Consider the following 57,671-nt stretch of genomic DNA (forward strand, 5'->3'; position numbering starts at 1 on the left):
AGTTTTTCGTCGTTGAAACTATTGTAACAGGAGTTTAATGATGTCTTTTCTTTTTACACAATTATATGGACTTAATCCTTTTTTCAGCTCTCAACCCCGTGATTCTGCGTTTGCTCGGGCTTTCTCCTGCTTTTTTCGCCCGCAACCCCGAGATTCCGCTTTTGCTCGGGCTTTCTCCCTCTTATTCAGCTCACAACCCCGAGATTCTGCTTTTGCTCGGGCTTTCTCCTACTTTTTCAGCTCACAACCCCGAGATTCTGCGTTTGCTCGGGCTTTATCCCTCTTTTTCAGCTCACAACCCCGAGATTCCGCTTTTGCTCGGGCTTTCTCCTGCTTTTTTCACCCGCAACCCCGAGATTCCGCTTTTGCTCGGGCTTTCTCCCTCTTTTTCAGCTCACAACCCCGAGATTCCGCTTTTGCTCGGGTTTTTTGCCTGTATGTTTAATGATATAACCGATATTTGGTCGTTTGTTTTTTAAACTGAGTACTTTGTTCCTTGGCTTGAGCTAAAAATGTTTCGGTTGTACCTTGGAGGATCATTTGTTGCATCGACTTCGTTCCAATTAATAGGTCGAACATATATCGCCCATTTGGATGTTGAACAAAGTGAAAATCATTTGGGTAAAGCTTATTAATTGTTTCTAAGAGCTTTACTCCAGTCTCAAATGAATGAAAATCCTGCCTAGAAGTTACATGTAACTGAATACCGCTACAAACTTGCCCCTCAAACTTTTGATAAGTTGGCACAAAAGAGGTCGGCCTTGCCAATACTCCAGCTAACCCTATCGAATTAAATTCCTTAGCCAATTGATAGCCATCAATAAATGGGGCCCCGACATACTCGAAAGGTTTTGCTGTTCCTCTTCCTTCAGATACATTTGTTCCTTCTAATAAACAAGTACCTGGATATAAAATAGCCATATCTAATGTTGGGGCATTGGGGGAAGGTGGCACCCAAAAAAGTGACGTATCATCAAAGTAATCGGAGCGCTCCCAATCTTCCATTTCAATGACGGTCAGGTCACAGTCATAGCCAAATTCATACTTAAATAAAAGTGCTAATTCACCAACCGTTAATCCGTGACGGTTCGGTATTGGCAAAAGTCCTACAAATGAACGAACATCTTCTTCAACTAGATTTCCCTCTATCTTTTCTCCCCCAATAGGATTAGGGCGGTCTAAGACAATAAAATGTTTCTCATATTGCTGGCAAGCTTCCATCATATAAGCCATTGTGTAAATAAACGTATAATATCTAGAACCGAGATCTTGTAAATCAAAAACAACGACGTCGACGTCAGCTAACATCCTAGCAGATGGCTTTTTACTTTTGCCGTATAAACTAAAAACGGGTAGCCCTGTTTGAGTGTCCTTTGAAGACTCTACCTTTTCCCCTTCTTTTGCATCACCACGAATTCCATGTTCTGGAGCAAATAATGCCACAAGATTAATACCTTGATGATTCGCAAACAAATCAATTGCTGGAACGAGGTCTTGATTAACACCAGTCAGATTCGTTACAAGACCAATTCTTTTATCCTGAAAAGCTTCGTATCCCGATGCCAAAAACCGTTCTAATCCTAATCTCACATCCGTTACCCCCAAGCTATGATCAATTTAGTATTCAAGTGTCACAGGTGCTTTTCCAGTTGCTTTTGTATGACCAAACAAAATGGAACCTGCCGCAACTAGAGCCGGATAGCTAAACTCATACGTATTTAAATAGGTTTTCACTTTGGCTGGCATGACTTGAATATCATATGGACTACGCATTCCGATAACACTAACTTCTTTCCCTAACGAAATTAGCTTTTCGACAACTTCAACTTGCTTCGGATCCTGTGATGCCGAAACTAATCCTACAATGATTTTTTGATGATTTTTCGTTAATGCCTCTATACCGTCCAATGTTTTTGGAAACGGTTGAATTTCGAGTGAGCTTGAAAATGATTGCAAGGCCTTTCCTAAAGCTAAATGAGCATTTAACGCATCCTCTGCTACAGTTAATTGTGGATTTCTCGGCTCCAATACTAAGAATCTCTCTTCTTTACTTAAAGGTAGTGCTTCCCCTTTTTCAACCGTGACACTTTTTTGATAAACTTCCTCTGCTGTTTGCTGATGTGATTTTGTCGATCCTTGCGTGCTCGTAGATTCGAGTGCTTCAAAAGTAAAGTATTTACGTTTTAACTGCATAACTCGTTCGAAAGCAGCATCAATGACCTCTTCAGTTAATTCTCCAACTGCTAATGCACGTTTTACCTCTTCAATCGCTCCTACTTGTCTCGTAAGACGGTGTGAAATCATGACGAGGTCTATGCCAGCCTGTAGTGCCGCAACAGCTCCTTTTTCAGTTCCGATCGTTTTAGAAATAGCATCCATTTCCATACAATCTGTCGTCACAACACCGTCAAAACCTAATTTCTCTCTTAACAAGCCTGTAATAACATTTTTTGATAAAGTGGCAGGAGTATCTACATTTTTCTCTAAGGCTGGAAAATGAATATGAGCAGACATCACTGTATCTGCACCTGCTTCAATACATGCTTTGAATGGGACAAGTTCTACCTTTTCTAAACGTTCAAGCGAATGAGGAATAGTCGGCAAACCTAAATGAGAGTCTACATTAGTATCACCGTGACCAGGGAAGTGTTTTAAAGTAGTTACCATACCACCTGCTTGCAAACCTAACATGGACTTCTTTCCTAATTCCGCCACTTTGGCTGGGTTTTCACCGAATGAACGAACACCAATAACCGGATTGTCAGCATTATTATTTACATCTAATACAGGTGCTAAGTTCCAATTAATTCCGAGCTCCATAAGCTCTTTCCCACAAATTTTCCCTAATTCAAATGCATAATCACTCTCATTCGTTGCTGCAGTAGCCATCGCACCAGGCAATAACGTTGTGCCATCACTTAACCTACGAACAATTCCATTTTCCTGATCAACACAAATTAGTAAAGGTCTCTCTTGTTGTTGACTGGCAGCTACCTGCTGCAGTTCTGTTGTTAATGCCTTCACTTCTTCCGGTGTACCGAGATTACGGGAAAATAAAATAATATTCCCGACATGATATTTCTCTATAAATTCTTTCATCTCTTTCGGCACTGTTTTACCATCGAATCCAACAACAAACAGTTGACCTAGTTTCTCTTCTAACGTTACAGTTCTCATCTTTCTCCCACCTTTTTATAAATTCGTTCGAATCAAATTATGTAACCGCGGCCGCAATCGGATTATGGGGTCCTTTCGTCCAAAATGAACTCGATTCGTTAATAAAATCACCCTTAAATCAATTTCGGGATCAAACCAAATGCTCGTTCCTGTAAACCCAGTATGACCAAAGCTACTTTCTGAAAATAAATCCCCGCATGAGGAGAAATATGGACTTTTTAAAATCCAACCTAACCCACGATACTCAGAATCAAACGGCGTATAATTCTTTTTAGACAGGTCTAATAACTGCTCTGACACGATTCTCTTGCCACGAAAATATCCACCTTGTTCGATCATTTCCGCAAAATTAGTTAGGTCTGTTACCGTTGAAAATAACCCAGCATGACCACTAATCCCACCCATACTTTCTGTGTTATCATCATGCACAATACCTTGCTTATACTCCCTTAACTCATCACTGTATTCTGTTGCCGCATACCTCCATTTTTCATAGCCTAAATGAAATCCGGTTTCATTCATTTCTAATGGAAGTAAAAGTTCTTCATGGACAAATTGCTCAAAAGGAACCCCTGATATTTTCTCGATAATTTGATAGAGCGTAATGAAACCCAAATCACTATAAATCACTTGCTTTCCTAATGGTGCAACAAGCTCCTCGGCATAAATACTTTCCATAATCTGAGCCACTTGAAGTTTATTCTCATAATAACGTCTATGTGCAGGAAGACCAGAAGTATGAGTCAATAAATGTTTTATGCGAATATCCTCCTTACCCCCTCCTTCAAATTGCGGAAGGAAAAAAGACACTCTGTCATCTAAATGAAGCTCTCCTTGCTCAATAAGCTTTAAGATTAAAGGTAATGTCGCAATAACTTTGGTTAAAGAAGCTAAATCAAATACGGTTGACATTCTCATTGATTCTTCTTTAGGAAACACCCTTTGAAATCCTAGAGCCTCTTGCATGACCACTTTTCCATGTTGGGCAATATGAATCGTAGCACCCGGGATATGCTTTAATTGTATTTCTTTTTCTAGAAAATTTCGAACTTTTTCAAACAAGTTCTTTCACCTCCATATTCTTATGAACAATACGATAGCTTTTCCATGGCTTGAAGCCTAGCTTTTCATAAAAAGTGACTAAACCTGTCCAGTCTATGACAATCGATTCCACACCACGTTCACGTAAAAAATAGACGGCAGCTTCTACAACAGCTAAACCATAGCCATATTTCCGCTCTTCCTTCGCCACACCTAAAGGGCCAATTCCTCCAAGCTCTCGCTCAAATAAGTTACTCCAGTATACATTCTGAGCGATCATAGGTGAGTGGTAATCATTAATCCGGCAAAAGCCTATGATGTTGCCTCTTTTCTTCACAACAACAAATTCTCGACCAACTCCTCCCATTTCAAAATATTTATGAGCTTCGTACTGCCACCTTCCCGGAAAGTTTTGCTTCATAAAGTGTAGAAAGAGTTCTTTTTCTTGTAACTTTAATAATGAGAAAGAGATACCTTCTATATTCGGTCGTTGCACTTCCTCTTGTTCTTTAAAATTTCTAACCATGTCATAATCGCGACCATAAGGCTCATTAATCTCGTATCCTCTCTTTTCAAACCATAGGATCGTTTGTTCATAGTCTGCAGGGATCCCCGGAAAATAATGAAAAGGATCACGACCGAGTAATATTTCTTTTATATGTTGATGTTGAAAAGCTCTTTCTGCTTTTATTAATAAATCAGAGCCAATCCCTTGATTTCGATAATTTTGGTGAACGACTAAAACTTGAATCCACCCAACATTTTGACTGAGACTTACTTCGGTAATTTCTTGGAAAAATTTCGAGATAATGAATCCGACAAGTTCATCTTGCTCGTTCATAACGATATACGAGCCTTCATGGAATAAATTATGATCGGAGAAACTATTTTGAATTAGTAATCTTTCAGACATAGGAAAATCTGTGCCAATTTCTTGGTTCCACAGTTTAACGATATCTTGTACTTTTGTACGCTGAAGTGATTGATAGTGGAGCTTCATGTTTGTAGCTAACCTCCTTCTCTTCTAAAGCTACTTGTTCAAATTTCGTTCTAGTTTTAATTGATTTTATATGAAAGTTACTTTTGGACGAGAGTTTGTGCCGTGAAGTTATCTCGTCATCCATCTCGTGATTTATGACCTTAGCAGGACAGTGCTCCCTGTTTGTTCAGCCGACTCTTGATGGTGTTCGAGTTGTAAACGGGCCAACAGTTTGAACAGTCGCCACTACTTTCATCTTTGTTGGTGGCGAAGTGAATGGGGCTTGTTTTCGATATCAAATTATCTCTATTTTTCACTTGTGCCGCATTGGTGGTCAGTTTTCACAGTTCTTTGCCGCGTATTCTGACTTGCTCCGCATTGTCGGTCAGTTTTATCGCTACTTTGCTTTGCTATGTATTCTTATTTATTCCGTATTACCGGCCATTTTTAGCACTTCTTTGCCGTAAAACCAACTTGCATGATAGTTGATGGTGCCTAATTGTGCGTGTGTACACTGAATCTTTTTAGAATAGCTCATACAGCTATTCCAAAAAACGACGGTGTTACAGCTGAACGTGAAAAATCTCCAAATCGATGATGAATGAATAGCTACCAGTTACAGAGTGAAATCATTCTTTTTAGTTTCTTTTATGGTATAAAGGAAAAAACTGAGTCATTCGTATCAACTCAGTTTTTAAAAGAAGGGAAAGCTATTTTGCCCATGGACACTTTCTTTTTTGCTCCTGTTGCTGAAGGGGTGTTGTTTGGTTGCTGTTTTAAAAATTCATTACCTAATACGGCAAAAGCAATTGCTTCCTTGGCGTCACTTGAAAAGGCTAAAGCCTCCATATTCTTTACAGGACGATTTAATCGTTTAGACAGTTGCTTCATCATATATAAATTATGAACACCACCACCACCAACATAGAACTCATCCAGCTGTATATGCGGGTCAAGCTGTTCTTTTACAGTGATCGCAATGGCTTCAACTGTGTAGTTTGTCACAGTTGCTACAATATCACTAAAAGATAAACCCCTTTTTATACCTTCTGCCCAAAACGTTCTCGCCAATTCTCGGTGATAATATTCGCGTCCTGTACTTTTCGGGTACGACTTATGCAAGAATCGATCAGAGGCCAAAATTTCCTTTAGCCACTCATTATCTACTCTTCCAGTTGAAGCTAATTGACCTCCTTCATCAAAATGACTCGTTCCGTTAGAACCAATTCGAATGACTTCATCGATCAGCACATTTCCAGGTCCCGTATCAAAAGCGATAACCGCGCTCTCTAAACTTTTAGGTAAAACGGTTAGATTAGCCATACCTCCAATGTTGATTAAGCAACGACCTTTTATTGTGCTTCTAAATAATAAATCATCCACAAAGGGAACCAATGGGGCACCTTGGCCACCAACGGCTAAATCAGTCGGTCTGAAATCGCCAACGGTTAATGTATTTGTACGTTCAGCAATAACTGCCAATTCTCCAATTTGCATCGTGGCAAATTCTTCAGGCAAATGATGGAGTGTTTGCCCATGCGAGCTGACAAAGTCTAAGTCTGAAAGCTGAACAGTTGTATTTTTTAAAACAAGTAAAACTGCTTCGGCCATCTTCTCGGCTAACTCTACATTTAGACGACAAATTTCATCGACACGTGCCGTTTCAATATCGCAGGCTGCGAATATTCTTTGTTTTAATGAATGTTCATATGCTAGGGTTTCAAAGGCTAGTAATGTTACCTTCGTGTCATAGCTAGAGTTTTCAATTTCAACAAGTGCGGCGTCGACACCGTCCCCTGATGTTCCAGACATTAATCCTACTGCCAATACTTTTTCTTTTTGTAGAGGTAATGATATAATTGACACTTTTTATGTACCTCCTTTTTTTGTATGAAAGTTGGTGCGAACATGGAGTGTTACTCGTCGCTACTGAAAATTATGCTCCGCGTCCTGCGGGGTGGCACCGAACTAACTAGCTTCGCTAGTGGATTTCGGCTTTGCCACTACTTCCTGCCGGAGTCTCCTCATATTTTCGTCCGCTGAGTTACAGTAATTCTTTAGTTCAAAAATACAATCCAACACTATTCTTTTAAAATGAAAAAGAACAAAATCAACTTGAATGAAGTTCCACCAGTTAAAGATTGAAACCCTACTTATATATTTGGAGAGGACTAGTTGTAAACGTATCTACAGGTTAAGAAGTCGTCACTATCCATGAAGAATGGCCTTTGTGCAATTACTCCAAGGTTTGACCTCAGCATCTCCACATTAACACTCTTTGTGCAGTTACCCCAAGGTTTTGCCCCAGTATCTTCACATTAACCGCCTCTTTGTGCAGTTACCCCAAGGTTTTGCCCCAGTATCTGCACAAACCTTCATGAGCCTTAAGGTGGCGATAGATGACTTTCATCTTTGTTAGTGGCAAAGTGAGTTGGGCTTCGCCATATGCGTTTTTATGAAAGTGAAATCTATGGTCGTTAGCTGGCGTATTTTGCATCTCTTGAGAAAGTTCATCGTAGTGATGGTGTGTGATGCCATCCTCACAATTAATGACGAAAGTTATGATTCATTTTGGCTACTAGATATCGTCACCGGTAATTTCCCCTGGACTTCGCTTAATCCATAAATGACTCGTGCTGCGATTTGTAAGGCCGTTGTATGAAACTCATAGGTTGCTAGAAAAGCATCTACATATGGAAATAATGAGCGATCATAAGGAACACGACAAGCAACGGCGACGATTTTTTTATTTAACGCAGAAAGTGCCTCAATATATCGCTGTTGCTGGGGCGATAAACTAGCAGAGACTGTTGCTATAATTAAAATGTCAGCCTGATTAGCTTGTTCTAGCAATCTGTCCAAAGCCTTCTCTGATTCTTCGATTGGAATCATAAAAGATTGAGCATTATCATCGATTTTTTGAATTTCTTCACTAAAGGCATGCATCTTAAAACGCCTGTCCTCGACCATTGTTAAGTAAGAATTCTCAGGGTAAACAACAAGCACACGTTCATTGCTACCAGCAGATAAAGGAAGTAATTGCTTATTTTCTACTAAAGTAATCCCTTGTTTCATAGCATGTATGGCCTTTTCCTGATGTTGCCTTGAACCAACAACGCTGGGGACTTCTAGTTGATTAACATTTTGTTCAGCCCACTTTAAATAACCATTCTTTAAAGATAAAACCCGTTGGTAGCTAGATTCAATCATGTCCTCGGTTAATTCACCCTGATCAAAAGCATGGTAGATTTCTTCGATTGCTTCATATTGAAGCTCTGGTAAATTCGAAATCATAATTAAATCAACACCCGCTTTAATCGCTTCAACAGCTCCACGGGCTGTACCAGTCGTCTTTGAGATCGCATCCATTTCAAGGCAATCGGTCGTTGTTACACCTCGAAAACCTAACTGATTACGCAAAAGCTCCGTCATCACACTATACGATAAAGTTGCAGGGGTATGAGCTTTACTTTCTAATACTGGAAAATGAATATGTGAGGTCATAACAATATCTGCACCAGCATTTATGCACACTTGAAATGGTTTTAGCTCTAATTCCGTTAACCGTTCCATCGTATGATTAATAGTTGGTAAAGCAAGATGTGAATCTACGATTGTATCACCATGTCCTGGGAAATGCTTAAGGGTTGAAATGACACCTGCTTTTTGTAAACCTTTCATCCATGAACGACTTAGCTGACTGACACGGCAAGCATCTTCCCCAAAAGAGCGAACACCAATAACAGGATTGTTAGGGTTATTATTTACATCAACTGTTGGTGCTAAATTCCAATTAATCCCTAGTGCCTTTAACTCTTTCCCTGTTAAGAAACCAATCTCTTCGGCTAGTCCCTCATCATCTGCTGCACCTAATAACATCGCACCTGGAAAAACAGTCGTTCCTTCACCAAGACGCCTAACCGCCCCATTCTCTTGATCCGTACAAATAAATAATGGCTGCTGATGATTACATTGCTTAGCCCAAGCTTGTAACTTAGCCGTTAGAGCAAGAACCTCCTTTGGCCTTCCTATATTCCTACCAAATAAAATAACACCACCAATATGATATTCCTTAATAAGATCGGTGATTGCCGGAGAAAGTGATGATGTTTGGTCTGCTTTAAAACCAAACACCATCATTTGTCCAATCTTGTATTTCCACTCTTTTGAAGGCATTATTCCTTCACTCCTCCAAGTGTTAATCCTTTAATAAAGTAACGTTGGAAAATTAAGAAGAAAATAATAATCGGTACTGCTGCCACCGTCGCCCCGGTCATAAGGAACTTAAAGCTTGTTAAATTGGCATCCTGTAATGTTTTTAAACCTGCTGGAAGTGTCATTAAGTCAACATCATTAATGACAATAATTGGCCATAGGAATGCGTTCCAAACCATTACAAAAGTAAAGATACCTAAGGTTACCATCGCTGGAATCGCCAGTGGCATAACAATTTTGAAAAATATCTTCCACTCGCTTGCCCCGTCAATTGTCGCCGCCTCTATGAGCTCATCTGGTATCGACAGAAGGAATTGCCGCATCAAAAATACACCAAAAGCTGCCGCAAGATTCGGTAAAATTAAAGCTAAATGCGAGTCAAACAATTGTAAGTTTTGTACTATGATAAAAGTAGGTACTAAGGTTACTTGCTCTGGTATCATCATTGTCGCAATAATAATCCAAAATATAATCCATTTCCCAGGAAAATTCTTTTTGGCAAACACATACCCCGCCATCGTATCAAAGAGAACAATTAAGGCGGTCGTCACCACCGCTATATATATACTATTAAAGAGCCATTTCATAATAGGCGTTGTGGTAAAGAGTCGTGTAAATGAACTAAATGTTTTCTCAACCACTTCATCCATTAAATCTGCATGGACTTGAGCCTGCTCCATATCGCCTGCTTGTTCAGCAGCTCTTTTTTTCTGCCACTGTGAGTAATACTCCGTAATACCAACCGGATACAGTTTTGGAGGTGTTGATTCTACATACGAAATAGGGCGGTCCATTTCCTCATTTTGATAACTAGGTAATTGTAAAGCAGTCGTAAAAACCCAATATAGTGGTAAGAGGGAGATGACCGCTATGATAGATAAGATGAAAATACTAAATGGTTTTTTTAATTTTGACAGCATACTGATCCCCCCTCTCTATTTATCCTTCATGAGTCTAAATTGAGCGATAGCAAAGCCCATTAAGATGAAAAATAAAATCACCGATTGAGCTGAAGCTAAGCCGAAATTAAAGTCTCTGAAAGCTGTTTTATAAATAATGTGGACAATCGTTTCCGTGGCATTACCCGGACCTCCACCTGTCATCATAATAATTTGCGTAAATACTTGGAACGAACCGATCGTACTGATAATGATTAAATATAGTGTCGTTGGTTTTAACATCGGTAAGGTAATACGCATAAATTTTTGATAAGGGGTAGCCCCGTCAATATCAGCTGCTTCATATAATGAAGGATTAATATTATTCATAGCCGCCAAATATATGATAATCCCTGAACCTGGAGGTATAAGTATCGACATAATCATTAATGCTGGTAACGCCGTCGAGGATTGAGCTAACCAGTTCACCGGCTCAAATCCAAAAAACTCTATTATGTAGTTAAATATACCGAAACGATAGTTATACATCCAACGCCAAACCATCGCAATAATAACCATGGACGTAACCGTTGGCAAGTAAAAGGCAGAACGGAAAAATGTTTGTGAAATCCTACCTAATGGATGAATCATCGCAGCAATTACGAGTGCCGTAATAATAAAAGCCGGAACCGTTACTACCGTATATAATAAGGTGTTCATGACAGCTTTACGGAAAACCTCACTTTGAAAGGCATCGATGTAATGCTTGAAGCCAACATAATCAATATTAAAAACGCCACGATCCTGAAACGAAATAACAAAAGCCCAAACAATTGGAATAAACATAAAAACAGTAAAAAATATCAGCTTAGGCATTAAAAATAGATAAGCTATTTTGTTCTTTTTGATTCGCTCCCATAACGATTTCTTCGGAACGATTATTTTTTCAGATGTATTGATTTGAGGTTGATTTTCCATCTCGTTCCTCAACTCCTAACTACATTTAATAAGTAAAAGCTCTTCCCTCCTTTTTTGGAAAGAAGAGCTTCAATTTCATAAAACCCTTTAGACTTAAGCGTTCAATTAATCCATAATACTCTCAACTTGTGATCTTGCATCTTCTAAAGCTTGTTGAGCAGTTTTTTCTCCATTAGCCGCTAGCTGTAACTGTCCTTGAATCACTTCATCAATTCTTGCCCAGTCAGGATGACGAGGAACTGGTACAACTTGTTCAGTTAATTCTTGTGCAGCTGCCATACCCGGATTGTCTGCAAAAGGATCCATATCAGCTGCTGAAATCCGTGCTGGGAATGTACCATAATTTTGAGCTGTAACATATTGCTCATCTGTACTAGATACATGCTTTAAGAATTCACCAACCATTTTCTTCTTTGCTTCATCTTCACCTTGGTTAAACATAACATATCCACCGACTCCACCGATTGTGACAGGCTCACCTGTATCACCTGTTGGATATTCAGCAACCATAAAATTCATTTCATATTCCTCTGTTTGTATTGAATTAATAGCCCATGTTGCCCACGGTTGAACAGCAACCGTTCTTTGAGCTAAGTTAGCAAATGCTTGGAATGTACCTCCAACGTCATTACTACCCATCTCAACTGGAGCTGCTTCATATTCAAACTTTAAATCAAGTAACTTCTGTAAACCACTAATAGCTTCTGGAGAATCAAACGTATACTCGGTTAAATCCTCATTTAATGGATAACCACCGTCCATAAATAAGAATGGCCACGCTTCATAGTATCCAGGCATAATATATGTGGAGAACCCATAGACGCCATCACCCGTTAACGCTTCCATTTTTTCTACAAACTCATCGTATGTCCACCGGCCATCAACTGGTGGTTCAACACCTTTTTCTTCAAAGATATCTAAGTTTAATAGAAGTGTTTGCACACTAATGGAAGTTGGCACGCCATAAATGTGACCATCATGCTCATAGGCTTCTACCGCATTTGGTAAAAAGTCTGCCCACTCCTCTTCGGTAAAAAGATCATCTGTGCTTTCGATGACACCATCTTCAATATGGTTCAAACTAATTGTTCCACCACTAATATCGATTGGAGCAATATCAGGCCAGTTCTTTCCAGCAATTGCTACACTCAAACTATCCCCGAGTTCTGCCCACGGCTGTTGAACGAGTTCAACCTCCACGCCTGGGTACTTCTCTTCAAATTCCGCCACTTTCTCTTCCATCCAATGGAATTTGTTTTCACTCTCATCTTCCCAACGGGGACCATCCCAAACCGTAATCTTACCTTCCCACTCTTCCCAATTGTCAACATCTGTTGAAGAAGAGTTATTTCCCCCACAAGCTGTTAACGCTGTTAGACCTACAATAACAGCACCTGCAATAATTGACTTTTTAAATCTTTTCACAAGAATCCCCCTTACTTGCTTCATGATTATATTTAATTCCAATAGAAGAAATTCTACTGGAAGTAATACCATTAATGATGTGCTTGAGCACGTTCGATTGCTTTCCTAACAAACCCTTCACTCTGCTGTAATAATAGTAATGCTTGCTGATAGTCAACATTGCCTTTTATCATAACAATCGCTGCTTTTACATCGCTATTCGCTTGATTAAGACTTGTTTCAGCCACTTCTTCTCGTGCTCCTGTCACACTCATGACAATGTTTTTAGCTCGCTCTTTTAACTTTACATTACTTGCATTTAAATCAACCATTAAATTTTCATAGACCTTACCAAGCTTAATCATCGTTGTTGTTGATAACATATTGAGAACCATCTTATGAGCAGATGCCGCTTTTAACCTTGTTGAACCTGTTAATACTTCCGGCCCTACCAACACCTCAATTGCAATCTGAGCGATGTCACCTAATTCAGAATTTTGATTAGCTGTTAGAGCTATCGTTGTTGCACCTAAGGAATTAGCATATTCAATCCCACCATATACATAAGGCGTACGACCACTTGCTGCAATACCTACTAGTGCGTCCCCTTTTTGAAAGTTTGCTTTTTTTAAATCATTCTTACCTTCAAAAGGATTATCCTCTACGCCTTCTACAGCGGTGATGATTGCTTTAGTTCCACCTGCCATAATTCCTTGCACTAGACTTGGCTCCGTCCGAAATGTCGGTGGACATTCTGACGCATCAATGACACCAAGCCGACCGCTCGTTCCAGCACCAAGGTAAAATAATCGCCCGCCGTTTTTCAAAGCTTGATAGATTTCATTCGTCGCTTGTTCGATTTCAGGCAAACACTTTTGAACAGCTAAAGCAACACCTTGGTCTTCCTTATTCATTAGTTGAATAATTTCCAAGGTTGAAAGCTGATCAATATTAACCGTTTGTTCATTCCTCTTTTCTGTCATTAAAGCGGAAAGGTCAAGTTCCATATAATCACCAAATTTCTGTAGATGTGTAATGAAATTTCATTTTTATTTTATATTATATTTTTTGAAACGAGATTTCAATACCATTTTCGAATTTTTTTGATTTTTTTCAAATATTTTTGATCAAGTGTATCAATTTGTCGAAAAAAATCTTTGATAACTAGAACTATGTCGTTAGTTCTACTTTCATGGATACTCATATAGGACTAAAATAATATTTTGTAAAAATTGCGTATTTTATGAAATATTGTGTTGAAAATTCCAAATTGTCAACTTATAATGAGTTCCAATCGGACAGAAAGGGGGATGTGTATTACTTAGGTCAATAAACTATAATTAAAGGAGGATTTAAATGATTAAGAAAGCGTTAACAAAATTAATGTATGGATTTCTTATTTTTGTTTTATTATTTGCCCATATGCCCCACGCTTTTGCAAGTGAACCTTCTTCAGATAACAACACTACGAATGATTATCAAGAAAAAATCATGTCAAGAGATTCGAATAAGTTAGAATTAGAATTACAAGGAAAGCTATCCCTTGCCTCAGATTATACCGTTTTTCGAATTAAAAACGGACAACCCCAAACAGCCTCCTATTCTGAAGTACGCGTAGGAGCTGAAAACGTCGTAGTCACAGTCAATACTCAAAGAGAGATTGAGACAATTAAGATTTACGGTGATACTCCTATTGAAAACATCCGAGTCGGTATACATAATACAGGTTTTGTTTCACTCGATCATGACCAATTTCAAGCTAACTCTTCAGCCGGTTTGAAAGTCAGTGATAAAAAAGGGAATGAAAGTTTTGACATTCCCGCTAATGAAAACGTAACGATTCAACGTAATGGTGCAAAATTAACCGTACTTCAAGGTGATGAAACAATCTATGAAACTGAAAATCGGTTGTATGTTCATTCCCTTGATGAAGAAGCAAAAGTTACGGTAGCTTCACACCAAAGAAATTATGGTGCACCTAGTTATCGTGGATTCTTTGAAATAACTGCTTCCACAAATGATAATAAGCTCCGCGTCCTTAATGATGTTAATTTTGAGCAGTATTTATACCAAGTAGTACCGAGTGAAATGCCTGCTAGTTTTGGTGAAGAGGCTTTAAAAGCACAAGCCGTTGCTGCTCGTACCTACGCATTAAATAATTTCTTCTCAACTTCCCATGTAGCAAATGGTTATCAAGTGGTAGATAGTGTTTTGAGCCAAGTGTATAACAATGTCAATGAAAATGAAATAACTACCCGAGCCGTTGATGCGACTAAAGGTGAGGTCATGCGAAGTAATGGTCAATTAATTGATGCTCGCTTTTATTCAACTTCAAGCGGATATAGTCAAACCAAACACGAAACATGGGCAGAAGGTGATGGTACTTACCCAAGTGCTATTGTCCCTTATTTAATGGCAGAGACTCATATCTATGATCCTGAGACGATGGAACCGATTGAATTTGACACATCCAATGATGAAGAAATGGAACAATTTTTCCGTGATTTATCTTTACGTGGATATGGGGATGACTCTCCTTTACATCGTTGGAAAATAGAACTAACAGCAGAAGAATTAACGAACACTTATAATAGCAATTTAGCAACACGTTATCATGCTGATCCTAAGTTCGTATTGACGTTGGATGAAAATGACGAATTTGTATCCAAACCAATACCAGCGGAAGGGATTGGAGAGCTATTAAGCTTAGTGGTTGCTAAACGTGGTGATGGTGGTGCAGCGACAGAACTTATTATTGAAGGTACAACAGGCACCTATAAGCTAATTAAAGAATTTAATATTCGTTTCACTACTAGCTTAACTGCCGCACACTTAGGAACTGAAAATGCCACGATACACCTAGCACCAGGAGGCAGTGAAGATTACAGCTCTACACGGAATAATCTTGGTACACTCCCTTCCTCTTCCTTTGTGTTAGAGCACACTTTCACGGATGATAACGAACTAGAAACGATCACATTTTACGGTGGTGGTTTTGGTCACGGGGTTGGTATGAGTCAATACGGAGCTGGTGACTTAGGGAAAAGGCTTGGCTGGAGTTATCAAGAAATTCTAGAACTCTATTATCAAGATATCGATTTGGATTATATCTATGATGCCGTTATAGAAGAACCTCCAACCGTACCACCCGTCGAAGAACCTGTTGAAACTAGTTTTCAAGAAAGAATTATGTCCAAAACTAGTTCTTCGCTTGAGTTAGAGCAGCAAGGAACACTTCAACTCGCTTCTGACCTTCAAGTAATACGTATTGTTAAAGATACAGAAGTGCCGGCGACTTATGCGGATGCTCGTGTTGGTGCTGAAAATGTAACTGTTCATATTAATGATGCTGGTGAGATATTCTTAATAGAAATAGACGGACCTACTCCTGTTGAAAATATGCGTGTCGGAATTATGAATCAAGGCTTCGCTTCCATTGATCATGATATATTCAGTGTCCATTCTGAACAAGGATTGATTCTTACAGATAAAAAAGGTGAGGAATCCCTTTCTATTCCTGCCGATCAAGAAGTAACGTTTACCGTTTCTGATCATACGATTTCGGTTGAATCTGGTGGACAAGTCCTATACGAAAGTCAAGAACGCTTATATGTTGAAGCACATTCAGAGCAAGAAGAGGCACATATCCTTCAATCTAGTGAACCTACACTTACAGTAACGTCCTTCACTAGAGCACAAGGCATTCCTCATTATCGCGGTATTTTTGAAATAACTGCATCACCGACAGGTGGCAAACTACGAGTGATCAACGATGTTAATTTTGAAGAATATCTCTTTCAAGTTTTACCAAGTGAAATGCCTGAATTTTTCGGATTAAATGCTTTAAAAGCTCAAGCAGTAGCTGCGAGAACTTATGCCTTAAGTGATTATTTCAGCAATCGCTTCACAGCTGATGGTTACTTTGTTAATGATAGTGTTTTAAGCCAAGTCTATAACAATAGTGCAGAAAATTCGACTTCTACACAAGCCGTCTTAGAAACAAGCGGTATTGTGATGGTAGATGAAAACGAGCGATTGGTTGATGCCCGCTATTATTCTACATCTAGCGGTTTTGGTGCTTCTAAACATCAAGTTTGGTCTGAGGCAGATGGCTCATTCCCTGGTGTAGTCACTCCATATTTAATCTCACAAAGCCATACATTTGACCCAGATAATCCAGGTCAAATGTTAGAGATTGATACGTTAGATGAGGAAGTCCTTAATGCGTTTTATAAAGATTTATCTTATGAGTCTTATGATGGTGAATCTTGGTACTTCCGTTGGATGGTCGGTCTTTCTCATGAAGAGCTAGCTAATACAATTAATGCTAATATATTCGAAAGGTATGACGCACAAAAAGATTTTATTTTAACATTAGATGAAAATGAAGAGTTCGTTTCAAAACCTATCCCCGAAGAAGGTATTGGTGAGTTTGTAAATATGTACGTTTCAGAGCGTGGCGATGGCGGTGTCGCTATGAGTCTCATTATAGAGGGAACAACGGGAACGTACCAAATTTTAAAAGAATATAATATTCGCTTTTTAATTAGACCGCGCTCAGTAGATACTGGTGGTGAAACAGTCACTCTATATCGTGCTAAACAAGGTGAAAGTGAATACGGAATGCCGCTCGTCGATTTTACGATTTTACCTTCTGGATTTTTCAGCTTTGATATTGAAGATGATGGCGTTACTTTCTATGGTGGTGGATACGGACATGGCGTTGGTATGAGTCAATTTGGTGCCTACCAACTTGGTGAATTCAATGGCTGGGAATACTCAAGTATTCTAAACACCTATTACCCGAATATGACATTAATTCATTGGGAAGATGGAACCGTGATTGATGTGCCGGGTGACGGTGAACCGGGTGACGGTGAACCCGGTGACGGTGAACCCGGTGATGGTGAACCCGGTGATGGTGAACCCGGTGACGGTGAACCCGGTGATGGTGAACCGGGTGACGGTGAACCCGGTGACGGTGAACCCGGTGACGGTGAACCCGGTGACGGTGAACCCGGTGATGGTGAACCCGGTGATGGTGAACCCGGTGATGGTGAACCCGGTGATGGTGAACCCGGTGATGGTGAACCCGGTGACGATAAAAATAACCAATTACCAGACACCGCAACCTCTTATTATAATTATCTCTTAATCGGTTTGATCTTACTAATTGTTTCATTGAGTGTATTATTCCTTAATAAACGATTAAGAAAAAGCTCCGTATAAATACCCACTAGAAAAACGGAGGGTGAAATAGGCCCCCCGTTTTTTTGTTTACTTTCTCTTTTTCCAGACGAACTTCCCTAAAAGAATCCCTGCACCTACAAATATTGCTACTCCACTTGCTTTTAATGCTTTTCCAATATGCTCTTTTTCTTTTTCAGCTTCTTGCATATCATCACGATCATATTCTTCAGTTAACTGTTGATCTTCATCAAATATTTCCATTTCTCTTTGAGGATTAACTAACCTTTCTTTTTGTGGTCTTACTTTTTCCTCGTCCTCTTGCTCCATACCAATTCCTTTCACAAGAGTCAGTAAAATATTTAAACCTTCAATAACCTCTGGGTCTTTCAGTGAGCGTAATAAAGAGAGATAACCACCGCCCGCCTTATTTTTATGCTCATATTCACCGACTTTAGAGATTCCATTATTCACCTTTAAAACAACAGGCTCCAATTCATCGACGTTGATTTTCCCAAGTGTTTCAAATAAAAGCATTGAATTTTTTAATGACTTAGTTGCATTTGGATTATCAACTGCTGTCACAATTCGATGTAAGACTTCATCACCGCGCTCAACGGTTGCGTTCACCATTTCAAATAGCTTGCGTTCGTTAAATAATTGTAACCCTTTGGATAACTGAGTAATTGCTTCTTTATTATTTACTAAGAGATCTTCTAATTCCCGTAACTCTTTCTCCCTTTGTTTCTTAGGATCGACTTCTTGTTTAAGAATCGTAGTGGTTGCCTTAGCCATTTGAGTTCACCCCACTTTTTCGTACCAAGTCACCCGGGAAGATGTAATCGTCTCGCTTCCACTTATCTTCTACACGGACACCAATTTGTGGTTTAGGGTTACCATAACGTGAATTAAATGAAGGTAAAGGACTTTCACCTTTCGGTTCTAATATTTCCATTTTTGCTGAAACCTCTTTATACGCAGGTGTATCTGTATCCTTATCTGAATGGGAGCTAGTTAAATAGTTAATGGATGCTTCCCCATTCGTGTTCATCGGTAAATAAACTTCCTTCCCTTTCACGCGATCCGTTACAAGACATTTCACCTTTACTTGACCGTATGGTGAAGTGAGTTTGACCTTTGTTCCATCTTCAATTCCACGTTCCATTGCAAGTTCTTTTGAAACCTCTAAGAAAGCATCTGGCACCTTTTTAGAAATCGCTTTAGACTGATAGGTCATATTACCTTCATGAAAATGCTCTAATAATCGGCCATTATTGACATGGATATCATATTCCTCATCAAATTGTAACGGTTTTGTCCATTGAACTGGCCATAATCTTGCTTTTCCATCAGGAAGGGGAAATTCCTTTTCAAATAGAAGGGGTGTATCCGTCCCATCCTCTGCCACAGGCCATTGTAAGCTCTGGTATCCTTCAAGTCTATCGTAGGTAACACCTGCAAATAATGGAGCAAGACGCGCTGCCTCAGCCATAATTTCACTAGGGTGTTGATAATTCCAATTAGCTCCCATTTGATTAGCCACTTCTTGAATAATGAACCAGTCGGGCTTAGAGTCACCTAGTGGCTCTAATGCTTGATATAACCGTTGAAAACGACGTTCTGTATTTGTAAAAGTCCCATCCTTTTCTAAGCTTGGACTTGCAGGTAATACAACATCAGCAAATTGAGCAGTTTTTGAGAAGAATACATCTTGCACAACAAAGAAATCTAACTTCTCGAACGCTTCTTGAACATAGTTAATATTAGCATCAACGATCCCCATATCCTCACCTTTTAAATAAAGACTATTTAATTTCCCTTCGTGAATCGCATCCACCATTTCATGATTATTTAAGCCTGGTTCAGCTGATAAAGATGCTCCCCATGCCTTCTCATAACGTTTTCGTACCTCATCATCGGTTACATACTCATAGCCAGGAAACCGATCAGGCATACTTCCAAAATCACTAGCCCCCTGAACATTGTTGTGACCTCTTAATGGATAAGCACCTGCTCCATTTTTCATATAGTTACCTGTCATTAATAAAAGGTTGGAAATAGCTGTACTCGTATCACTACCACCACCGTGCTGGGTAACGCCCATCGCCCACAGAATAGAAGTTGTTTTCGATTCATGAATAGCTTCGGCGATTTGAATTATTTCGTCTTTGGTAAGATGAGTTACTTGTGAGGCATAATCCAAAGTGTAATTGTCTAAACTAGCCAGATATTCATCAACGTCATTTACATGATTTTTTAAAAACTGCACATCATGCCACCCCTGCTCAACGATATATTTCGTAACAGCTGATAACCAGACGAGGTCACTCCCTGGTGCTGGTTGGACAAATAAATCAGCCCGGTCGGCTAATTCATGTTTTCTAATGTCTACAACAATGACCTTTTGCCCGTATAATTTTTGAGCTCTTTTCACACGTGTAGCAAGTACTGGATGAGATTCAACCGTATTTGAACCAATTGAAATAATGAGCTCTGCTTCAGCAATATCTTGAATACTACCAGAATCACCGCCATAACCTACCGTTCTCCATAAACCCATAGTTGCAGGAGATTGACAATACCTCGAGCAGTTATCAATATTATTTGTCCCTATGACACCACGAGCTAATTTCTGCATTAAGTACGATTCTTCATTTGTACACTTGGACGAAGAAATAAAAGCAAGCGAATCTGCTCCTTTTTCTTTTTTTATTTTTTTGAAATTTGTTTCCATAACTTGCAGTGCTTCTTCCCACTCCACTTCACGAAATGCTTCTCCATCTCGTACAAGCGGTTTTGTTAATCGTTCTTCACTATTAACGTAATCCCAGCCAAATTTCCCTTTCACACAAGTTGAAATTCCATTAGCTGGTGCTTCTTGTTGAGGCTCCACTTTTAAGATTTGGCGGTCTTTCGTCCAAACATCAAAGCTACAACCGACTCCACAATATGTACAAACTGTTTTTGTTTTTTCAATACGGGCTTCACGCATTTCTGCTTCAATATCTGAAATTGCCATTAAGGACCCGTAACCAGTTTCGACGTTCTTTGTAATATTAACCATTGGAGACATCGTTTTCTCTTGAATGCCTGTTAGAAATCCAGCCTCTCCTTCCATACCTACTTCCATCATCGCATTACACGGACAAACCGTTGAACAATGTCCGCAGTTTACACAGGAAGAATCCTCAATCGGTGTATCATGATCCCAAATAACACGAGGTTGTTCTAATTCCCAATCGATCGTTAGTGTTTCTGTTACTTGCACATCTTGACAAGCTTCGACACAGCGCCCACATAAGATACATTGATCGGGATCATAGCGATAAAAATCATTCCGCTGAACTTCTACATTTTTCGTCGTAAAAGGTGTACTTTGATGTGTAATTTTCATCTCTTTTACGGCATTATGTATTTCACAGCTGCCATTGTTATAATCACAGACCGTACAATATAATTCATGATTACCCAGCATACGATCCATGGCAATTAATTGGGCTTCATGTACTTCAGAACCCGTCGTTTGAATCTGATCATCCTCCTGTATAAAAGTAGAACAGGCTCGTACAAACTCTCCATTAACCTTAACGATACAGGAATCACATGTTTCAATAGGACCTAAGCTTGGATGATAGCATAAACTAGGAACATTAATTTCCTTTTCCCCCAATATACTCAATACGGTTTTATCACTCTCACTTATTACTTCTTTACCATTTAATTGAATCGACATTTTATTTGACATCCAATCACCTACCCTTTTTTTACATGTGCTTCCCTCTCGAATCTTTGATTAAACCACCAATCTGAATATCTCCTTTTTCCTGATTAGCTTTTTTGTATTTCGGGTAGAGCGTACTATATTCCTTTCATTTACAGAGGAGGTTGCTTATGTATAAAGAAACCATACATAATTTGAATGACCAAGCCGTTGAAAAATATCGTTTTTTTAATAAAGCCCCTTTTCGTTATTTACTAGTATCGATTATTGCTGGGGCTTATGTTGGAATTGGGAGTATTATGTTATTTGCTATTGGAGAACCCTTGTATCATACTAATTCTCCTTTTATTGATCTCCTGACTGGAGCGACATTCGGAGTAGCATTAGCTCTTGTTATATTTGCTGGTTCAGAATTATTTACAGGGAATAATATGGTTTTTACAAGTAGTACATTGTCGAAAGTTACAACATGGGGACAAACCTTCAAACTATGGGGCTGGTGTTATCTCGGAAATTTAATAGGTTCCATCTTATTAGCGATACTTGTTTTTGCTGCTGGAGTATTTAAAGACATCGGGGCTGCTCATTATATGTTTTCCATTGCCGAGACTAAAATGAATACCCCTATTCACCAGCTATTTTTCCAAGGAATATTATGTAATTGGATCGTTTGTTTAGCTATTTGGGTTTCTCTAAGAGTGAAAGAAGATATCGCTAAAATGTTTATGATTTTTGTTTTGATCCTTGCTTTTATTGCAGCTGGGTTTGAACATAGTGTCGCAAATATGTCGATATTGGGCATAGCTCTTTTACACAGTAGTTCTGAAATGTTCACACTTGGAGGCTTTTTCTATAACTTAATTCCCGTTACACTAGGAAATATAATAGGTGGTGGGGTCTTTGTTGCAGGCTTATATTTCGCTGTTAGTTTTAACAAAGGGGAGATACACCAAGAAAAAAAGAAGCGTTTAGAAGGGTAATACTCTAGTTATGAAACCTACCTTTTTATCAAAACGTAGACATAGGGAGACATTCTTTTTGAAGGAGGTATAATTCTGTTTACTTCTATTCGCCGTTGGAAACATTCCAAAAAGCTAAAGAAAGTGAAAGAGGGGGATGGCCATCCTTTAAAGCCCTATCGTTTTTGGCATATTTTTTCACGTTCGGTATTCTATTTAAAATTAGGAAATAAAGACGCTGAAAGTGCGGAATACGCCGTAGAATTCAATTATTGGGCAGAAGATTCTACGGCCGAATTATACCTAAATGGGAAACATACCGCGTCGTCTAAGCTTCCAGCCGCTTTCCCTGTACAAGATGGGATCGTTGAAGCGTCGGTGGGCAGCTATGGTATCAGTCGTATCCACTATGTAAAGAATAAACATTCATATCCACTCCAACCCGACAAACATTCTCTGAGAGGGCTTCGATTAGGTTTACACAAGCACTTTCCAAAGACCAGTAAATGGATAGAACGAATTTCTGCCACTATTTTGCTTGTGGCCCTATTCCTAAGTCTTCCGCAATTAATAGAATTACTTAGTCAAATTCCTTGGGTTTCAGAACATATTGGTCAATTTGAGTCGCCGATTCAACTCCCTGCCACGGTCAATACCACACTTCTCATTGGAGGCTTTATCGCTGGGGTAGAAAGAACTCTTATGCTTCGCAGTCACTGGTTGATTGACATGGAAACAAATTATTGGGATCATTAAATCCAAAATTTTAGACAAGCCCTAACATTCCTTCAAAAGGAAAATTTGAAAATAAAATATCACTTATGAATATAGGCTTAAAAAGATTATTAGTCCAACTCACTTATGGGGTGGACAAGATATTCTAACCACTCATATATGAATATCTATCATAGAAGTGTTTGCTAGTTATGAAAAAAAGCGATCTACCTTATGGCGATCGCTTTACTCTAATTCTCTATTCTGCTTTTTTGAAGATACCAAAAGGCTTACCATTCGGCACAACGACTTTACCAAAATGAGTATTTAACACAATGGCTGCCGCACCATAAAAGGATAATAGTGCAATCATTAACTCAGAGATAGCAGCAAGCATTGATGTAAATTCATACATAATACCAAATGAACTTAAAGCTAAACCAATGAATAAGAAATCAATACAAACAAAGATAAAAAATAAAACTTTATTCGTTTCTAATGCTCCCACTGTCATAAACAAACTGAAAATAAGATAACCGATAAAGGCAACACCCAACTGTCTTGAATCCGCATACTGTAAAAGTGTCTCACCAAAAACACCCATTTGAATAAGCCACGTTGTCCCAACACCAAACCAGAATAAACCAAAAGCACCAAATGCCGTTGTCCCAAATATATTGTTATGCTTAGCATCTAACCAAGCTGCCATTAATTGTGCAATTCCTCCCAAAAAGAATGCCCACGGTAATACTAAAGATAATCCATCGGTAAGACCAAGCTTTTGAGATGACGCTACGAGTGTAACCATTGCAAGACCAAATAAACCTAATGCAGAAGGATCTGCCGTTGTAATTTTCACATCTGACTGAACACGAGTATCCATTTTATTCTCCCCTTTTTTAAAACATACTCTCGTAATCTATCGAAATCATACTTTATTGTCAATACTTTTTCCCTGCTTTTGGAAAACCCGAATAAAATACTATTATTCTGAAAGATGTTATTAGTATAATAATAATCGTATTATTTTTTGGATTTTATTCCTTTTTATGTTTGAAAAGGAATAAAAAGAGGTAGATACACAAAAAACAAAAGTGAGGAAGAAACAAATGAAGAAAATGATTCTATTTCTAATCGCAGTTTTATTTCTATTTGCATGTGCTGATAGGGACGTACAAGATGATATTATTAATTACTACAATGAAGAAATGCCTGCCATTGAACCAGCTGAAACACAGGTTCTTAATGACTTTGATCAACTATTGGCAAGTAATCTTCTTGATGAAGAAGTTCAAAATGGGATAACTGAAGACATCATTCCAAGATACGAATCTGTTGTTGAGGATTTTCGTAATTTGCCTATTGAAACAGAACCATTACAAGAGGTACATGATCTTTATATAGAATTTTCCGAAACTCAACTTGCAGCTATAGGATTAACTGCAGATGCTTATAAAGGGCAAGATGCCTCAATTATCGAGGAAGTGAATTCATTATTAGATGAAGCACTTACATTAAATCAGCAATTTCAAGAAGAGTTAGAAAAGTTATTTGATGAATATAATATTGAGATTGAAGAAGTGGAATAAACATTAACAATAAATAAAATGAGCCGCGGACATGTAACTGAATGTCTACGGCTTTATTTTTGTTTCCGTTTCTATCAATACGAATGGCCATAATATACGTAACACGAATGATATGGTTATTATTGATTGATTTTGATTGTTTTTGAATGTATGATAAAAATAACATCCATAAAGGTGGTTTCGATATGTTAACACTAGAAAGAAAAGAACTAATTTTATCTTTATTAAAAAGCCAAGAAATCATAAGCACACATGAAATAATTGATATTACAAAAGCATCTGAATCAACTATTCGCAGAGACTTAACCGAGCTAGAGCAAGAGAAGAAATTAAAGCGGATTCATGGAGGTGCTACTCATTATACGAGTAAAAGAGCAGAACCGACAATGCAACAAAAAACACTCAAAAACCGTCAAGAGAAGGTGAAAATTGCTGAAAAAGCAGCTTCTTTTATACAAGATGGTGATTGTATCTTCCTTGATGCTGGAAGTACAACATTTGAAATGATTCCCTTTTTAAAAGGCAAAAAGGTTGAAGTCGTTACAAATGGCTTGTCAAACATTTCCTCTTTACTTGCTGCCGACATTCCAACCCATGTACTCGGTGGGTATGTAAAAAAAGGAACTCATGCATTTATAGGTCGTCATGCCTTAGAAACACTTGAATACTTTAATTTTGACCTTGCCTTTCTTGGGGCAAATGGTATTACAGTCCCAGATGGTGTGACAACGCCAGATCCAGAGGAGGCTTATATTAAGGACAAAGCCATTGCCTCAAGTCGACAAGCCTTCATTTTAGCCGATCACACTAAATTTGGTGATGTCACCTTTTCTAAAATTACAAATGTAAATCGCGTCCGTATCATAACAAGTGATCTATTAGAAAAACAAAATGCTGATTTAATTCAAGAGTTACGCACTCACACAACGTTGGAGGTTACACCTGTATGATTTATACCGTCACTTTAAACCCTGCCTTAGATTACTTTGTTACGACACCATCTATTCAAGTAGGTAGCTTAAACAGGGCTCAAGCTGATCACAAAGAACCCGGCGGTAAAGGGATAAATGTATCCACCGTACTGACATCTCTCCAAACGGATAATGTAGCTTTAGGGTTTATCGGCGGCTTTACTGGTGATTTCATTCAGTCTACTTTAAAACAACGCGGTATTCCAACAGATTTTATTAAAATCAAAGCGGATAGTCGATTAAACGTCAAAGTAAAAAGTGAAGCCGAAACAGAAATTAATGGTGTTGCACCGACAATTATGCCGAGCGATCTTGAAAAGCTAACCGCTCAACTAGCAAAATTAACAAATGAAGATGTCGTCGTTTTATCTGGAAGTGTTCCACCCACTCTTGAACCAACAATCTACCAAATGTGGATGTCTATTCTCAAAAATCAAGGGGTGAATGTATTCCTTGATACGAGCGGGCTCCCACTCACATTTGCTCTTCAGGAAAAACCGACTTTTATTAAGCCAAATCATCACGAATTATCTGAGCTAATTGGTAAACCCATTCATTCCATTGAAGACGCTATTGAACCTGCTAAACAATTGGTTCAACGTGGTGTCGAATATGTTATGGTCACCTTCGCTGGTGACGGTGCTCTTTTAGTTAGCGAAGACCAGACTTTCATTGCCTCACCACCTTCAGGCATATTAGTAAATTCTATTGGAGCAGGTGACTCTACCGTTGCTGGATTCATTTATGGTTATCAACAAAATTGGTGTCTAGCTGACTGTTTCCAATTTGCTATCGCTGCCGGAAGTGCTACTGCTTTTTCGAAAAGCCTAGCAAGAAAACAGGACATCCAATTACTCGTAGATAAAACGTATATACGACAAGTATAAAAAGGAGCGTACATAATGAGAATTTCTGATTTACTCAAAAAAGAAACGATGATTCTTGATTTACATTCAATCTCAAAAGCAGACGTACTTAATGAATTGATCGAAAAGCTCGAGCAAGCTAACCGTTTGAACGATAAGCAAGCGTTTAAAGAAGCTATTCTAAAACGTGAAGAACAAAGTACCACAGGTCTTGGAGAAGGTATTGCTATCCCACATGCCAAAACATCTGCTGTAAAAACACCAGCGATTGCTTTTGGTCGTTCGCAAGCAGGTATTGATTTCGAAGCATTAGACAACCAGCCAAGTCATTTATTCTTTATGATTGCAGCTTCTGAAGGGGCTAATAATGAACATTTAGCTACCCTTTCAAAACTATCAACCTATTTAATGGATGAGAATTTTAGACAACATTTGTTGAAGGCTCAGTCTGTTGATGAAATATTACAAGTTATTGATACAAAAGAAAATGAAGAATTAGAGCAAGAAGAAGCGCCCCAAGAATATAGCCAAGACCAAGTTTTCATTCTCGGCGTTACGGGATGCCCGACAGGAATCGCTCACACCTTTATGGCTGCTGATGCATTAAAAAAAGAAGCTAAAGAGCGAGGATACCACATTAAAGTTGAAACGAATGGTTCTGCTGGAGTTAAGGATAAGTTAACAAATGAAGATATCGAAAAAGCTGATGGCATCATTGTGGCCGCTGACACCAAGGTGGATATGGAGCGCTTCCATGGAAGACGTATTGTCGTTGCTCCAGTGTCTGATGGTGTAAGAAAACCAGCCCAATTATTAGAACGGTCTTTATCAGGAAATGAACCGATTTACAGAGGGACTGAACGGCAAGAAGAAAGCCAAGAAAGTCAAGAATCATCCTCTTTTGGAGCAAGCATATATAAGCATTTAATGAACGGTGTTTCTAATATGCTACCATTTGTCATCGGTGGTGGTATTCTCATCGCTTTGAGCTTTGTTTTTGAGACGATCTTTGGAGAAGATAATTTTATTCGAGAATTATTAATGACAATCGGTAGCGATAATGCCTTTGCCTTATTTATTCCTGTTCTTGCTGCTTTTATTGCGATGAGTATTGCCGATCGCCCTGGATTTGCCCCTGGTTTAATTGCCGGATATATGGCCTTTACTAATGAAGCAGGCTTTTTAGGTGGATTAATTGCTGGTTTCCTTGCCGGTTATATAGCTTTATTAGTGCGTCACTTATTAGCAAATTTTCCGCAAAGCTTAGATGGGTTACGTACCATTCTATTTACCCCTATATTAAATATCTTATTTACGGGTACACTCATGTATTTCTTAGTCAGTCCGCTCGCGACTGTTAATTTAGGATTACAGAATTGGTTAGGCAATTTAGGTACAGGTAATATGATCATTTTAGGCGTTATTCTTGGAGTGATGATGGCGATTGACATGGGCGGTCCTGTTAATAAAGCGGCTTATACATTCGGTATCGCCATGCTTGATGCTGGTAATCTTGGCCCTCAAGCTGCAGTTATGGCAGCTGGAATGGTTCCTCCACTCGGTATCGCGATGGCAACAACCATTTGGAAACATAAATTTACGCAACAGCAACGTCAATCTGGAAAGACGAATTATGTATTAGGTGCTTCATTTATTACAGAAGGTGCCATTCCTTTTGCTGCTGCTGATCCGGTCCGTGTCATTAGTGCAAGTGTGATAGGTGCCGCTGTCGCAGGAGGCCTAACTGGCCTATTCCAAATAGCTCTCCCCGCTCCACATGGAGGAGTTTTTACGATGTTTCTTGTCAATGGCTCTAATTTTAGCTCTATCGGATTATATGCCCTGGCTATTATCATCGGCTCTTTAATCACAGCTGTTATTTATGGGCTAATTAAACAACCATTAACAGAAAAAAACTAATTAAAATCACCTCAACTCACTTTAAAAGAGTTGAGGTGATTCCCCTAATCAAATTGATTTTGAGGTTGAGATAAAATTGGCAAAGCTGAGAGCGATCGTTGTAAACGATTAGCTCAGCACCACATGATTTTTGAGAAACGACAAGTAAAACTCCACATACCTCTTTTATTACTCTCCCTTACATATACAGATCATTTGTACTCCTTCACAAACGACTTTGACACGCTTCGTTAAACTACCCATTTAATTTATGATAATTTCATGTTAAAATTCATACGCACAAAAAATGTGAATACCTAATGCTAGCAAGAATAATGAACAGCATCGAGCAAAGCAAAGGAGAACAACCATGGTTTGGGAGACATTAAATATAATCGGTACAATTGCTTTTGCAATAAGCGGAGCCATTGTCGCCATAGAAGAAAAATATGATATTTTAGGTGTACTTGTCTTAGGATTTGTAACTGCTTTTGGTGGTGGTGCCATTCGAAACCTATTAATTGGTGCCCCTGTATCCTTACTTTGGGATCAAGCCTTACTCTTTACACTAGCTTTAGCTTCCATCGTCATTGTATTTCTTTCAAAGGAATTATGGCTTGACTATTTTAGAAGAATCGTCATTTTTGACGCAATGGGGTTAGCCGCCTTTGCGATACAAGGTGCCATGCTCGCTAGTGATAACGGACTTCCATTAGTGGCGGTTGCTACCGCAGCTGTTCTAACAGGTTCAGGAGGAGGAATGGTTCGGGACGTATTAGCCGGACGTAAACCGGTTATATTCCGAGATGAAATTTATGCCTTATGGGCCTTACTTGCAGGTTTAATGATTGGCCTCGGTTTATTAACCTCTGCCTATATGTATTATGTATTATTTGTCATCATCGTTGCATTAAGAATGCTATCTGTACAATACAACTGGACGTTACCGAAATATAGTGATGTACAAAATCTATATAAATAGAACAAAAAACCTCCACTAAAGGAGGTTTTTTGGGATATCTTTATCCCCTTCTCTGGCCGTATCTCGATTCCCCTTTTCAAGTTGGTTAAGTCCTTGCCAAATACTAATACCCGCGTATAAAAGTAACGCGACACCTGGTAATATTAAAAGCAATGCCGCTCCTTCTTTCGATTGAGAAAACTTCCCGACATACCCAAGGTAAGGAATCGTCACACCTGAATAATGAGCAACGACATTTTCTGACATTACCAATGTACTATCAGGAGCATTATTATTGTCACCCTTTGTCTCATACATGATATTTCCCCCAGTATGAACAATATCGATAACTCTATGCGTAATCAACTTATCTTGGTTTTCCATAAAAGTGATAATATCGCCTTTTTGAAAACGAGTCATATCTCCACCTGGTTCCACTACTATTACTGAACCTGTTTTAAACTCTGGCTCCATCGAACCTGATAGGACAGTCTTAAGTTGATAGCCAAATAACTCAGGCTCGTCACCCGAAGCTTTTGTTGAAATAACTAAAAATGCCATTCCAATTAACAGAACGAACAAACTGAAGCTTATTAATTGACTGCCCCATTTCAAAATAGTTTTCATTTATTCCTCACCTTCCTTAGTGCCGTTATTTGTGCTACCAACTGAATCCACTTTTACACTTTGCTCTTCTTTCCGATCGTTCGAGTTCTACTCTCGCGACCTTGGCTCTTCATCTGATGGTTCAGTCAGTTCTTCAGTTACCTCATTATCTGTCGTTTTATTAATTTTTGCTTCGTCCGTTATGTTCCCTTCTACTACTTCTTCCTTATTTACCACCTTTTCTTCCACTTGCTCTTCACTTGTCTCGATTTCTTCATTTGACGGTTCTTCATTTTGATTTTCACTTACATCTTCTACATGTTCCTCACCATGTTCTTTTTCATTGACATGATGACAATCGTCTATAAAGATTTTCTCGCTCCAAATAACTGCTTGACTCTCATAATTATTTTGGTAACCTACACTTTGATTCACCTTTAACATATAAGCTCCTGGTTTCATGTTCCCAAAAACCAGTTTCTCGACTCCACCTTGATATATCACTTCAATCATACCGCTCTCTAGCTTTGCCCCATGTTCATTTGGAATCCTTGACTCTGAATAGAATAATTCAAATTTAGTTGACTCCGTCATATTAAAGCCTTCATTTTTAATCGTAAAATAGAGCTCATCTGCTTCACACCAAGTTCCTACATTCTTATTCATAATCACTAAGTCACTTCCATCCCACCAATTACCTGTTTGAATAGATATACTTACTTTTTCTGAATCACCAAAAAAAGCAAGTGTATCTGAGGTTAAAAAGGCAACACCTACTACCATTAAGTACACAATTACGAGGAACTGACAGAGTGGGAGTAATTTTTTATGATTATGTTTCATTCTCGAAAGCTTCATTAAGGTACCCTCCAATTATTTCCTTAGGATTAGGTTATCTAATTGTATCTGCCGCTTAATGGGCCAAAAAATCCCATTTACGTGTTTATTTTCGACTCATTTAAATTCTCTATAGAATTTATAGTCATTGCATTCGTTCTTAATAAAGAATACACCTGTAGTATAGCTGATTTTTTTATTTTTTTAAACTCAATAACAACCACAAACGTTCTTGTTAAAGAACAAATTACTCCGAATTACTCTTAATCACTGTTATTTGCTCACTATTTTAATTTTCTTCACTTTATGAAGAACAAAAAATTGAAATGCCTTACTCATTTTCTTCACTCGTTGATTTTTGCTATACTTTGTAGGAATGAGAAGAAACTAGGTGAATGTAATGTTCGAATTATTACTTATTATGTTAGAGCGACTTGGGTTAATTGTGATGTTAGCTTTTATCGCAACAAGACTTCATTTTTTTAAAGATATGCTAATCTACCCCACACAACTGAGTCAAAGACAACAAATGAAAGCGATCCTCTTTTTTAGCGTTTTTGGTATTATTGGTACCTATTCAGGAGTTGCTTTTGGCTCTCATAACTCAGAACTCGTTGTTTATTTTACTGAGCTTTCTGAAGAAGAAGCCATTGCCAACTTTCGCGTAATTGGTGTTGTTCTTGCAGGCTTATTCGGAGGTTATAAAGTCGGTATAGCTTCTGGTCTAATTGCTGGTGGTCACCGAATGCTACTAGGTGGTTTTACTGGATTTGCTTGTGGAATAGCTACTATATTTGCCGGAGTCATATCTGCTTATTATGCAAAAAGAAATCCAAAAGCGACCTCTCAGCCTAGAACGATTTTTCTGTTAGGAGCTTTTGCTGAAACCACGCAGATGGCATTAATTGTTATTCTTGCTCATCCAACAACATTAGCTATTGAACTTGTAAAAGTTATTGGTGTTCCTATGATTGTCGCAAATGGAATCGGATGTATGTTATTTTTCCTCATTATACGTAATGTCCAACATACCGAGCAAAAGCTTGGTGCTTTGCAAGCACAAAAAAGCTTAAGAATTGCCAAACAAACATTAGCCTTTCTTAAAGATGGACTCAATCATCATTCATCTGCAGAAGTCTGTACTATTATCTATAATGAATTAAAAGTAGCCGGTGTAGCAATGACAGACCACCATAAAATTCTCGCACATATTGGTCTTGCTAGTGATCACCATAAAGCGAACCTCCCCATACAAACACAAATTACCTGGGAGGCGATCCGTAGAAAAGAAATGGTCATTGCTAACGATAAAAGTATTCATTGTAATGAATCAAACTGTCCATTAGGTGCTGCGGTTATTGCTCCCCTTTTTATTCGAAATGAGGTAGCTGGCACACTGAAGTTCTATTTTCATTCTGAAAAAGAAATCACCCCTCTTGAGACAGAAATGCTTGCAGGATTAACGAATTTATTGAGCAGTCAGCTTGAGCTTGCTGAGGCCGACCGTTCCTATCAACTTGCAAAAGAAGCTGAGATTAATGCCTTACAAGCACAGATTAGCCCTCATTTTCTTTTTAATACTTTAAATACGGTCATTTCACTAATTAGGATGAACCCTAATAAAGCAAGGCAAATGTTACACCACCTTTCTTTATTCTTACGGCAGAACGTTACATCTACCACAACCAACCTTCATTCAATTGAAGATGAACTTAATCATGTGAAGTCATATTTATCTATTGAAGAAACCCGATTTGAGGATAGGTTCACGATAACCTATGATATTGATTCGAGTTGTTTGTTAACGAAAATCCCTCCTCTTACGTTACAACCAATTGTTGAAAATTCGGTTAAGCACGGCTTTAAAGATAAAGAGGGAGATTGCTATTTGCGTATTTCAATCAAGGATCAGGGGAAAACTGTTCAATTAACCGTTTCAGACAACGGTAAAGGATTTGCGATGATAGAGAAAAATTGGCTAGGAAAGAAAATAGCTGAAGAAACAACAGGTACAGGCATTGGATTATTTAATATAAATAAGCGATTACAAATGCAATTTGGAGAAAAAGCGTCGTTACAAATTAATTCAGATGTTCATCAAGGAACAACGATCGCTTTCACTATTCCAAAAAAGAAAGAAAGGGATTAAACGATGACAATCCAACAAATCCAAACATTAATCGTTGATGATGAAAAATACAGTCGTGAAGAACTAATATTCTTACTAGACTCTTATCCTGAAATTACCATTGTTGGCCAAGCTTCCACGGGACAAGAAGCAGTCGCAAAAATTATGGAATTAAAGCCTGATTTACTTTTTTTAGATATTGAAATGCCGGGTATGACAGGAACAGAAGTTGCGTCTGTATTAAAAGAAATGCAAACACCACCCATTGTCATATTCGCCACGGCCTACCCACAATTTGCAATTGAAGCTTTTCAAGTGCAGGCAAAGGGTTATTTGTTAAAACCCGTTGATGAAAAACAATTGGCTGAAACGATTCAACATATCAAGGCTTTAATTAATATGACACAAACTCAAGAGAACCCTGAATCAACCAATGGGAAGCTGGCATTAGAAGCAGAAGGAACTATTCAATTTCTAGAGCCAAAAAAGGTCTTGTATGTATATCGGGATGACAAAAATACAAAAGTCGTTACGAGTGAGCAATTGTTTGAAACAAAACTTACGTTAAAAGAGCTTGAAGCACGTTTAACCTCTTTTTCATTCTTTCGTGTTCATAAAAGCTATCTGGTCAACACCCATTATATTACCGAAATGGATGCTTGGTTTAATGGTGCTTATCAGCTCTCGATTGCTGGTACAGAAGAAAAAATCCCGGTAAGTCGCAATTATGTCAAACCTTTACGTGCCAAAATAGAACTATAGATTTCTGAATTCAATCATTTAAAATCCGCATCTTATGACGAAAATTCAACATCTTATACACGATATTTTACATCTTACGACAAAATCCCTCACAAATATGTCTTCTTTATGTACACTCAGTTTATGAAAACGCATACGAAAATTTGAGGGGGATTACACTTATGATTACTTTTTTAGTAGCAATTGCTATTTTAATTATAGGTTATTTTACTTACGGTAAATTTGTTGAAAAAGTATTTCAACCAAAAGAAGACCGTGTCACACCAGCTTATTCGAAGGGTGACGGCGTCGACTATTTACCAATGCACAAAAATAAAAACTTACTAATTCAGCTAATTAGTATTGCCGGGGTTGGACCAATTTTCGGACCAATCATGGGTGCTTTATATGGTCCTGTTGCTTTTATCTGGATTGTATTTGGAGCGATTTTTGCTGGGGCGGTTCACGATTACTTAACAGGGATGATTTCTATCCGAAACGGTGGTGCTCACTTACCTGAGCTTGCTGGACGTTTCTTAGGTAAGGTAATGAAACACATTGTAAATGCTTTCTCAATTTTATTACTTTTACTTGTAGGTACAGTCTTTGTTGCTTCACCAGCCGATTTATTATTTGATTTAACGAATGGTGTTGTGCCAGTTATTGTATTCGTTATTTTAATCTTTATTTACTTCTTATTAGCAACAGTGTTACCGATTAACAAAATTATCGGGAACATCTATCCATACTTAGGAGCGATTCTATTAGTTAGTACAATTGGGGTTGGAGCTGCTCTTGTTATCCAAGGTGCACCAATTCCTGAGTTATCTTTTGAAAACACACACCCAGCTGGGGCAGCGATTTTCCCATTATTATTCTTAACGATTTCTTGTGGTGCTTTATCTGGGTTCCATGCTACTCAATCACCAATCATTTCACGTACGACACAAAAAGAAAGTCAAGGTCGCCGTATTTTCTACGGTGCTATGATTGCTGAAGCGGTTATTGCGATGATTTGGGCAGCCGCTGCGATGAGTTTATTTGATGGACCAATGACATTAAGCGAATTAATCAATACAATCGGTACTGGTGGTATTGTAAACTTAATTTCTACTGAGTTATTAGGTGCTGTATTTGGAACAATTGCTGTACTAGGTGTAATCTTATTACCAATCACATCTGGTGATACGGCATTCCGAAGTGCTCGTATGATTATTGCTGATTACATTAAAGTACCACAAAAGAAAATCATGAACCGTATGTTAATTGCAACACCATTATTTGTAACATCTATTATTCTTACAACAGTTGACTTCTCTATGCTTTGGCAGTACTTTAACTGGGCAAATCAATCAACAGCTGTTATTGCTTTATGGGTTGGTGCAATGTTCTTATTCGTTAGAAAGCGTAATTACTGGATTGCGGTAGCACCTGCATTATTTATGACCATGGTTGTTACTACGTATATTGCCAATGCTTCTATCGGATTTGGATTATCGATGAATATCTCGTTAACATTTGGAGTCATTGCAACGACTCTTATCACAGTTATATTCTTTATTTTCGCGAAGAAGAATCGTGAGAAACAAATTCCAACTGAAGACGATGTATCTAACTGGAAGCCTGATGTAGCTTAATGATTTCTCTATAACGAGGAAGGGCAAACACTAACTCTGAATTTAAAAAGCCGTTAACATTGAAATGTTAACGGCTTTGATTTTTGCAGAAAATACTAAAATGAGAACCAACTTATACTTTAATTTTGTTTTTGAACGCTCGAGTTCGACTGTACCATCTGAGTTTGATATATGAGGAGATGAATTCTGTGAGGAACATTCTCCAACTAATAACAGTATCTGATATGGATTGCATAAAAAAGAATGTGTTGTACACCCCCTTTTATCCAAAATACTTGTATTAATCACTATTCTTTTTAATAGCTTCTCTTTTCTTGATTGTAGTTGTTTTGGCAATGTGATTAATTTAGTTCAGTTGAGTAACGATAATTTCTCAAGTAAATGGCCCTTTTGTTTTTTCTTACTAAAATAAAACCTTCTTTCACATAGGTATTCATATATACACTTTTGTCACAAATTGAATAAGGTAATAGGACCGATCATTTTAAGCTTATACCTATTATTATATTCATTAAGGAGTGTCAGGTATGAAATTTAAACAAAAATGTACGAACTGTAATCGAGGACCAAATCGCTGCATTTGTTCTCCTGGACTTTCTGGACCTCAAGGGTTACCTGGAGTCGCTGGGCCGCCTGGACCGACGGGGATTGCTGGTGCTACGGGGGTTACCGGGCCTACGGGGGCAGGGGTTACTGGACCGACTGGTTCTACGGGGGTAACAGGGACTACTGGGCCGACTGGGATTACAGGACCGACTGGCGCGGGGGCTACTGGACCTACGGGGGCTACAGGGATTACGGGGCTGACTGGACCGACTGGAATTACAGGACCGACTGGAATTACAGGACCGACTGGCGCAGGGGTTACTGGGGTTACTGGACCTACGGGAGTTACTGGACCTACGGGAGTAACAGGGGCTACTGGGGCTACTGGTATCACAGGTATAACAGGTCCTACGGGAGTTACTGGCGTTACCGGACCGACTGGACCAGGTGGTGGTGGCTTAATCAATTATGGAGCTTTGTTTGGGACATCACCTATTCTAATCACCCCTGCAGACATAGGCACTTTTGTAACATTTGATAGTGCTGGACCAACCTCAGGTGTTACACCTGACTCGGGAAATGGTTCGTTAACTGTAAACGCAACAGGAGTTTATGAAATCAATGCCAATTTAAATTCCAATACGGGTGGCATGAGTTTTGTGATTACTGTAAATGGAATTCCAATACCACAATCTGCTATTATACTAGGAACCGCACAACAAGATGATGGGAGTACTTCATTTTTAATTGACTTAACAGCAAATGATATAATTCAATTACAAATTACCGATGTAACTTTAGCTACTACCGAAATTGACCAAAGAAATTTAACAGTAAAACAAATTGCTTAGAAGAGGTCTAAAGTAATGGAAAGAAATCCTGTGCCATTATACATTTTTATACATGGCACAGGATTTTTCCTGTTATCTTGAACTATGCACAATTCATTGGTACCGCAAACGTTCTGAGTTACTTACTATACTTGAAATACTGATTATACGTCATTCGAATTAGGAGTACATTAAACTAATATTACCCAGAGCGTTAATGTGACTAAAATAGTCACTACCCCTTGCAGTAAAGTTGCCATCGTTTGTGCTTTATATGCGTCGTTGACTTTCATCCCAGTAAATTGAGTAACAACCCAGAAATAACTATCGTTAACATGACTCACTGTCATCGCACCTGCACCGATAGCCATAACAACTAAGGCAAGGGGAATAGCACCTTCAATACCCAAAACAGGTAACATTGGTGCAATTAACGATGATGTAATAACAAGTGATGTTGTGGAAGAGCCTTGTGCTGTTTTAAGTGCCGCAGCAATAATGAATGGTATTACTAAGAATAAGGCTCCTGTAAAAATACCTGTGATATCCCAGCCTTGAATGATGGCTTCTACACCAGAATTTCTGATAACGGTTCCAAAAGCACCACCAGCACCTGTAATGAGAAGGATTGGGGCCGCATCGGTTAAACCTTTCCCCATCCAACCCGTTAAGGTTTCTTCATCAAACTTCGGCAATAATGGTAGGGCTGCAATTACACCTAATAATAATGCCATGACTGGTTTCCCTAAAAATATTAATAGTTCAGCCACGAAACCTTCCCATCCTGCTAATGAGATAAAAGAACCTAATCCAATTAAAACAATCGGTAACGCGATAGGTAAAAATGCTTGAAATGTAGATGGCATTTTTCCAAAAGAAGCGACGACTTTATCATAATCGAACTCTTCACCACTCGCTAGAATATCTTCTGGCACTTCTATTTTCGTTGCAACCTTGAGCGACCATAGGTAACCAACTAATGTTGCTGGCACCGCTACCACTAGACCAATTAATATGACAGTGCCCAAGTAGGCATCTGCTCCAATATTTCCAGCCGCAGCTATCGGACCTGGCGTTGGTGGAACAAGGGTGTGTGTTGCAAATAACCCTGTTGCTAGAGCAACCGACATCGAAGCCATTGTGACCTTCGCTCTTTTTGCTAATGCTTTTCTTAAACTATTTAAAATAATGAAACCTGAATCACAAAAAACGGGAATTGATACAATAAATCCGATAATACTCATCGCTAACTGGGGATGGTTGGGGCCGATAATTCTAAGGACCACTTCTGCCATCCTATAAGCAGCACCTGCCTTTTCAAGAATAACCCCAATAATAGTACCAAAAACAATGACAAGTCCGATGCTAGTCATTAAGCTACCGAAACCACCATTTATGCTTTCAATAATTAAGTCAAATGGCATCCCCGTTGCAAATGCAACAAATAAAGTTCCGAGTAATAAAGATAAGAACGGATGAACTTTAAACTTACTCGTTGCAACAACAATTAATAAGACCCCTAACGCAATGATTACAAATAACATCTCAAATCCTCCCTTTTCACTTTAGTTTTTATTTATAGCCAAATAAGTACGAATAATCTGCTCAACTGTAAACGTTACATATTCACGGCAATGACTGATCGCTTGTTTTAGATTCATCGGTGCATTTACAATACTGTATACACTTGTTATGCCATATTGATAAAGCTCTTCAATGCCCTCACCGACTGAACCAGCAACGACAATCACCGGGATGTTATGTTTTTTGGCTAATTCCGAAACACCCATTGCTGTTTTCCCTGAAGCCGTTTGATAATCAATTTGTCCTTCACCAGTAAAAACTAAATCGGCACCTGCTAATTTTTCTTCTAAGCTTGTATACTCAATGACAATATCAATCCCGCGCCGCATTTGTGAGGGGAAAAACGCTTGAAAAGCGCCTCCAATTCCACCAGCAGCTCCTGCTCCTGACTTTTCATGTACACGTATGCCTGTTTCCTTTTCAATGATATCTGCCCACCTCAATAAAGAATGGTCAAGCTCTTTAACCATTTCTAGTGTAGCTCCTTTTTGTGGGCCAAATACATAAGAAGCACCATTTGGACCTACGAAAGGGTTTTGTACATCAGAAGCAATAATAAACGAAGACTCCATAATTCTCGGATCAAACTGAGCCCGATCAATACTCGTAATCCGGCTAAGCTCTTTCCCACCAAATCCGATTAATTGATGCTCTTTATCAAATAACTTCATCCCTAATGCCTGCAACATCCCTACGCCACCATCATTAGTAGCACTACCACCAATTGCCAGAATAAAGTTGCGATACCCTTGTTCTAAAGCAGCTTTTATTAATTCTCCTGTGCCGTAAGTTGATGTCAGTAAAGGGTTACGTTCACTAGGGTGGATTAACGTTAAACCCGAAGCACTCGCCATTTCAACGACACAAGTTTGATTGTCACCAAGAACTCCATAAGCTGCTTTAACTGGTTGCATTAACGGACCTTTTACCATTTGCTCAATAATTTTTCCATCTGTTGCTGCAACCAAGCTTTCCATCGTTCCTTCACCACCATCCGCAACAGGAACTAAAACGCTTTCAATTTTTGTATCCGCTTTCTTTATTCCTTTTTCGATTTGGACCGCCACTTCTTTTGCAGAAAGTGATCCTTTGAAGGAATCTGGAGCAATAACTATTTTCATGTTGTATACACCTACCATTATTTCTTATAATCTATATTATAAATTCAGACAACTTGAGAATACATCGTGTACAGCGACCAAAAAACAAACAAATTATTGCTCATTTTTTATATATTATTCACAAAAGAGGAATTACTATGAAAAACAATTCAAGTAAGGAGGCATCATGTCATGTTAACTCAAGAACTGGCTCAAGATATCGTGACTCAAACAATTTTACGCTTAAATAGAAATATTAATATAATGGATGAGTCTGGCACGATCATTGCCTCAGCCAATCCCGAACGGCTAAACCAAATCCACCATGGAGCAGTTGAAGTCTTACGATCTGGGCAGACTGTGTTCATTTCCGAACAAAATCACAAAAGATGGGGACGTGCTTTACCTGGTGTTAATTTACCGATTGAATTTAAAGGAAAAATTGTCGGAGTGATTGGTATCACCGGTAAGCCTGAAGAAGTAATCGAATTTGGTGAACTTGTAAAAATGAATACAGAAATTATGCTGAATCAAGCTTACTTAATGGAGCAAATGGAGTGGAAACAACGTCTAAAAGATGAAATATTTCATTCCATTATTAAGAGTCCTACCCATTTTAGTAGCCATACAGATAAATTAGAGCTCTTAAAAATGACTGTGAAACCACCTTATCAAGTTGTAATACTCGATCTTTATTCGTCCACCTTAAGGAGAAATCAACTTATGGACTTATTAGAACCCATTTTTCCGAGTAGTCAAACATTCATCGGCTTTATTTCTATGAGTCAAATTTATATACTTACTACTGGACTAGAACAGCCTGCTACCAACAGTAAAATTAACCAAGCCATAGAACGATTTACCCGCAAGGACATCTCGATTCGAATTGGTATCGGACGATATTATCACGATGAACATAATATTCGCTCATCTTATCACGAAGCATTGGCCGCACTTAAGTTAGGCGATAAGAACCTTTCTATTATCTCCTTTTCTCAGGTTATGACACAATCATTACTTAGTCAGATCAAAGAAAATAAGCGTCAAACTTATTATGAGCATATACTAGCTGGACTTAATGATAAGCTTATTGAAACCTTATACGTTTATTTTAAAAATAATTTAAGCATTAGTAAGACATCGGCAAGTATGTATATTCACCGTAATTCTCTGATTTATCGCCTTAGAAAAATTGAAACCATTACCGGCTATAACCCGCAAACATTCCAAGATGCAACCATTTTACAAGTAGCCATCTGGATGAAAAGAATAGCCAACCACTAAAAAGCACCTCTGGATAACCATTATCCATAAGGTGCCTTCATACTATTACTTTTTTATCAATATTGGTTCATCTAATTGGGGCAATAATCCTTGATTTATGATCGCCTCCAAAATGGCTTGAAGTACATAAACAGGCACACTATTACCGAACTGTTTCCAAGCTTGTCCATCACTAACTGGTATCTGAAATGAATCAGGAAAACCTTGAATTCTGGCACATTCTCTCGGTGCTAACTTTCGGACATAATCATTGATTAAATAGCAACCTGTTTTACTTCCAGGCCCTCCGCCTTGTGCAGAAAGCGTAATAGCATGACCAAATTCACTATATATGCGCTCTCCTTGTCCACCTTTATTAAAGGTACCAACACGTAAAGGTCGTAGATGTTCTACCTGCCAGTGTGGTCCTACTGGTACCTTTTCAAGATGGAGCAATTGATCATCACGATGAATCCGATAAGGGGCCGTTTCTTCATCAGATAAAATGAGATCATGTAAAATGACTCTTTGATAGGTAGGGCTTGGAAATGTAAATGCTTGTACATTCAGGTCCTGACGAAAAGCAATCATATAAATACGTTCACGATTTTGCGGTAAACCAAAGTGACTAGCATTTAAAACTTGATGAAACAATGTATAACCTAGTTCATCCAATGTTTCTTTCACGGTTATTAACGTATTGCCATTGTCATGTGTAGCAAAGTTACGAACATTTTCCATGAACAACAGTTTGGGCTGGTGAGTCCGTACAATACGAGCCACATCAAAAAACAAAGTCCCTCTTGTATCATCAAACCCATGCCTTTTTCCAGAAATACTAAAAGGCTGACAAGGGAATCCCGCACATAATATATCATGCATAGGAATATCATTGGCATCAATCTTTGTTATGTCCCCGACAGGCTCTAATTGATAGTTCATTTGATACGTTTTTTGAGCATGCTTATCCCATTCTGAAGCAAAGACACATTCCGCTCCAAAGGAAGCTAAAGCCGTATGGAACCCCCCTATGCCTGCAAATAAGTCAATGAAGGATAACCCTTTTAATGAATGCTGTTTATTTTTCAAATCGTTCATTGCTAAGCCTCTCTCTATTCTACTTATTTTCATAGTTTACCATAGTATTCAACTCCTATATATGGACTTCTTTAGCCTCTACCTTTTTCCTTCGTATAAAAGTTGCTTGGGTAATAGATTCTAATTCTACTGGATTACTACTCTCTCTTTTTTATTGGTGGTGGCTAGTTGTGCGGTGTGCTGAATCTTTTTGAGCAAGCTCGTGCGGGCAGCTACGGCAAAGTGTGAGAACCCTCGAAACCGTATGAAAGTGGACTTAGGGGCGATAGTTTGTGCCTTGAAGTTAGCTAATCATCTTGATGGGTTACTACTCTTTCTTTTTTGGTTAGTGGTGGCTGGTTGTGTCGTGTGCTGAATCTTTTTGTAATGGCTGATGCGGGCAATATCCAAAAAAGTGGATTGGTTCCTTCCAAACATGATCATCCTCAGAATCGTTTATGAATGGAAAGCCACCAGTAAAAGTGCAAAACATCACCTTCACCTTTTTGTGGCATTCTCGAAACACAAAAAAACTAAGTCCGTTATTAATGGTTGGACCTAGTTTTTATATGTAGATTGTTCTGCTTAAGAAAATGTTTTCTGCTTAATCATTTCATTTAAACCTAAAATACGTACTCTCTGATAGGTGGCGTAATAAGAACGATGTAATAAATTGCTTGCCTCGCGAACCGTTAAGTCATTTGAATACTTTTCTAAAAAACGATCCTCGATGTCGGTCCACCTTCTACCTATATCAGGCGTTTTCTGGTCATATAACTTTAAATCATAAGCCTTTTGTAAAAATTCACTTAATGTAAACGAACCTGTGCGCATCCATTCACCAATAGAGATTTTTCCCCAATTCATTATAAATTGATGATTATCCATAGTCTCCACCTCATTTTATTCAAATTTAAAGGTAAAATGTAGAAAGGATCAACAGTTATAATACAGGTAACTTTATATTTATATATTATATCACAGTTTTCCTCCTGTAATTAAGACAACTTTATGAACCTATAAAGTCCTGAGCATTTATTTAGTGCCCTTCATTTTTTGTTACACATCTATAATAATAAGTCGCAAATTGAGAGAAACTACACACGAAGGAATGTCCTTTCTACATATACATTTACTATAATTTATGTTAAATTAAAAGCATATAAGGGAAATATTCATATACTTTTAACAAAATCGTACACACGATAAAGACATTTGTTTCTTTTGAGGAAATTTAAACTAAAATAGGGAGCTGATCATATGTCGAGTCATACTTTAGACAATTTTTTATCAAAAAATCTACAAGAATTAAAAGAAAAAGGTCTGTATAACACGATTGATTCTTTAGAAAGTGCTAATGGTCCCGTTATTCAAATAAATGGTAGAGAGTTGATTAACTTATCTTCTAACAACTACTTAGGCCTTGCTACAGATGAGCGCTTAAAAGAAGCTGCCAACCAAGCAATTGAAGAATTTGGCGTAGGTGCTGGTGCTGTTCGTACTATTAATGGAACACTTCAGTTACATGACCAATTAGAAGAAAAACTTGCCACATTCAAACATACTGAGGCTGCTATCGCTTATCAATCTGGTTTTAACTGTAATATGGCTGCTATTTCTGCGGTAATGGATAAAAATGACGCCATTCTTTCAGATGAATTAAACCACGCTTCTATTATTGATGGTTGCCGTTTATCAAGAGCAAAAATTATTCGCTTTAACCATTCAGATATGGAAGATTTGCGTCAAAAGGCAAAAGAAGCCACTGAATCTGGGCTTTACAATAAAGTCATGGTTATTACAGATGGTGTCTTTTCAATGGATGGTGATATTGCAAAATTACCAGAAATCGTGAAAATTGCTGAGGAATTTGACTTAATCACTTATGTTGATGATGCACATGGTTCAGGTGTTCTTGGTCAAGGTGCCGGTACGGTCAAACACTTTGGCTTATCTGACAAAGTTGACTTCCAAATAGGAACATTATCAAAAGCGATTGGTGTTGTTGGTGGTTATGTTGCGGGTAAAAAAGATCTTATTGACTGGCTCAAAGTTCGTAGTCGTCCATTCCTCTTTTCAACCGCTTTGACCCCTGCTGATGTTGCAGCATGTACAAAGGCAATTGAAGTTCTTTCAAATAGCACAGAGCTACAAGAAAAGCTTTGGTCAAACGGAGACTACTTAAAGAAAGGCTTAAAGGAGCTTGGATTTGATATTGGAGAAAGTGAAACACCTATTACTCCCGTTATTATCGGTGACGAGGTCAAAACACAGGAGTTCAGTAAGCGTCTGAATGAAGAAGGCGTTTATGCGAAATCGATCGTATTCCCTACAGTGCCTCAAGGAACAGGACGCGTTCGCAATATGCCAACGGCTGCCCATACAGAGGAAATGCTTGATCAAACGATTACGATATACAAAAAAGTTGGTCAAGAACTTAATATCATTTAATATACCTTGATGGTATGTTTCATAGACGGAGGTATACAATGAAAAAAATACTAATTACTGGAGCGTTAGGACAAATTGGTTCAGAGTTAACGATGACGCTTAGGGAACGTTACGGTGCTGAAAATGTCATTGCTACCGATATTAATAAAAATGAGAGTAATGTTGTTTACAGTGGTCCTTTTGAACATCTTGACGTAACCAATGACCGTGACTTTTTTAACATTGCCAAAAAACATAAGGTTGATACGGTTATTCATTTAGCGGCACTACTATCTGCGACTGCTGAGCAAAAGCCACTTCTTGCTTGGAATTTAAATATGGGCGGACTTGTCAATGCTTTGGAAGTATCTAGAGAGTTAGATTTACAATTTTTCACACCTAGTTCGATTGGTGCTTTCGGTCCTTCGACACCAAAAGCTCAGACTCCACAGGACACAATTCAACAACCGACTACAATGTATGGTGTAAATAAAGTATCTGGTGAACTTTTATGTAATTACTATTTTAATAAATTTGGTGTTGATACAAGAGGGCTTCGCTTCCCCGGTTTAATCTCATATGTTGCACCTCCAGGTGGTGGAACGACTGATTATGCGGTTGAGATTTATTATAAAGCCATCAAACAAGGACACTATACGTCTTATATTGATCAAGGTACCTATATGGATATGATGTATATGCCCGATGCTTTAAATGCCATTATCGGTTTAATGGAAGCAGATCCTACTAAACTCGTTCACCGTAATTCATTCAACGTGAGTGCGATGAGTATTGCTCCCGAGGATGTTGAAGCTGCGATCAAAAAACATATCCCAACTTTTACGATGGATTATCAAGTCGATCCTGTTCGCCAGCAAATTGCACAGAGCTGGCCAGATGCGATTGATTCAACTTGTGCTGTAGATGAGTGGGGCTTCAAAGTTCAATATGACTTAGCGAAGATGACGGAAGATATGCTTTGGCACTTAAACAAAAAATGGCTCGGAGAAAAGGTAGAAAAAGGAGCCATTTAAGGCACCATTCGATAATTTTAGAACAGTATCAGTTGTATGGTACTGTTCTTTTTGTATGAAAGTGGACTAAAGTGCAAGTGGATCTCAGCCTGCCCTCTTCTCCTGCAGGTGTCAGCCTCCCCATTCCCTCCGCTCGGGTTGGTGCAGGCTTCTTAGTTCGTACACTTCTCATACAAAATATATGAATGCAGCTAACAAACGAGAAGCAAAGGCATGTGAACAAAGTGCCACCAGTTAAAGGCGAACGCCACTTCCATGTTTGTTGGTGGCGAGGTGAAACAGGCTTCGACATGAGCGTTTTTGTATGAAAGTTTACTTGGGGGCGATGGTTTGTGCCTTGAAGTTAACTGGTCATCCATCTGGCGATTATGACTTAACAGGTCACTGCTCCCTTTTTGTACGTGCGACTCCTCATGGTGATGGAGTTGTATGAGGGCCAACTGTTTAAATTGTCGCCACTACTTTGATTTTTGTTGGTGGCGAAGTGACTCGGGCTTCGCCATGTGGGTTTTGTATGGTAGTTGACTAACACTGGAATGTGGAGTTCTACTTGTCGCTACCTAAAATCATGCAGTAATGTAATACCACCACATAAAAATTAAGCAATACCCTTTTGAAAAAACTACAATTGAGAAATCAAAAATCAATTTGAATGAAATTCCAACAGTTTATGTAGTTCCCATTACTTTGCTCGGTCTTCCTTCCTCTTTTTCCGTTCGTAACGCCACGATTACAGCTTTTCTCCACTAATGTTGCTACTATACGGTTTTTCCTTACAACAACTTGGCCTTTTTCACTCGATGGGTTGTTACTTCTCGCCTTTTCCTACAACACTAGGGCCTTTTTCCACGGCTTATGTTGTTACTTCCACGCATTCCCTACAACACGAGAGCCTTTTTCCGCGGCTTATGTTGCTACTTCCACGCTTTCCCGCCATCCAATTCCCTTCTCCCTAATAGGACACGCTCAATTAGACACAAAAAAACCAAGCATAAAAGTTGTCCATTCTTCTTTCGTGCTTGGCCTTTTACTTCTATTTACTTACATAGCTGTCAATCCGCCATCTACAACAAATTCAGAACCAGTTGAGTAACTTGATTCATCAGATGCAAGGAACAGTACTAAATGCGAAACTTCTTCTGGCTTTGCGACTCTTTGAATTGGGATATGTTTTGCAAATTCTTTAATTTGCTCGACGGCATCACCTTGACTAACCATCGGCGTTTCAATAACACCAGGGTGTACAGAGTTAACACGAATACCTAAGCCTGACAATTGAAGTGCAGCAGCTTTTGTTATACCCCGAACGGCAAATTTTGTATCTGTATATCCTACCGCTCCACCAACCAAACCATTAATGGACGAAATATTTACGATTGACCCACTACCAGCTTTTTGCATGCTTGCTGCAACAGCTTTTATCCCTAAGAATACAGAAACTTGATTAATATCAACGATTTTACGGTAATCCTCTTCGGTCATTTCTAATAAAGGTTTGCTCATACTAATTCCAGCATTATTGATTAAAATATGAGGTGGTCCAAATATTTTCTCCGTTTCTTCTATAACAACACCCCAGTCTGCTGATTTTGTTACATCCTGTTTGACAAAATGAACATGTTCACCTAATTCATGGGCTAAAGCTTGTCCACCCGCTTCATTTAAATCCGTGAAAACCACTTTAGCTCCTTCTTTCACAAACAAACGGACATGGGCTTCTCCCATCCCTCGTGCACCACCTGTAATAATCGCTATTTTATTTTCTAACCTTCCCATCATTCTACCTCCATTCAAAATATAACATCACTATTATATGCAAAAACATCCTTACTATTTATTGTAACCGTTAGCATTAGTAAGTGGGTGACATATTCGTTACAACAAAGCGAATAATTAGTTAATTCTCTTCAACAAAAAACATATGTATCTTTTCACAAAAAATAATATGTGTAAAAAAGGATTTCCAGCAAATATATTGAAATAGTAAATAAGCGAACACATCCAGTTTAACTTCATAAAACACAAAACAGGCATCATTTAATCCATTGGAAAGGAATTGGTGATCTAAAATGAGTAAAAACGTGTTAATTGTTACTGGAGATGCAGTAGAAGCTTTAGAAGTATTTTACCCCTATTATCGTTGTCTAGAGGAGAATATCCCTTGCACAATCGCCTCCCCTACTAAGAAAAAACTTCAGACAGTTGTTCATGACTTTTTAGAACTTGAAACATTTACCGAAAAACAAGCTTATCTCATTGAATCCCATACATCTGTTGATGATATTAATCCAGCAGACTATGACAGCCTCATTATTCCTGGAGGACGAGCACCTGAATATATTCGTATGAATCCAAAAGTCCAAGAAATTGCTGCCCATTTTCTCAAAGAGAATAAACCACTTGGGGTTATTTGTCATGGACAGTTAGTTCTAACCACAGTTAGAGAATTTATACAAGGACGGGAAATGACTGCCTATTCCGCCTGCCAACCTGAAGTAGAGGCGGCCGGTGCTACGTATATTCATGAACCTCTTCATGTTGATAATAATATTGTATCTGGTCATGCCTGGCCCGATCTACCGGGATTTATGAAAGAGTTTTTTAAACTTTTAAAGGTTAAAAAAACAGCCTCTCTTTAACTAAAACCAACTCAACTATTGAAATACACTCATTAAAGTTAACTAAAATACACTTTTAGAAATCACATCCATACGGATAACATTATGCAATAAAATCACTGGTAGATAATCTGACAATTAGCTGATTCATCCCAAATATAATCTAAAACAGATAAGGAGATTCATTATGGAAAAAATCATCCCTAAACATTTAATGCCCTTTGTGGCACATCAATATTACCATTGTTATAGTCCAATTGATCATGCGGTTTGGCGCTATGTCATGAGGCAAAACCATCACTTTCTTGAGGATATAGCTCATGAAGCATTCACTAGCGGATTAAAATCTTCAGGAATTGGCATTGAGTCTATTCCTAAAGTAAGTGAAATGAATGAAAAATTAACCAAAATTGACTGGGGAGCTGTAATTGTTGATGGGTTAATTCCTGGCACTGCCTTTTTTGATTTTCAAGCACATGGTATACTTCCTGTTGCCACAGAAATTAGGCAAAAAACAAATATTGAATATACACCAGCTCCAGATATTGTCCACGAAGCAGCGGGACATGCACCCATTTTATTTGATGAGACCTACTCAGAGTTTGTAAAGCTAATTGGTAGTATTGGTGCTAATGCTTTTGCCACGAGCGAAGAGCACGAGGTATTTGAAGCAACACGAAATTTATCGATCGTTATGGAAAAACCATTCTCCACAAAAGAAGAAATAGACGCAGCAAAGCAACTTTTAATTGAAAAACAGCAAGCTGTTAAAGGTTTATCAGAAGCTGAACAAATTTCTCGAATCTTCTGGTGGACGGTTGAATTTGGATTAATTGGCGACCTCGACAATCCCAAAATCTTTGGCGCTGGGCTCTTATCATCCGTTGGAGAAAGTAAGCATTGCCTCTCAAATGCTGTTCAAAAAAGGCGATTTACGATTGAAGATGCAAAGTCAACAAGTTATGATGTGACCTCGATGCAAACACAATTATTTGTTTGTGAAAGCTTTGAACAGCTCATTGAAGAAGTCAATAAATTTGGCGATACGATGGCTTTTCGAACTGGTGGTACTCAAGCACTTGATAAAGCCACAGCTTCAGGTCAAGTTGCACATATCGAATTTAACAGTGGCATTCAGTTAACAGGATTATTTACTGAGGTTATCAAGAACGAACAAGAAGAAGCCATATATCTGAAATCTTCAAGTCCCTCCACACTATCTATAAAAAATATAGAAATAACCGGCCATGGCATCAAGACACATACCGATGGTTTTGGTGTTCCTATTGGACGTCTAGCCACTCACACCGCCCTAGAGGAGCTATCGCCCGAGGTACTTAAATCACTTGGAATTATATTGGGAGCTCATGTCGATTTTCAATATGAGAGCGGCATTCAAGTTACAGGTACAATTACGGACATGAAATTTAATCAAGACAAGCTCGCACTTCTAAGTCTTACAGAATGCAAGGTTTGGCACGAAGATCAAGTTTTATTCGATCCGAGTTGGGGACAATATGATTTAATTATAGCGAGTAAGGTTATCTCAGCAAGACCAGGTGCCGCAGATTATGTCTCTTATTATGGCGAACCACCATTACTTACACCTGATGATAAAGAAAAGGACGAGGACACTCCTTTAGAAAGCTTATATAGTGAAGTTCGCTCCCTACGAGAGAATCATATTGTTGACCAAGACAAATGGATACAAATAACTGAAAATACGTTAAAAGATTACCCTGAAGAATGGTTGCTACTATTAGAAATACTAGAAATCATTGAGGTGCATTCTATTCAAACCGATTACAAACGAATACTCCTTGATCATTTAAAAACATTATGTGCAGATGATCGTTATGTACGCTTGATTAAGAATGGACTGGAAGTTGTTTATGGTAAAAAGGATGTGCTTATATAATGAGACTGTCGGAAAATGCGATTAGCGAGCAACTTACTATGCTTCCTAAGTGGAAACTAAAAGACGTTAAATGGATAGAGCGAAGTTATCGTTTCCAGGACTTTTTGCAAGCGATTTCATTTGTTAATAGAGTTGCAACTTATGCAGAAAATATAAATCACCACCCTTTTATAAACATCCAATATAAAATGGTGATCATTCGTTTAAATTCATGGAATGAAAAAGGGCTGACAGAGCTCGATTTTACAATGGCTCGACAAATGGATCAAATTTACGATACTAATTACCGTTGATTTGTTTTATTAAACTCACTGCCACTCTATTATAACGATGCCCACCCTTAACATAGGTGGGCTTTTTTATTGCTATTTTAAAGATGTTAGTCATACATAGATAATTAATTTACTAGCAATGACTGCAACAGCGGCAACTACAAGTATTTAAATGACGTCTATTAAAATGTCCGAGATGACCATTTCCTGGACTACAACTAGCGTGTCCAGTTTGATGACATCCGCATCCGCATCCGCATCCACAAGCACAAGCACATGAGCATCTGTTGGGCTTATGGCAACAACCGCATTCTTTATGCTTTTTATGATAACTACATATTTCGTACCTTTTGTTGCAGCTACATTCTTCATGCTTTTTGTTGCAGCCGCATTCTTCATGCTTTTTGTTGCAGCCGCATTTTTCCTGCTTTTTTCGGCAGTCGCATTTTTCCTGCTTTTTTCGGCAGTCGCATTCTTTGTGTTTACCGTCACGATCATGTTCATCAATGCAAACTCTATACATTAAAAACCCTCCTTTCACTGTGATAATTTATACTATTTAGTAAAGACACTGTATGTATAGACGTATTGGAAAAGTTTTGAAACAAAACAATCCATTTTTCGAATGAATTGTTTGTTTTACCCAACCCTTTTAATTAATTGGTACATATCTTATATGTATAGTACCGAAAGGAGAGTCAATGTCCGTGAAATCAGTAAATTTGCAGAAAACGAATGAAGGAAGAAAATCGAATCAGATAGAAGGAACATTATGTAATGTTGGAATTGATTTTGTAGATATTTTATTAAAAAATGATACTGTTGTAACAGTACTAAGGAATCACATTTATAAAATTAAATGGCCTGATCGTAAATGTAATCCTTGTGAGTGTAGGGACTCATGTCATGGAGGGCATTCCTGTAATTGCGGACATTCCTGTAATTGCGGACATTCCTGTAATTGCGGGCATTCCTGTAATTGCGGGCATTTACAGCACTCCAATACATGTAACTGCTGTAATAGAGATCTTTCTTCTCATACAGTTATTCCTGCATGCCACAACAGAGTATCCCTTCGGTTAGCGGGGTTAACCGATCGTTTAACTTTTAACCTATTTAAACAGATCGGATGCAGAGTCATTATTGAATGCTCTGCATAATGAAAAAAGGTGAGAAAAGTCTCACCTTTTTTATTTGATTTTAATAAAACAAATCTCCTCTACATTTACTGAATCAACTTGATCTTTCTGTTCGATAAATAACTGTCCTTCATCCGTATCTACTAATTTCCCAACAATATTATCATTTTCTTCATTATTTGGTTCTTCAATCTCTACGACGATTCGAATCGAACAACCAATAAATGATAATAAATACACTTCTAAACTTAATCCATAAAATAAGTTTAAAAGAAAAGGACTTTGTGAAACAAATTCACCAAAATTAAGGACAAGTTGCCTTCTCATACACGTATCTATATTGATTAATTCTTGATGATGACCTTCATGTCCCGCTCCATGTTCACCATGTGCAGATTCATGTTGAATGAAACAGATTTTTGAGAAAGGAATAAAAATCTTATGGTCAAAATCATTTATTAGAATAAAATTACTTCCTACATCTTTTAACAAACCTTTTATTTTTGTTTCTTCATCACCACACTTTATTGAAACGTTAACGAATGAGTCGATTAGCTGCCGTAAATGATGCCGTAATTGGATTTGAAGTTCTTCATCTGGTTCATTTGCCAATGTTAACAACAATTGATTAATTTCACCCATACATCTAATCAATTCTTCAAATTCTTCATCTGTAAGACTTGTCGTCGGAGAGGAAAATCGTGGTGTTGCGATCCTTGTCGGGCAGGCAAATGGCGTACAAAAATAATCTTCATCAAATTCATGTCGAGACATACATTCCGGACAATGAAAAGACTTTTCTGTGTTATGGTCAACAGAACCCACCCGATGCTGATTACTATGAATTTTCATCACAATCCTCTCCTTTTATTTGCTTTAACGGTGCCAAGTAAGGATTAATTTCGTCCAAAACTCTAAAAATCCCCCAAACACCAAGTTCAATATCCCAGCGAATATTACCAGAACGATACATATAATCGCCAGGTAGATTGGCAAAACTTCCTGCACCATAACGGAGTTGGAATGTCTCCTGTGTTCCGACTGTACTCTGACCTCGCACACTGGTTATATCCGAATTAACATCATCAGTGCTACGGTTCCAACGATGACCATGGAGAACAAAAGTATGAGCTCTCGGTTTATCTGCAGGAAAAACAAACCGAATCGTCGTTGGGTCTCCAGGATAAGATAAAAATATCGGTGTTGCAGGGTCACCATGAACTTTTGAACTAAATACTTTGGCTATGTCAGGATTTTGTCTTAGACGATGCGAAAAGCGTTCTGCACGATAATTAAAGCCACGTGAACCTTGGTCTTCAAAATCTTCTACTTCTTCAGGATCCACTCCGATTGGCTCAGGGTCAATGATCACATTTCCATTTTTATCTACAAGACGTACTCCATCGTGCATCAAAATCGCAAACTCTCGGTACTCTCCTAAGAGGGGGTTTGAAATAATCACTTGATTACCTGTATCGGTTACTTCTCGAGTAACAGGATCAAGATAAACTGATCCTTTAGGTTCCGTTATAAACATCCCAAACGCTCCATGGTGTCGATGGTTTCGAAGATCCGCCATATCCCATAAATTACAAGCACCAACTTCTTTATCAACGTACCAACGATACGTAATGCTCTCACCAGGGCAGATGGTTTGATCAGGGTTGAACCCTACGGTTGCTCCGTCAGATCCTCTTACATCATAAGCAAGTAACTGAGCATGTAAGGAAATTCTTAATGAAGGAGGAAAAGGTGCTTCAACTGGTACATTTGGATATCCATGGATGTCACCATGGTGAAACTTATCTACAAGCCTATTGTGAAGAATAATTTCGACACAATCACCAACATTTGCCCTCAAAATAAGAGGTTCAGGATTTTGTTTCCCATTTAGAATCGCTTCTTCATCTTTAGCTAACACAAATATAATTCCAAACGGATCATGGTCTCCCTCTTTGTTATAGTGAATATTTGTCTGGAGTGCTACAACTTCATAACACCTTGTTGGAGCCTGAGATGGGCACGGATGACCAGGTGTTAGTACTTTCGGGGGAAGGTTTCCAGTAACACATGGCAACGTTGTTGACCTCGGAGGAGGGCACGCTCGATCTGGTAAAGGTAATAATTGTGTGACTTCTTTTTCAAAAGTTCGTATTAACCCCCAACCCCCTAACCAAATATCATCGATGCCGCCATAATGATAAAGCATGTCAAAATCTCCTTTACCCTCGATGGCAAACTCTGCTGTAAATGCCTCTGAAATTCCTAAATGCTGTTGTTGTGTGATTTCTGAGTCTAAATCACCCCGTTCACGATTCCAGCGTTGACGATGAAGGTTAAAACTATGAGATTCTTCTTGAGCCCCTTGGAATAAACGAAGTCGAACAGGATCACCATTATAAGTCTCTAATATTGGAGTAACAGGATCGCCATTTACATAGGAGCTGAACACAAAAGCTGGGTCACATTCTGGCTCCTTAAGTCGGAATTGAAGAGGTTCATTTTTATAATTGACCGCCATGACTCCTGGGTCTTCATGCGAAGATGGGAATGGAGGTGGATTCAACGGGCAACCTTCTTTATCAAACAAAAGAGTAAAATCATGCACAAATAGTGACATTTCTCGGAAATCAGGAATAATTGGGTTTGTAATCAAAGCTTGGGTTCCTGCTCTAATTTCCTCACCTGTTTGATTGTCAAGAAATTTAGAACCCTTTGCCTCAATATTGATACCCCCAAACAACCCATGCTGTTGATGAGCGTTTGCGAATAAATGATCGTGGAAAAATGTTCCTTTTAATTCAACATCTGCATACCATTGATAACGAATTGTTTGACCTGATAAGACACCCGAATCATAGTTCCAACCAACATTTGCCCCATCAGAAGATAATGGATCAAATTTAACGAAATGAATGTGTGTTGACGCTTCATATGTTCGATTTATAAGTTGAAAAGCATTACAGCCTAATGTTTCAGGAAGTTTGTTGGTGAAAGTAATTTTAACGCAATCACCCGCATTCGCACGAATAACTAGGGGCTCTGGCTCTTTCCTTCCTGCTAGAACATCCTCTTCATCCTCAGCTAATACATATAGCCGAGCTTCTGGATCATGCCATCCATTTCTGTTATAAATAAGAGGCATTTGAATAGCAATAATATGATACTCTCTCACCGGATTGACGCCCTCAATACACGGATTCACAAATACAGCTCCTGGTGCCGCATTCGAGGCAAACTGATTGACTTCCAATTCTGTTGGTTCCCGTGACCCTCTTCCTTCTTCTATACCCAGTGGAGGCCTAGGTGCTTTACAACCAACTATTCCAGGAATAAAATTTGGGAATCCTGGACATTCTGGGGATGGTTCAGGCAGTAATGGTCGATCTGGTAAAGGTTGCAGCTGTTTTATCGGAACACCGTTGGGATAGCATTGACTACCATCCTGTAATGTATTAAAAATACGCTGCATTCCCCACATGCCATCCATAAAATGGGGATAGAGGTGACAGTGAATGATAATATCACCAAAAGCCCCTTGTAGACTTCCTGCACCATATAAAGGAGACACCGTATATGCGTTTTGTGGAGAAATAGCTTGTGCGTCGATAATTTCAGAATCCTGGTCCCTTGATTCAAATAACCATTGATGAACGTGGTAATGAAAGACGTGGGTTTCTTTAACACCACCATGGATTATTCTTATCTTCACTGGATCACCTACATATGCGCGTAAAATCGGTGTAGCTGGATCACCAAATGTCCATGAATCATGATGGACCTCCTCCCCTGCACAGTCTGGACAAACGACGCCCTCATGAATGAGTTTCATCCGATTTCTTTCTGGCTCTCCTCGATAATTAATTGTATGAGTGCTACCTGGTTGATTGAAATGTGGGTCAATTGGAGTTTGACCTAGAAGATCATCGATTTCCATTTCATCATGGAAAAACCACGCATATTCTCGAAATGAAGGAAGTAATGGGTTATGAATATCGGCATACACTCCACTATTTATTTCCTTACCTGTAATTGGATCTGTCCACCAAGAGCCTTTCGGTTGAACGAGTAAAGCTCCAAATAACCCGTGGACATTACTACCCAGCTCACTTGATAGCGTATTTCCTAAATCTGAAAAGGAATGAATTCCTTCACCTGCTACTCTCCATTTATAAAGTTGAGTCCCTCCTGGTGGACATGGTGGAGCGGTTGAATTTTCATTACAACCAACAAATGAGCCGTCGGACGTTTGTACATCATAATCAGCTCGTTGTATGTGGATAGATGTTGAAAAATCTAGCTTGTTTTCAAATAGAACTTCGATCTCATCCCCTGCATTGGCTCGAATGGTTAATGGCTGTACAAGCTCTGTAGGCATAAAGGGGTGACACCTAACTTGTTCTTTTACTTTTTCTTCATTTTCCTTTAAGACATACATCATCCCATTCGGATCATGATCGCCAAAATTATTAACAACAATCCTAATCGGGATTGCTACAATATGGAAAAACCTCAGCAATTTAAGTTACCTCCTCTCCTACAACAAATTCGTTAACATATTTGTGGTATACGTGGGCCATTCATCTCAATATAAAAAGTCTGGACATCATCAAGATGTACACGTATTACCCTTCCTTCAATCTCGGAAATATGTGTCGTTTCAACACATATAAAAACAAAATCACCAATTACCTCTTCTATTTCACCTATAATAAGAAATGGAAATTCTTCAATTAATATAAGTGCTCGCCTACCAATTGCTTCTTCAAATGCTTCAGTTACAACCGCGTAGCGAATATCATTAATGGAAAGTCTCTCTGTATGATTCATATTTGAATCCTCCTGTCATATTAAGGGATTGGGAATTGCAGATCAGCATCAAATGGAACAAAGGTTGCGATACGCTCAATTGGGAAACTTAATGGTGTTGGAAAACGATGGAACGGTGCATTACTCATTTTCATAATCGCCGGATCTAAGGTTATAAAACCATTTGTAACCTCAACGACTTTCCCAGTAAAAATAGGTCTAAATGTCTGGCCTAACAAATTCAACTGGGTTGCTTGCATCGTTAATAATATTTCTTTACCGAGAATATCCAAAAATAACTGATTCTCTGGTAAAATGCCTTTAGATGTTTGTGTTAGTCTTTTATCCCTTTTCTCTCTTTTAGATAAATCCCCCTCCTGAATTTCTCCTTGTCCTCGTTCTTCACTTATTACTTCGTCTTTTTCACTTTTTTTAGACCTTCGATTTCCTGAATAAAAGAATTTTTGATTGTTCATTAGTACCTCCTTAAATCAAATAGTTATTCACCTACCTACAAATTTAATTTATGAAAAAAGTTATTAATGGTTACATACTTTTAGATTTTTGCATATAAAAAGGAGTGTTCCAAAAGATGTCTTTTCATGACTCCCTTGGGACAACCCCTGCTTCTCTCATATTTTTTGCTCTATTAGTCTATATTCACATCTAACCGTCTTTTTCTCCAATACATCATACTGCCACCCGTTAAAATCAAAATAACTCCTGCTACAATCCAATAATAATAATTCGTAGCTGTATTCGGTAGTGAATCGCCTTCTTTATCTTGTCCTAGTATATCCTTTTCGTTATTTTGATTACCTTGTCCAGTACGATCGCTATCCTCATCTCCAACTTTTTCCGCTGGTGCTTTAGGTATAGTCATTCCTTCATCAGTTCCCTTTTGGTCTGTGTCACTTTCTTCTTCAACATCATCGGTTTCAGGTAGTTCCGTATCATTTTCCTGTTCCCCAGTTCCTGGCGACTTTGAAAAATGTACTTTTCCTTTTAGTTGATAATGCTCACCCACTACTAAGCTTCTTTCTTGTTCATCAACCGAAACATTATCGACAATACGGACAAACACTTTATTATCAAAAAAACCAATGTTTTGTGCAACATCCAGTAGTTGTGTTGCCCAATGACCTCCCCAAGAATAACCATTTCGCCGTTCTTCCTCAATTTCTAAGATGTCATATTTAATTATGCCATCTCTTCCTGAGAAAATACCACGATCTGTGCCAATTTCATAGAAGCGATACCAAGCTGTTGAGTTAGAATCCTCATGAAAATAAATGCTCTCAGGATCACCACTCACATAACGTGTATTTTCAAGCTTCACTCGGTCAAACCATTCGAGTGCTCCTAGTGTCGCTCGTTTTATTTCATCTATTTGTGGACGCGACATTAAAAAGCGAATGATACCGACTGATTCGTTTCCTGAATTGGATGGATGCTCATAAGCTCGGCCTTCACGTGGTTGATACGTATAGGGGTCATGCTGGGCACTCCAAACATTTAATATACCATCCACTTGAATTTGAGCTTTTAAAATATAATCGACAG

46 protein-coding genes (1 of these 46 running past the window's edge) are annotated in these 57,671 nt (G+C 38.5%); 20 read left to right on the forward strand and 26 right to left on the reverse strand.

Going from position 1 to position 57,671, the window contains the following annotated elements; all coding sequences use genetic code 11:
* Positions 1 to 65 precede the first annotated feature (65 nt).
* A complete protein-coding gene (locus tag PQ479_RS08585; RefSeq protein WP_273716935.1) occupies positions 66 to 479 on the forward strand; it encodes a hypothetical protein in 414 nt (137 codons plus the stop codon).
* Here PQ479_RS08585 and PQ479_RS08590 read toward each other — a convergent pair.
* From PQ479_RS08590 to murQ, 10 genes are all read right to left on the reverse strand, one after another.
* Positions 442 to 1,590, reverse strand: coding sequence for an exo-beta-N-acetylmuramidase NamZ family protein (locus PQ479_RS08590; RefSeq protein WP_047989814.1), 1,149 nt, complete (start codon positions 1,588 to 1,590; stop codon positions 442 to 444). The genes PQ479_RS08585 and PQ479_RS08590 overlap by 38 nt on opposite strands.
* Before the next feature lie 27 nt (positions 1,591 to 1,617).
* Positions 1,618 to 3,177 carry a beta-N-acetylhexosaminidase gene (gene nagZ, locus PQ479_RS08595; RefSeq protein ID WP_047989815.1) on the reverse strand — a complete coding sequence of 520 codons (1,560 nt, stop codon included), beginning with the start codon at positions 3,175 to 3,177 and terminating at the stop codon, positions 1,618 to 1,620.
* Between the two features lie 15 nt (positions 3,178 to 3,192).
* Complete coding sequence (locus tag PQ479_RS08600; protein WP_047989816.1) at positions 3,193 to 4,239, reverse strand: serine hydrolase domain-containing protein; 1,047 nt, start codon at positions 4,237 to 4,239, stop codon at positions 3,193 to 3,195.
* Positions 4,232 to 5,218 (reverse strand): GNAT family N-acetyltransferase, encoded by a 987-nt coding sequence (locus tag PQ479_RS08605; protein ID WP_047989817.1) that lies wholly within the window; start codon positions 5,216 to 5,218, stop codon positions 4,232 to 4,234. The genes PQ479_RS08600 and PQ479_RS08605 overlap by 8 nt, the downstream gene beginning before the upstream one ends.
* A 666-nt stretch (positions 5,219 to 5,884) precedes the next feature.
* The gene (locus PQ479_RS08610; protein WP_273716936.1) at positions 5,885 to 7,063 is read right to left on the reverse strand and encodes an anhydro-N-acetylmuramic acid kinase; all 1,179 of its coding nucleotides are present in this window, start codon (positions 7,061 to 7,063) and stop codon (positions 5,885 to 5,887) included.
* 693 nt (positions 7,064 to 7,756) lie between these two features.
* Positions 7,757 to 9,373, reverse strand: coding sequence for a glycoside hydrolase family 3 protein (locus PQ479_RS08615; protein WP_047989818.1), 1,617 nt, complete (start codon positions 9,371 to 9,373; stop codon positions 7,757 to 7,759).
* Complete coding sequence (locus tag PQ479_RS08620) at positions 9,373 to 10,332, reverse strand: carbohydrate ABC transporter permease (protein WP_047989819.1); 960 nt, start codon at positions 10,330 to 10,332, stop codon at positions 9,373 to 9,375. Before PQ479_RS08620 ends, PQ479_RS08615 begins: the two co-directional genes overlap by 1 nt.
* Positions 10,333 to 10,347: 15 nt before the next feature.
* Positions 10,348 to 11,268 (reverse strand): carbohydrate ABC transporter permease, encoded by a 921-nt coding sequence (locus PQ479_RS08625; RefSeq protein WP_053070469.1) that lies wholly within the window; start codon positions 11,266 to 11,268, stop codon positions 10,348 to 10,350.
* 105 nt (positions 11,269 to 11,373) lie between these two features.
* Positions 11,374 to 12,693, reverse strand: a complete 1,320-nt coding sequence (locus PQ479_RS08630; RefSeq protein WP_047989820.1) for a sugar ABC transporter substrate-binding protein — start codon at positions 12,691 to 12,693, stop codon at positions 11,374 to 11,376.
* Positions 12,694 to 12,764: 71 nt separating this feature from the next.
* Entirely contained in the window at positions 12,765 to 13,679 is a 915-nt protein-coding gene (gene murQ / locus PQ479_RS08635; RefSeq protein WP_047989821.1) for an N-acetylmuramic acid 6-phosphate etherase, read from the reverse strand.
* Between the two features lie 349 nt (positions 13,680 to 14,028).
* Between murQ and PQ479_RS08640 the strand changes: the two genes are divergently transcribed.
* Positions 14,029 to 17,901: a SpoIID/LytB domain-containing protein gene (locus PQ479_RS08640; protein WP_053070470.1), complete on the forward strand. Its 3,873-nt coding sequence runs from the start codon at positions 14,029 to 14,031 to the stop codon at positions 17,899 to 17,901.
* Between the two features lie 48 nt (positions 17,902 to 17,949).
* Here PQ479_RS08640 and PQ479_RS08645 read toward each other — a convergent pair whose 3' ends face one another.
* Both PQ479_RS08645 and fdhF read right to left on the reverse strand, forming a co-directional pair.
* Entirely contained in the window at positions 17,950 to 18,654 is a 705-nt protein-coding gene (locus PQ479_RS08645; protein WP_053070471.1) for a helical membrane plugin domain-containing protein, read from the reverse strand.
* A complete protein-coding gene (gene fdhF / locus PQ479_RS08650) occupies positions 18,647 to 21,604 on the reverse strand; it encodes a formate dehydrogenase subunit alpha (protein WP_047989822.1) in 2,958 nt (985 codons plus the stop codon). Before fdhF ends, PQ479_RS08645 begins: the two co-directional genes overlap by 8 nt.
* Before the next feature lie 146 nt (positions 21,605 to 21,750).
* Here fdhF and PQ479_RS08655 point away from each other — a divergent pair, with 146 nt between their 5' ends.
* Both PQ479_RS08655 and PQ479_RS08660 read left to right on the forward strand, forming a co-directional pair.
* Positions 21,751 to 22,560 (forward strand): formate/nitrite transporter family protein, encoded by an 810-nt coding sequence (locus PQ479_RS08655; RefSeq protein ID WP_047989823.1) that lies wholly within the window; start codon positions 21,751 to 21,753, stop codon positions 22,558 to 22,560.
* A gap of 123 nt (positions 22,561 to 22,683) precedes the next feature.
* Positions 22,684 to 23,295 (forward strand): hypothetical protein, encoded by a 612-nt coding sequence (locus PQ479_RS08660; protein ID WP_053070472.1) that lies wholly within the window; start codon positions 22,684 to 22,686, stop codon positions 23,293 to 23,295.
* A gap of 217 nt (positions 23,296 to 23,512) precedes the next feature.
* Here the strand turns inward: PQ479_RS08660 and PQ479_RS08665 are convergent, their stop codons facing one another.
* Positions 23,513 to 24,136 carry an acetate uptake transporter gene (locus PQ479_RS08665; protein WP_047989825.1) on the reverse strand — a complete coding sequence of 208 codons (624 nt, stop codon included), beginning with the start codon at positions 24,134 to 24,136 and terminating at the stop codon, positions 23,513 to 23,515.
* 226 nt (positions 24,137 to 24,362) lie between these two features.
* On the opposite strand from PQ479_RS08665, the gene PQ479_RS08670 reads away from it, so the two are divergent.
* The 5 genes from PQ479_RS08670 (at position 24,363) to PQ479_RS08690 (ending at position 29,560) form a co-directional block, all read left to right on the forward strand.
* Positions 24,363 to 24,842, forward strand: coding sequence for a hypothetical protein (locus PQ479_RS08670; protein WP_047989826.1), 480 nt, complete (start codon positions 24,363 to 24,365; stop codon positions 24,840 to 24,842).
* A gap of 185 nt (positions 24,843 to 25,027) precedes the next feature.
* On the forward strand, positions 25,028 to 25,792 hold the full coding sequence (locus tag PQ479_RS08675; protein WP_047989827.1) for a DeoR/GlpR family DNA-binding transcription regulator: 765 nt from the start codon (positions 25,028 to 25,030) through the stop codon (positions 25,790 to 25,792).
* Positions 25,789 to 26,700 carry a 1-phosphofructokinase gene (pfkB, locus tag PQ479_RS08680; RefSeq protein WP_047989828.1) on the forward strand — a complete coding sequence of 304 codons (912 nt, stop codon included), beginning with the start codon at positions 25,789 to 25,791 and terminating at the stop codon, positions 26,698 to 26,700. Before PQ479_RS08675 ends, pfkB begins: the two co-directional genes overlap by 4 nt.
* A gap of 15 nt (positions 26,701 to 26,715) precedes the next feature.
* Positions 26,716 to 28,599 (forward strand): PTS fructose transporter subunit IIABC, encoded by a 1,884-nt coding sequence (locus PQ479_RS08685; RefSeq protein ID WP_047989829.1) that lies wholly within the window; start codon positions 26,716 to 26,718, stop codon positions 28,597 to 28,599.
* A gap of 349 nt (positions 28,600 to 28,948) precedes the next feature.
* Entirely contained in the window at positions 28,949 to 29,560 is a 612-nt protein-coding gene (locus PQ479_RS08690; RefSeq protein WP_047989830.1) for a trimeric intracellular cation channel family protein, read from the forward strand.
* A 15-nt stretch (positions 29,561 to 29,575) separates the two neighbouring features.
* On the opposite strand, the gene sipW is transcribed toward PQ479_RS08690, so the two are convergent.
* Together sipW and tapA are read right to left on the reverse strand one after the other, a co-directional pair.
* Positions 29,576 to 30,166, reverse strand: coding sequence for a signal peptidase I SipW (sipW, locus tag PQ479_RS08695; RefSeq protein WP_047989831.1), 591 nt, complete (start codon positions 30,164 to 30,166; stop codon positions 29,576 to 29,578).
* Between the two features lie 87 nt (positions 30,167 to 30,253).
* On the reverse strand, positions 30,254 to 31,003 hold the full coding sequence (gene tapA, locus PQ479_RS08700) for an amyloid fiber anchoring/assembly protein TapA (RefSeq protein WP_047989832.1): 750 nt from the start codon (positions 31,001 to 31,003) through the stop codon (positions 30,254 to 30,256).
* 379 nt (positions 31,004 to 31,382) lie between these two features.
* On the opposite strand from tapA, the gene PQ479_RS08705 reads away from it, so the two are divergent.
* The 4 genes from PQ479_RS08705 (at position 31,383) to PQ479_RS08720 (ending at position 36,885) form a co-directional block, all read left to right on the forward strand.
* Positions 31,383 to 33,131 carry a sensor histidine kinase gene (locus PQ479_RS08705; RefSeq protein ID WP_047989833.1) on the forward strand — a complete coding sequence of 583 codons (1,749 nt, stop codon included), beginning with the start codon at positions 31,383 to 31,385 and terminating at the stop codon, positions 33,129 to 33,131.
* Between the two features lie 3 nt (positions 33,132 to 33,134).
* On the forward strand, positions 33,135 to 33,872 hold the full coding sequence (locus PQ479_RS08710) for a LytR/AlgR family response regulator transcription factor (RefSeq protein ID WP_047989834.1): 738 nt from the start codon (positions 33,135 to 33,137) through the stop codon (positions 33,870 to 33,872).
* A gap of 161 nt (positions 33,873 to 34,033) precedes the next feature.
* The gene (locus PQ479_RS08715; protein ID WP_047989835.1) at positions 34,034 to 35,488 is read left to right on the forward strand and encodes a carbon starvation CstA family protein; all 1,455 of its coding nucleotides are present in this window, start codon (positions 34,034 to 34,036) and stop codon (positions 35,486 to 35,488) included.
* A gap of 527 nt (positions 35,489 to 36,015) precedes the next feature.
* Positions 36,016 to 36,885 (forward strand): BclA C-terminal domain-containing protein, encoded by an 870-nt coding sequence (locus PQ479_RS08720; RefSeq protein ID WP_047989836.1) that lies wholly within the window; start codon positions 36,016 to 36,018, stop codon positions 36,883 to 36,885.
* 170 nt (positions 36,886 to 37,055) lie between these two features.
* Here PQ479_RS08720 and PQ479_RS08725 read toward each other — a convergent pair whose 3' ends face one another.
* Both PQ479_RS08725 and PQ479_RS08730 read right to left on the reverse strand, forming a co-directional pair.
* Entirely contained in the window at positions 37,056 to 38,408 is a 1,353-nt protein-coding gene (locus tag PQ479_RS08725) for a GntP family permease (RefSeq protein ID WP_047989837.1), read from the reverse strand.
* 21 nt (positions 38,409 to 38,429) lie between these two features.
* A complete protein-coding gene (locus PQ479_RS08730) occupies positions 38,430 to 39,569 on the reverse strand; it encodes a glycerate kinase (protein ID WP_047989838.1) in 1,140 nt (379 codons plus the stop codon).
* Between the two features lie 171 nt (positions 39,570 to 39,740).
* Between PQ479_RS08730 and PQ479_RS08735 the strand changes: the two genes are divergently transcribed.
* Entirely contained in the window at positions 39,741 to 40,832 is a 1,092-nt protein-coding gene (locus PQ479_RS08735; RefSeq protein WP_047989839.1) for a CdaR family transcriptional regulator, read from the forward strand.
* A 45-nt stretch (positions 40,833 to 40,877) separates the two neighbouring features.
* Here the strand turns inward: PQ479_RS08735 and PQ479_RS08740 are convergent, their stop codons facing one another.
* Positions 40,878 to 41,909 (reverse strand): DNA cytosine methyltransferase, encoded by a 1,032-nt coding sequence (locus PQ479_RS08740; RefSeq protein ID WP_047989840.1) that lies wholly within the window; start codon positions 41,907 to 41,909, stop codon positions 40,878 to 40,880.
* 564 nt (positions 41,910 to 42,473) lie between these two features.
* A complete protein-coding gene (locus PQ479_RS08745) occupies positions 42,474 to 42,776 on the reverse strand; it encodes a hypothetical protein (RefSeq protein ID WP_047989841.1) in 303 nt (100 codons plus the stop codon).
* A gap of 372 nt (positions 42,777 to 43,148) precedes the next feature.
* On the opposite strand from PQ479_RS08745, the gene PQ479_RS08750 reads away from it, so the two are divergent.
* The 3 genes from PQ479_RS08750 to PQ479_RS08760 all read left to right on the forward strand — a co-directional run bounded on the left by PQ479_RS08750 (position 43,149) and on the right by PQ479_RS08760 (position 45,785).
* Entirely contained in the window at positions 43,149 to 44,339 is a 1,191-nt protein-coding gene (locus PQ479_RS08750) for a glycine C-acetyltransferase (protein ID WP_047989842.1), read from the forward strand.
* Positions 44,340 to 44,377: 38 nt separating this feature from the next.
* The gene (locus PQ479_RS08755; RefSeq protein WP_047989843.1) at positions 44,378 to 45,352 is read left to right on the forward strand and encodes an L-threonine 3-dehydrogenase; all 975 of its coding nucleotides are present in this window, start codon (positions 44,378 to 44,380) and stop codon (positions 45,350 to 45,352) included.
* A 304-nt stretch (positions 45,353 to 45,656) separates the two neighbouring features.
* The gene (locus PQ479_RS08760; protein ID WP_273716937.1) at positions 45,657 to 45,785 is read left to right on the forward strand and encodes a hypothetical protein; all 129 of its coding nucleotides are present in this window, start codon (positions 45,657 to 45,659) and stop codon (positions 45,783 to 45,785) included.
* A gap of 608 nt (positions 45,786 to 46,393) precedes the next feature.
* Here the strand turns inward: PQ479_RS08760 and PQ479_RS08765 are convergent.
* Positions 46,394 to 47,128, reverse strand: coding sequence for a glucose 1-dehydrogenase (locus tag PQ479_RS08765; protein ID WP_047989844.1), 735 nt, complete (start codon positions 47,126 to 47,128; stop codon positions 46,394 to 46,396).
* A 293-nt stretch (positions 47,129 to 47,421) separates the two neighbouring features.
* Here PQ479_RS08765 and PQ479_RS08770 point away from each other — a divergent pair, with 293 nt between their 5' ends.
* The 3 genes from PQ479_RS08770 to PQ479_RS08780 all read left to right on the forward strand — a co-directional run bounded on the left by PQ479_RS08770 (position 47,422) and on the right by PQ479_RS08780 (position 50,181).
* On the forward strand, positions 47,422 to 47,991 hold the full coding sequence (locus tag PQ479_RS08770; protein ID WP_047989845.1) for a DJ-1/PfpI family protein: 570 nt from the start codon (positions 47,422 to 47,424) through the stop codon (positions 47,989 to 47,991).
* A gap of 166 nt (positions 47,992 to 48,157) precedes the next feature.
* On the forward strand, positions 48,158 to 49,888 hold the full coding sequence (locus tag PQ479_RS08775) for an aromatic amino acid hydroxylase (RefSeq protein WP_047989846.1): 1,731 nt from the start codon (positions 48,158 to 48,160) through the stop codon (positions 49,886 to 49,888).
* Positions 49,888 to 50,181, forward strand: coding sequence for a 4a-hydroxytetrahydrobiopterin dehydratase (locus PQ479_RS08780; protein WP_047989847.1), 294 nt, complete (start codon positions 49,888 to 49,890; stop codon positions 50,179 to 50,181). The genes PQ479_RS08775 and PQ479_RS08780 overlap by 1 nt, the downstream gene beginning before the upstream one ends.
* 147 nt (positions 50,182 to 50,328) lie before the next feature.
* On the opposite strand, the gene PQ479_RS08785 is transcribed toward PQ479_RS08780, so the two are convergent.
* The 6 genes from PQ479_RS08785 to pelA form a co-directional block, all read right to left on the reverse strand.
* Positions 50,329 to 50,664 (reverse strand): hypothetical protein, encoded by a 336-nt coding sequence (locus tag PQ479_RS08785; protein WP_047989848.1) that lies wholly within the window; start codon positions 50,662 to 50,664, stop codon positions 50,329 to 50,331.
* Between the two features lie 686 nt (positions 50,665 to 51,350).
* Positions 51,351 to 52,151 carry a hypothetical protein gene (locus tag PQ479_RS08790; RefSeq protein WP_047989849.1) on the reverse strand — a complete coding sequence of 267 codons (801 nt, stop codon included), beginning with the start codon at positions 52,149 to 52,151 and terminating at the stop codon, positions 51,351 to 51,353.
* The gene (locus PQ479_RS08795; RefSeq protein WP_047989850.1) at positions 52,138 to 55,818 is read right to left on the reverse strand and encodes a multicopper oxidase domain-containing protein; all 3,681 of its coding nucleotides are present in this window, start codon (positions 55,816 to 55,818) and stop codon (positions 52,138 to 52,140) included. The genes PQ479_RS08790 and PQ479_RS08795 overlap by 14 nt, the downstream gene beginning before the upstream one ends.
* Before the next feature lie 32 nt (positions 55,819 to 55,850).
* On the reverse strand, positions 55,851 to 56,129 hold the full coding sequence (locus PQ479_RS08800) for a hypothetical protein (protein ID WP_047989851.1): 279 nt from the start codon (positions 56,127 to 56,129) through the stop codon (positions 55,851 to 55,853).
* Positions 56,130 to 56,149: 20 nt separating this feature from the next.
* Positions 56,150 to 56,584 (reverse strand): hypothetical protein, encoded by a 435-nt coding sequence (locus tag PQ479_RS08805; RefSeq protein WP_083991319.1) that lies wholly within the window; start codon positions 56,582 to 56,584, stop codon positions 56,150 to 56,152.
* Positions 56,585 to 56,757: 173 nt separating this feature from the next.
* Positions 56,758 to 57,671 carry the 3' portion of a pectate lyase gene (pelA, locus tag PQ479_RS08810; RefSeq protein ID WP_053070473.1) on the reverse strand. It continues 2,716 nt past the right edge of the window, so 914 of the gene's 3,630 nt are visible here — the last part of the coding sequence; its start codon lies off the right edge, out of view — the gene reads right to left on this strand; it ends in the stop codon at positions 56,758 to 56,760.

It is taken from the genome of Alkalihalobacillus pseudalcaliphilus (assembly GCF_028610675.1).
In the GTDB taxonomy this organism is placed as follows: Bacteria; Bacillota; Bacilli; order Bacillales; family Bacillaceae_D; genus Alkalihalobacillus; species Alkalihalobacillus pseudalcaliphilus.

What these genes read in the sequence shown, in the direction of transcription:
- PQ479_RS08585 (WP_273716935.1), top strand. Translation starts at nt 66, where the DNA reads ATGGACTTAATCCTTTTTTCAGCTCTCAACCCCGTGATTCTGCGTTTG.
- nagZ (WP_047989815.1), bottom strand. Translation starts at nt 3,177, where the DNA reads ATGAGAACTGTAACGTTAGAAGAGAAACTAGGTCAACTGTTTGTTGTT.
- PQ479_RS08605 (WP_047989817.1), bottom strand. Translation starts at nt 5,218, where the DNA reads ATGAAGCTCCACTATCAATCACTTCAGCGTACAAAAGTACAAGATATC.
- PQ479_RS08615 (WP_047989818.1), bottom strand. Translation starts at nt 9,373, where the DNA reads ATGCCTTCAAAAGAGTGGAAATACAAGATTGGACAAATGATGGTGTTT.
- PQ479_RS08620 (WP_047989819.1), bottom strand. Translation starts at nt 10,332, where the DNA reads ATGCTGTCAAAATTAAAAAAACCATTTAGTATTTTCATCTTATCTATC.
- PQ479_RS08625 (WP_053070469.1), bottom strand. Translation starts at nt 11,268, where the DNA reads ATGGAAAATCAACCTCAAATCAATACATCTGAAAAAATAATCGTTCCG.
- murQ (WP_047989821.1), bottom strand. Translation starts at nt 13,679, where the DNA reads ATGGAACTTGACCTTTCCGCTTTAATGACAGAAAAGAGGAATGAACAA.
- PQ479_RS08640 (WP_053070470.1), top strand. Translation starts at nt 14,029, where the DNA reads ATGATTAAGAAAGCGTTAACAAAATTAATGTATGGATTTCTTATTTTT.
- PQ479_RS08645 (WP_053070471.1), bottom strand. Translation starts at nt 18,654, where the DNA reads ATGGCTAAGGCAACCACTACGATTCTTAAACAAGAAGTCGATCCTAAG.
- fdhF (WP_047989822.1), bottom strand. Translation starts at nt 21,604, where the DNA reads ATGTCAAATAAAATGTCGATTCAATTAAATGGTAAAGAAGTAATAAGT.
- PQ479_RS08655 (WP_047989823.1), top strand. Translation starts at nt 21,751, where the DNA reads ATGTATAAAGAAACCATACATAATTTGAATGACCAAGCCGTTGAAAAA.
- PQ479_RS08665 (WP_047989825.1), bottom strand. Translation starts at nt 24,136, where the DNA reads ATGGATACTCGTGTTCAGTCAGATGTGAAAATTACAACGGCAGATCCT.
- PQ479_RS08670 (WP_047989826.1), top strand. Translation starts at nt 24,363, where the DNA reads ATGAAGAAAATGATTCTATTTCTAATCGCAGTTTTATTTCTATTTGCA.
- PQ479_RS08675 (WP_047989827.1), top strand. Translation starts at nt 25,028, where the DNA reads ATGTTAACACTAGAAAGAAAAGAACTAATTTTATCTTTATTAAAAAGC.
- pfkB (WP_047989828.1), top strand. Translation starts at nt 25,789, where the DNA reads ATGATTTATACCGTCACTTTAAACCCTGCCTTAGATTACTTTGTTACG.
- PQ479_RS08685 (WP_047989829.1), top strand. Translation starts at nt 26,716, where the DNA reads ATGAGAATTTCTGATTTACTCAAAAAAGAAACGATGATTCTTGATTTA.
- PQ479_RS08690 (WP_047989830.1), top strand. Translation starts at nt 28,949, where the DNA reads ATGGTTTGGGAGACATTAAATATAATCGGTACAATTGCTTTTGCAATA.
- sipW (WP_047989831.1), bottom strand. Translation starts at nt 30,166, where the DNA reads ATGAAAACTATTTTGAAATGGGGCAGTCAATTAATAAGCTTCAGTTTG.
- tapA (WP_047989832.1), bottom strand. Translation starts at nt 31,003, where the DNA reads ATGAAGCTTTCGAGAATGAAACATAATCATAAAAAATTACTCCCACTC.
- PQ479_RS08705 (WP_047989833.1), top strand. Translation starts at nt 31,383, where the DNA reads ATGTTCGAATTATTACTTATTATGTTAGAGCGACTTGGGTTAATTGTG.
- PQ479_RS08710 (WP_047989834.1), top strand. Translation starts at nt 33,135, where the DNA reads ATGACAATCCAACAAATCCAAACATTAATCGTTGATGATGAAAAATAC.
- PQ479_RS08715 (WP_047989835.1), top strand. Translation starts at nt 34,034, where the DNA reads ATGATTACTTTTTTAGTAGCAATTGCTATTTTAATTATAGGTTATTTT.
- PQ479_RS08720 (WP_047989836.1), top strand. Translation starts at nt 36,016, where the DNA reads ATGAAATTTAAACAAAAATGTACGAACTGTAATCGAGGACCAAATCGC.
- PQ479_RS08725 (WP_047989837.1), bottom strand. Translation starts at nt 38,408, where the DNA reads ATGTTATTTGTAATCATTGCGTTAGGGGTCTTATTAATTGTTGTTGCA.
- PQ479_RS08730 (WP_047989838.1), bottom strand. Translation starts at nt 39,569, where the DNA reads ATGAAAATAGTTATTGCTCCAGATTCCTTCAAAGGATCACTTTCTGCA.
- PQ479_RS08735 (WP_047989839.1), top strand. Translation starts at nt 39,741, where the DNA reads ATGTTAACTCAAGAACTGGCTCAAGATATCGTGACTCAAACAATTTTA.
- PQ479_RS08740 (WP_047989840.1), bottom strand. Translation starts at nt 41,909, where the DNA reads ATGAACGATTTGAAAAATAAACAGCATTCATTAAAAGGGTTATCCTTC.
- PQ479_RS08745 (WP_047989841.1), bottom strand. Translation starts at nt 42,776, where the DNA reads ATGGATAATCATCAATTTATAATGAATTGGGGAAAAATCTCTATTGGT.
- PQ479_RS08750 (WP_047989842.1), top strand. Translation starts at nt 43,149, where the DNA reads ATGTCGAGTCATACTTTAGACAATTTTTTATCAAAAAATCTACAAGAA.
- PQ479_RS08755 (WP_047989843.1), top strand. Translation starts at nt 44,378, where the DNA reads ATGAAAAAAATACTAATTACTGGAGCGTTAGGACAAATTGGTTCAGAG.
- PQ479_RS08760 (WP_273716937.1), top strand. Translation starts at nt 45,657, where the DNA reads ATGAAAGTTTACTTGGGGGCGATGGTTTGTGCCTTGAAGTTAACTGGT.
- PQ479_RS08765 (WP_047989844.1), bottom strand. Translation starts at nt 47,128, where the DNA reads ATGGGAAGGTTAGAAAATAAAATAGCGATTATTACAGGTGGTGCACGA.
- PQ479_RS08770 (WP_047989845.1), top strand. Translation starts at nt 47,422, where the DNA reads ATGAGTAAAAACGTGTTAATTGTTACTGGAGATGCAGTAGAAGCTTTA.
- PQ479_RS08775 (WP_047989846.1), top strand. Translation starts at nt 48,158, where the DNA reads ATGGAAAAAATCATCCCTAAACATTTAATGCCCTTTGTGGCACATCAA.
- PQ479_RS08780 (WP_047989847.1), top strand. Translation starts at nt 49,888, where the DNA reads ATGAGACTGTCGGAAAATGCGATTAGCGAGCAACTTACTATGCTTCCT.
- PQ479_RS08785 (WP_047989848.1), bottom strand. Translation starts at nt 50,664, where the DNA reads ATGAACATGATCGTGACGGTAAACACAAAGAATGCGACTGCCGAAAAA.
- PQ479_RS08790 (WP_047989849.1), bottom strand. Translation starts at nt 52,151, where the DNA reads ATGAAAATTCATAGTAATCAGCATCGGGTGGGTTCTGTTGACCATAAC.
- PQ479_RS08800 (WP_047989851.1), bottom strand. Translation starts at nt 56,129, where the DNA reads ATGAATCATACAGAGAGACTTTCCATTAATGATATTCGCTACGCGGTT.
- PQ479_RS08805 (WP_083991319.1), bottom strand. Translation starts at nt 56,584, where the DNA reads ATGAACAATCAAAAATTCTTTTATTCAGGAAATCGAAGGTCTAAAAAA.